43 protein-coding genes (2 of these 43 cut by a window edge) are annotated in these 57,671 nt (G+C 70.3%); 20 read left to right on the plus strand and 23 right to left on the minus strand.

Going from position 1 to position 57,671, the window contains the following annotated elements:
- Together glmS and AC07FA_RS01110 are read right to left on the minus strand one after the other, a co-directional pair.
- A protein-coding gene (glmS, locus tag AC07FA_RS01105; protein ID WP_479072582.1) for a glutamine--fructose-6-phosphate transaminase (isomerizing) crosses the window boundary here: on the minus strand, positions 1 to 450 show its 5' end (the start). The gene continues 1,380 nt to the left of window position 1, outside the view; the window shows 450 of its 1,830 coding nt (coding positions 1-450); it begins with the start codon at positions 448 to 450; the stop codon falls past the left edge of the window.
- 37 nt (positions 451 to 487) lie between these two features.
- A complete protein-coding gene (locus AC07FA_RS01110; protein WP_479072583.1) occupies positions 488 to 763 on the minus strand; it encodes a hypothetical protein in 276 nt (91 codons plus the stop codon).
- A gap of 226 nt (positions 764 to 989) precedes the next feature.
- Here AC07FA_RS01110 and AC07FA_RS01115 point away from each other — a divergent pair, with 226 nt between their 5' ends.
- On the plus strand, positions 990 to 2,603 hold the full coding sequence (locus AC07FA_RS01115; protein WP_479072584.1) for a beta-N-acetylhexosaminidase: 1,614 nt from the start codon (positions 990 to 992) through the stop codon (positions 2,601 to 2,603).
- 111 nt (positions 2,604 to 2,714) lie between these two features.
- Here the strand turns inward: AC07FA_RS01115 and AC07FA_RS01120 are convergent, their stop codons facing one another.
- From AC07FA_RS01120 to AC07FA_RS01140, 5 genes are all read right to left on the minus strand, one after another.
- Positions 2,715 to 4,490, minus strand: coding sequence for an IucA/IucC family protein (locus tag AC07FA_RS01120; RefSeq protein WP_479072585.1), 1,776 nt, complete (start codon positions 4,488 to 4,490; stop codon positions 2,715 to 2,717).
- Positions 4,490 to 5,035 (minus strand): GNAT family N-acetyltransferase, encoded by a 546-nt coding sequence (locus tag AC07FA_RS01125; protein ID WP_479072586.1) that lies wholly within the window; start codon positions 5,033 to 5,035, stop codon positions 4,490 to 4,492. The genes AC07FA_RS01120 and AC07FA_RS01125 overlap by 1 nt, the downstream gene beginning before the upstream one ends.
- Positions 5,032 to 6,306, minus strand: coding sequence for a lysine N(6)-hydroxylase/L-ornithine N(5)-oxygenase family protein (locus tag AC07FA_RS01130; RefSeq protein WP_479072587.1), 1,275 nt, complete (start codon positions 6,304 to 6,306; stop codon positions 5,032 to 5,034). Before AC07FA_RS01130 ends, AC07FA_RS01125 begins: the two co-directional genes overlap by 4 nt.
- On the minus strand, positions 6,290 to 7,738 hold the full coding sequence (locus AC07FA_RS01135; RefSeq protein ID WP_479072588.1) for a pyridoxal phosphate-dependent decarboxylase family protein: 1,449 nt from the start codon (positions 7,736 to 7,738) through the stop codon (positions 6,290 to 6,292). The genes AC07FA_RS01130 and AC07FA_RS01135 overlap by 17 nt, the downstream gene beginning before the upstream one ends.
- A gap of 150 nt (positions 7,739 to 7,888) precedes the next feature.
- Positions 7,889 to 8,740: a siderophore-interacting protein gene (locus AC07FA_RS01140; protein ID WP_479072589.1), complete on the minus strand. Its 852-nt coding sequence runs from the start codon at positions 8,738 to 8,740 to the stop codon at positions 7,889 to 7,891.
- Positions 8,741 to 9,176: 436 nt separating this feature from the next.
- Between AC07FA_RS01140 and AC07FA_RS01145 the strand changes: the two genes are divergently transcribed.
- From AC07FA_RS01145 to AC07FA_RS01160, 4 genes are all read left to right on the plus strand, one after another.
- A complete protein-coding gene (locus AC07FA_RS01145) occupies positions 9,177 to 18,194 on the plus strand; it encodes a golvesin C-terminal-like domain-containing protein (RefSeq protein ID WP_479072590.1) in 9,018 nt (3,005 codons plus the stop codon).
- A gap of 81 nt (positions 18,195 to 18,275) precedes the next feature.
- Positions 18,276 to 18,737 (plus strand): hypothetical protein, encoded by a 462-nt coding sequence (locus AC07FA_RS01150; protein WP_479072591.1) that lies wholly within the window; start codon positions 18,276 to 18,278, stop codon positions 18,735 to 18,737.
- A gap of 28 nt (positions 18,738 to 18,765) precedes the next feature.
- A complete protein-coding gene (locus tag AC07FA_RS01155; protein WP_479072592.1) occupies positions 18,766 to 19,554 on the plus strand; it encodes a hypothetical protein in 789 nt (262 codons plus the stop codon).
- Positions 19,555 to 19,638: 84 nt separating this feature from the next.
- Complete coding sequence (locus AC07FA_RS01160; protein ID WP_479072593.1) at positions 19,639 to 19,929, plus strand: hypothetical protein; 291 nt, start codon at positions 19,639 to 19,641, stop codon at positions 19,927 to 19,929.
- A 553-nt stretch (positions 19,930 to 20,482) separates the two neighbouring features.
- Here AC07FA_RS01160 and AC07FA_RS01165 read toward each other — a convergent pair.
- The 3 genes from AC07FA_RS01165 to AC07FA_RS01175 are packed head-to-tail and all read right to left on the minus strand — an operon-like array spanning position 20,483 to position 21,619.
- Positions 20,483 to 20,944 (minus strand): DUF7848 domain-containing protein, encoded by a 462-nt coding sequence (locus tag AC07FA_RS01165; RefSeq protein WP_479072594.1) that lies wholly within the window; start codon positions 20,942 to 20,944, stop codon positions 20,483 to 20,485.
- Entirely contained in the window at positions 20,937 to 21,365 is a 429-nt protein-coding gene (locus AC07FA_RS01170; protein ID WP_479072595.1) for an ATP-binding protein, read from the minus strand. The genes AC07FA_RS01165 and AC07FA_RS01170 overlap by 8 nt, the downstream gene beginning before the upstream one ends.
- On the minus strand, positions 21,365 to 21,619 hold the full coding sequence (locus AC07FA_RS01175) for a hypothetical protein (RefSeq protein WP_479072596.1): 255 nt from the start codon (positions 21,617 to 21,619) through the stop codon (positions 21,365 to 21,367). The genes AC07FA_RS01170 and AC07FA_RS01175 overlap by 1 nt, the downstream gene beginning before the upstream one ends.
- Positions 21,620 to 22,050: 431 nt before the next feature.
- On the opposite strand from AC07FA_RS01175, the gene AC07FA_RS01180 reads away from it, so the two are divergent.
- Both AC07FA_RS01180 and AC07FA_RS01185 read left to right on the plus strand, forming a co-directional pair.
- The gene (locus AC07FA_RS01180) at positions 22,051 to 22,881 is read left to right on the plus strand and encodes a helix-turn-helix domain-containing protein (RefSeq protein ID WP_479072597.1); all 831 of its coding nucleotides are present in this window, start codon (positions 22,051 to 22,053) and stop codon (positions 22,879 to 22,881) included.
- Positions 22,878 to 23,087 carry a DUF397 domain-containing protein gene (locus AC07FA_RS01185; RefSeq protein WP_479072598.1) on the plus strand — a complete coding sequence of 70 codons (210 nt, stop codon included), beginning with the start codon at positions 22,878 to 22,880 and terminating at the stop codon, positions 23,085 to 23,087. Before AC07FA_RS01180 ends, AC07FA_RS01185 begins: the two co-directional genes overlap by 4 nt.
- A 210-nt stretch (positions 23,088 to 23,297) precedes the next feature.
- Here the strand turns inward: AC07FA_RS01185 and AC07FA_RS01190 are convergent, their stop codons facing one another.
- From AC07FA_RS01190 to AC07FA_RS01205, 4 genes are read right to left on the minus strand one after another with little or no spacing between them, the layout of a single operon-like run.
- Positions 23,298 to 24,464, minus strand: a complete 1,167-nt coding sequence (locus AC07FA_RS01190; protein WP_479072599.1) for an acyl-CoA dehydrogenase family protein — start codon at positions 24,462 to 24,464, stop codon at positions 23,298 to 23,300.
- Between the two features lie 8 nt (positions 24,465 to 24,472).
- Positions 24,473 to 25,423, minus strand: a complete 951-nt coding sequence (locus AC07FA_RS01195; RefSeq protein ID WP_479072600.1) for a hydroxymethylglutaryl-CoA lyase — start codon at positions 25,421 to 25,423, stop codon at positions 24,473 to 24,475.
- Complete coding sequence (locus AC07FA_RS01200; protein ID WP_479072601.1) at positions 25,420 to 27,483, minus strand: acetyl/propionyl/methylcrotonyl-CoA carboxylase subunit alpha; 2,064 nt, start codon at positions 27,481 to 27,483, stop codon at positions 25,420 to 25,422. Before AC07FA_RS01200 ends, AC07FA_RS01195 begins: the two co-directional genes overlap by 4 nt.
- A gap of 13 nt (positions 27,484 to 27,496) precedes the next feature.
- Complete coding sequence (locus AC07FA_RS01205; RefSeq protein ID WP_479072602.1) at positions 27,497 to 29,104, minus strand: carboxyl transferase domain-containing protein; 1,608 nt, start codon at positions 29,102 to 29,104, stop codon at positions 27,497 to 27,499.
- 98 nt (positions 29,105 to 29,202) lie between these two features.
- Here AC07FA_RS01205 and AC07FA_RS01210 point away from each other — a divergent pair, with 98 nt between their 5' ends.
- Positions 29,203 to 29,865 carry an SACE_7040 family transcriptional regulator gene (locus AC07FA_RS01210; protein WP_479072603.1) on the plus strand — a complete coding sequence of 221 codons (663 nt, stop codon included), beginning with the start codon at positions 29,203 to 29,205 and terminating at the stop codon, positions 29,863 to 29,865.
- A gap of 15 nt (positions 29,866 to 29,880) precedes the next feature.
- A complete protein-coding gene (locus tag AC07FA_RS01215; protein ID WP_479072604.1) occupies positions 29,881 to 30,660 on the plus strand; it encodes a phosphatase in 780 nt (259 codons plus the stop codon).
- Between the two features lie 30 nt (positions 30,661 to 30,690).
- On the opposite strand, the gene AC07FA_RS01220 is transcribed toward AC07FA_RS01215, so the two are convergent.
- The 5 genes from AC07FA_RS01220 to AC07FA_RS01240 form a co-directional block, all read right to left on the minus strand.
- On the minus strand, positions 30,691 to 31,791 hold the full coding sequence (locus AC07FA_RS01220) for an LCP family protein (protein ID WP_479072605.1): 1,101 nt from the start codon (positions 31,789 to 31,791) through the stop codon (positions 30,691 to 30,693).
- Positions 31,792 to 31,893: 102 nt separating this feature from the next.
- Complete coding sequence (locus AC07FA_RS01225) at positions 31,894 to 32,862, minus strand: cation diffusion facilitator family transporter (protein ID WP_479072606.1); 969 nt, start codon at positions 32,860 to 32,862, stop codon at positions 31,894 to 31,896.
- Between the two features lie 38 nt (positions 32,863 to 32,900).
- The gene (locus tag AC07FA_RS01230; protein WP_479072607.1) at positions 32,901 to 33,776 is read right to left on the minus strand and encodes an acyl-CoA thioesterase; all 876 of its coding nucleotides are present in this window, start codon (positions 33,774 to 33,776) and stop codon (positions 32,901 to 32,903) included.
- A gap of 18 nt (positions 33,777 to 33,794) precedes the next feature.
- On the minus strand, positions 33,795 to 34,952 hold the full coding sequence (locus AC07FA_RS01235) for an acyl-CoA dehydrogenase family protein (protein WP_479072608.1): 1,158 nt from the start codon (positions 34,950 to 34,952) through the stop codon (positions 33,795 to 33,797).
- Positions 34,953 to 35,114: 162 nt separating this feature from the next.
- Positions 35,115 to 36,566 (minus strand): PucR family transcriptional regulator ligand-binding domain-containing protein, encoded by a 1,452-nt coding sequence (locus tag AC07FA_RS01240; RefSeq protein WP_479072609.1) that lies wholly within the window; start codon positions 36,564 to 36,566, stop codon positions 35,115 to 35,117.
- Between the two features lie 112 nt (positions 36,567 to 36,678).
- Between AC07FA_RS01240 and AC07FA_RS01245 the strand changes: the two genes are divergently transcribed.
- The 6 genes from AC07FA_RS01245 to AC07FA_RS01270 all read left to right on the plus strand — a co-directional run bounded on the left by AC07FA_RS01245 (position 36,679) and on the right by AC07FA_RS01270 (position 46,841).
- Positions 36,679 to 38,148 (plus strand): sodium:solute symporter family protein, encoded by a 1,470-nt coding sequence (locus AC07FA_RS01245; RefSeq protein WP_479072610.1) that lies wholly within the window; start codon positions 36,679 to 36,681, stop codon positions 38,146 to 38,148.
- A 106-nt stretch (positions 38,149 to 38,254) separates the two neighbouring features.
- On the plus strand, positions 38,255 to 39,223 hold the full coding sequence (gene speB / locus AC07FA_RS01250) for an agmatinase (protein WP_479072611.1): 969 nt from the start codon (positions 38,255 to 38,257) through the stop codon (positions 39,221 to 39,223).
- Complete coding sequence (locus tag AC07FA_RS01255; protein ID WP_479072612.1) at positions 39,220 to 40,902, plus strand: thiamine pyrophosphate-binding protein; 1,683 nt, start codon at positions 39,220 to 39,222, stop codon at positions 40,900 to 40,902. Before speB ends, AC07FA_RS01255 begins: the two co-directional genes overlap by 4 nt.
- A gap of 139 nt (positions 40,903 to 41,041) precedes the next feature.
- On the plus strand, positions 41,042 to 44,770 hold the full coding sequence (locus AC07FA_RS01260) for an ABC transporter ATP-binding protein (protein WP_479072613.1): 3,729 nt from the start codon (positions 41,042 to 41,044) through the stop codon (positions 44,768 to 44,770).
- Positions 44,771 to 44,858: 88 nt separating this feature from the next.
- Positions 44,859 to 45,269 (plus strand): hypothetical protein, encoded by a 411-nt coding sequence (locus AC07FA_RS01265; protein WP_479073408.1) that lies wholly within the window; start codon positions 44,859 to 44,861, stop codon positions 45,267 to 45,269.
- 93 nt (positions 45,270 to 45,362) lie between these two features.
- The gene (locus AC07FA_RS01270) at positions 45,363 to 46,841 is read left to right on the plus strand and encodes a S28 family serine protease (protein ID WP_479072614.1); all 1,479 of its coding nucleotides are present in this window, start codon (positions 45,363 to 45,365) and stop codon (positions 46,839 to 46,841) included.
- Positions 46,842 to 46,921: 80 nt separating this feature from the next.
- Here AC07FA_RS01270 and AC07FA_RS01275 read toward each other — a convergent pair whose 3' ends face one another.
- Together AC07FA_RS01275 and AC07FA_RS01280 are read right to left on the minus strand one after the other, a co-directional pair.
- Positions 46,922 to 48,751: a glycoside hydrolase family 3 protein gene (locus AC07FA_RS01275; protein ID WP_479072615.1), complete on the minus strand. Its 1,830-nt coding sequence runs from the start codon at positions 48,749 to 48,751 to the stop codon at positions 46,922 to 46,924.
- Between the two features lie 155 nt (positions 48,752 to 48,906).
- Positions 48,907 to 49,815, minus strand: a complete 909-nt coding sequence (locus AC07FA_RS01280) for a LysR family transcriptional regulator (protein ID WP_479072616.1) — start codon at positions 49,813 to 49,815, stop codon at positions 48,907 to 48,909.
- Positions 49,816 to 49,950: 135 nt separating this feature from the next.
- On the opposite strand from AC07FA_RS01280, the gene AC07FA_RS01285 reads away from it, so the two are divergent.
- Positions 49,951 to 50,871: an EamA family transporter gene (locus AC07FA_RS01285; RefSeq protein WP_479072617.1), complete on the plus strand. Its 921-nt coding sequence runs from the start codon at positions 49,951 to 49,953 to the stop codon at positions 50,869 to 50,871.
- Between the two features lies 1 nt (position 50,872).
- Here AC07FA_RS01285 and AC07FA_RS01290 read toward each other — a convergent pair whose 3' ends face one another.
- On the minus strand, positions 50,873 to 51,661 hold the full coding sequence (locus AC07FA_RS01290) for a sugar phosphate isomerase/epimerase family protein (RefSeq protein WP_479072618.1): 789 nt from the start codon (positions 51,659 to 51,661) through the stop codon (positions 50,873 to 50,875).
- Between the two features lie 129 nt (positions 51,662 to 51,790).
- The gene (locus tag AC07FA_RS01295) at positions 51,791 to 52,885 is read right to left on the minus strand and encodes a LacI family DNA-binding transcriptional regulator (RefSeq protein ID WP_479072619.1); all 1,095 of its coding nucleotides are present in this window, start codon (positions 52,883 to 52,885) and stop codon (positions 51,791 to 51,793) included.
- Between the two features lie 111 nt (positions 52,886 to 52,996).
- Between AC07FA_RS01295 and AC07FA_RS01300 the strand changes: the two genes are divergently transcribed.
- From AC07FA_RS01300 to recD2, 4 genes are all read left to right on the plus strand, one after another.
- Entirely contained in the window at positions 52,997 to 54,148 is a 1,152-nt protein-coding gene (locus AC07FA_RS01300) for a Gfo/Idh/MocA family protein (protein WP_479072620.1), read from the plus strand.
- Positions 54,145 to 55,287 carry a dihydrodipicolinate synthase family protein gene (locus tag AC07FA_RS01305; RefSeq protein ID WP_479072621.1) on the plus strand — a complete coding sequence of 381 codons (1,143 nt, stop codon included), beginning with the start codon at positions 54,145 to 54,147 and terminating at the stop codon, positions 55,285 to 55,287. The genes AC07FA_RS01300 and AC07FA_RS01305 overlap by 4 nt, the downstream gene beginning before the upstream one ends.
- A complete protein-coding gene (locus AC07FA_RS01310; RefSeq protein WP_479072622.1) occupies positions 55,284 to 56,114 on the plus strand; it encodes a sugar phosphate isomerase/epimerase family protein in 831 nt (276 codons plus the stop codon). The genes AC07FA_RS01305 and AC07FA_RS01310 overlap by 4 nt, the downstream gene beginning before the upstream one ends.
- Before the next feature lie 316 nt (positions 56,115 to 56,430).
- Positions 56,431 to 57,671: the 5' portion of an SF1B family DNA helicase RecD2 gene (recD2, locus tag AC07FA_RS01315; protein ID WP_479072623.1), read on the plus strand. It continues 991 nt past the right edge of the window; only the first 1,241 of its 2,232 coding nucleotides appear in the window; its start codon is at positions 56,431 to 56,433; its stop codon lies off the right edge, out of view.

Here is a 57,671-nt window from a genome sequence, read left to right on the forward strand (position 1 = left end):
GACCTTCTCCTCCAGGGTGACCGCCTGCGAGCGGGCGATGAGGTGGACCAGCACCTCGGTGTCGGTCTCGGAGAGGAAGACGATGCCGTCGGCGACGAGCTTCGCACGGAGCTCGTCGGCGTTGTCGATGATGCCGTTGTGGACGACGGCGACCTTGTTGTCGGCGTCCATGTGGGGGTGGGCGTTCTCGTCGCTCGGGGCGCCGTGGGTGGCCCAGCGGGTGTGGGCGATGCCGGTGGTGCCGGCGAAGCGCTTGGGGACACGGGCCTCCAGCTCGCGGACCCGGCCCTTGGCCTTGACCATCTTCAGGGTGCCGGGCTTGCCGGCCGCCGCCTTGCTGGTGACCACGAGGCCCGCCGAGTCGTAACCCCGGTACTCCAGCCGCTGCAGACCTTCCAGCAGCAGGGGTGCCACATCACGCTTGCCGATATAACCGACGATTCCGCACATAGAGTCTCTGCCCCTCCATCGACGTACAAGTGAGTGCTCAGCCGTAGACGATGCGGCGCAGCTGACGGAGCGAGAGCTCCGGCGGCGCGACCGCGCGGTACGGCAGCTCGGCCGCGATCCGTTCGAAGATCTCCGTGTTCACCAGGCCGCCGGACTGCAGTTCTCGGTGGCGGCGGCGGACGAAGTCGTCGGTCGTCTCGTCGAAGTACGCCAGCACATCGAGGATCACCCGGGCCGCCTCACCGCGCTGGAGCGCGGTGCTGCGCACCAGGTGGTCGATGAGGTCGTCGTGCGACGAGCGGCGTTCGAGCACTCGTCGATATTGCGTGTCGGGCTCGCATTGTGCAAGAAATCTGCCCGATATCGGGCAGGAGGGCGGGGAAAGCCATGAAAATCTGTCTCCGACCCGTGATGTGGGTGACGGGAGATGCGGCCGAGGTGGTCTAGTCCCTTGACCATCTGTGAGGCGCGCGGTACGGATGGTGACTGTTCGGTTGCTCGGAGAACCACAGGTGTGAACCCGACGAAGGGACCCCCTTGTGAGACAGCGCAGAACGCTTTCCCGTCTGTTCGGCTCGCTGGTGCTCGTCGCGGCGGCCGCGATCTCCAGTGTCGGAGCCGCTCCGGGCGGCAGCGGTACGGCCGCGGCGGACCCGCCCCGGCCGCTCGGCGAGGTCGTGCCCGCCCCCGCCCGGGTGGCGGCGGGCGGCTCCCCGTACGTCGTCACGACGGGCACCCGCATCCGGGTCGACGACGGCTCCCGCGAGGCCCGGCAGATCGGTGAGTACCTCGCGGACCTCCTGCGCCCCTCCACCGGTTACGCGCTGCCCGTCACCGACAGGGACGGCCGCGACGGCATCCGCCTCCGGCTCGGCTCCACCGACCCGGCCCTGGGGTCCGAGGGCTACCGGCTCCAGTCCTCCGGCGGCTCCGTCACCATCACCGCGCGCGGCCCGGCCGGTCTGTTCCACGGGGTGCAGACCCTGCGGCAACTGCTCCCGGCCGCCGTGGAGAAGGACACCGTCCAGGGCGGACCGTGGAAGGTCGCGGGCGGCACGCTCACGGACACCCCGCGCTACGCGTACCGGAGCGCGATGCTCGATGTCTCGCGGCACTTCTTCTCCGTCGGCGAGGTGAAGCGGTACATCGACCAGCTCGCCCTCTACAAGATCAACACGCTGCATCTGCATCTCTCCGACGACCAGGGCTGGCGCATCGCGATCGACTCCTGGCCGCGGCTCGCCGAGTACGGCGGCTCCACCGAGGTCGGAGGCGGACCCGGCGGCCACTACACCAAGAGCGACTACCAGGAGATCGTCCGTTACGCGGCCTCGCGGTATCTGGAGGTCGTGCCCGAGATCGATCTGCCCGGCCACACGAACGCGGCCCTCGCCTCGTACGCCGAGCTGAACTGCGACGGGGTCGCGCCGCCGCTCTACACGGGTACGAGTGTCGGCTTCAGCTCGCTGTGCGTGCCGAAGGCCGTGACGTACGACTTCGTCGACGACGTGATCCGCGAGCTGGCCGCGCTCACGCCCGGCCGGTACCTCCACATCGGCGGCGACGAGGCGCACTCCACCAGCCACGAGGACTATGTGGCGTTCATGGAGAAGGCTCAGGCGGTCGTCGGGAAGTACGGCAAGACCGTGGTCGGCTGGCATCAGCTGACCGGGGCCGAACCGGTCGCGGGAGCGGTGGCGCAGTACTGGGGCTACGACGCGACGGGCGCCGCCGAACGCGCGCAGGTTGCGGAGGCGGCCCGCAACGGCACGAAGCTGGTGCTCTCTCCGGCGGACCGCACGTACCTCGACATGAAGTACGACAAGAACACCCGGCTGGGGCTGGCGTGGGCCGGCTATGTCGAGGTGCGGCGTTCCTACGACTGGAATCCGGCGACGTACCTCGCGGGCGTCCCGGAGGACTCCGTCCTCGGTGTCGAGGCGCCGCTCTGGACGGAGACGCTGAGCGACAGCGCCGAGATCGAGCAGATGGCGTTCCCGCGGCTGCCGGGGGTCGCGGAGCTGGGCTGGTCGCCAGCGGCCACGCACGACTGGGAGTCGTACAAGGTGAGGCTGGGGGCGCAGGGGCCGCGGCTGTCGGCGCTCGGGGTCGGCTTCTACCGGTCGCCGCAGGTTCCGTGGGCCGCGGAGTGAGGTGACCGGAGGCACCCGTTGGCCGGCTTGGTCCCCGACCGCCGGACGGACTTGCGGTCAAGCCCGTCCGGCGGTCGAGGACGAAAGCGCGGCCGGAGGCCGCGGTGCTCCCTACCGCCCCGCGATCGGGTTCTTCAGGGTGCCGACCAGTTGCAGGGCGCCCGACGGGTCCGTCAGGTCGACCATCTGCTTGTTGTTGCGCAGTTGCAGACGGTTCAGGCAGGACAGCGCGAACTCCTCGGTGAACATGTCGTACTGCTTGAACTTGTCCGCGAGGTAGGGCACCGAGTCCTGGTAGCCGCGCACGCACTCCGCGACCGTCCGCCAGAACGTGTCCTCGTCGAGGATGCCCTCCGTGGCCAGCCCGGCGCCCAGGAAGCGGAAGAAGCAGTCGAAGACGTCGGTGAGGACCGACAGCAGCTTCATGTCCTCGGGCACCTCGGCCCGGATGCGCTCGACCTGGGGCGGCAGCACCGCGTCCGGGTCCATGACCGCGATCTCCTCGGCGATGTCCTTGAAGACCGTGCGGCGGACGGCCCCGTCCTCGATGACGAGGATGACGTTCTCGCCGTGCGGCATGAACACCAGGTCGTACGCGTAGAAGCTGTGCAGCACCGGGACGAGGTACGCGTCCAGGTAGCCGCGCAGCCACTGTGCGGGCGTCAGCCCCGACTCGGCGATCAGTACACCGGCGACGGAGGCGCCCTCGTGGTCGGTGTGGAGCAGCGAGGCCATCGTGGCGAGCCGCTCGCCGGGCGCCAGGCCGGGGACGGGGCTCTCGCGCCAGAGCGCGGCCAGCATCTTCAGATACGGGGAGCCCTTGGCGGTCGCGGCCTCGTAGCCCCGGTGGTGGTAGCCGATGGCCGCCCGCTCCCGGATGATCGAGAACCGGGCCTCGCGCAGCAGCTCGTCGCGCTCGACGACTCCCGCGAGCCAGTCGTTGATCGCGGGCGTCGCCTCCATGTACGCGGCCGACAGTCCGCGCATGAAGCCCATGTTGAGGACGGAGAGCGCCGTCTTCACGTAGTGCTTCCCGGGGTGGTCGGCGTTGAAGAACGTACGGATCGACTGCTGCGCGAGATAGGCGTCGTCGCCCTCGCCCAGGCAGACCAGGTGCCGCTGGGCGAGCTCACCGGCGAAGGTGACGGACAGCTTGTTCCACCACTGCCAGGGGTGCACCGGGATGAGGAGGTAGTCGTCGAGGTCGAGGCCCAGAGCGGTCATCGCGGCGGCGAACCGGCCGCGGGTCTCCTCGCTCAGCTCTCCGGCGATCAGCGTCCCGTAGTCGAGCCCGGCGCCCGCGGTGAACGTGGCGCGGTCGCGGCGGGCGGCGAGCCACACCAGCCGGATCTCCGACGCCGTCTCGGGGGCGTACGCGCGGTACTCGTCCACACCGAAGCCGAGCCGCCCGTTGTTGGCGACGAAGCAGGGGTGGCCCTCGGTCATCCCGGTCTCGATCGCCTGGAAACCGGCGGCGACGAGCTGGGCGGAGGTGGCCGGTTCCTTGGTCAGTTTGTACGCGGTTCCGGCCAGGGTGGAGGAGATCTCCTCCAGGTAGACCGGCAGGATCTCCTCGGAGAGCCCCAGGGTCGAGCGCAGCTCGATGAAGAAGTCGAGTGCGTCCAGCGGGAGTTCACCGCCGTGGCGGTGGCGGGTGATCGAGTCCGCGTCGACCTGCCAGTGGTCGAGGGCGAAGCGCCGGGCGGTGAAGCGGTACTCGGTCTCCGCGTCGTCGCTGCGGACCGAGTAGCGGTCGTCGCCGAGCGGGGCGGGGGCCAGCAGGCGTTCGTGGGCGAACTCGGCGAGACCCTTGCGGATCAGCAGCCGGTTGGCGGTGGCCCAGCGCTCGGGGGAGAGGTGGGCGACGCTGTCGGTGAGGGCCGGCATCAGGAGAGACCTCCGGTCGTGGCCTGGAACTGTTCACGGGTGCAGGCGCTGAGCAGCGCGGTCTTCTCCGGCTTGGTGATCTCCCGGAGGACTTCGAAGCCGACGGCCTTGTTCAGGGCGTGCACCGCGCCGTTGCGGACGTCGGGCTCGACGACGACCCGGAGCACCGACGGATCGGCGAACAGTTCCTTCATCACGGCCGTGATGACGGCGAGCGTGAAGCCGTGCAGCGGGGTGTCGGTGGGGGCGACCAGGAAGTGCATCCCGATGTCACCGGGCTCGGCCTCGTACAGTCCCTTGAGCTCGACCTCGGCCGGGTCGTAGCGCTCCATGAGGAAGGCGGGCTCCCCGTCGTGGAGCCCGATGAAGGCGTCGTGGTGGGGGTGGGAGGCGATCGCCATGTACTCGCGCTCGACGTCCTGGAGCCGGGCGTCGCCCATCATCCAGAAGGACGCCTTGGAGTGGGTGACCCAGCCGTGCACCAGCTCGGCGTCGGACAGGGGGTCGAGCGGCCGGACGGTGAACGTGCCGATGGTCTGGCTCATATCGCGAACTCCTGGAAGGCGATGGACTTCTCGACCGGGTAGTACTCACGGCCGAGCAGTTCGCCGATGATGTACGCGTTGCGGTAGGCACCCATGCCCAGGTCGGGCGAGGTGATCGAGTGCGTGTGGGTGCCCGCGTTCTGGAGGAACACCCCGCGCCCGGTGATGTCGATGCTGTAGTTGCGGGCCACGTCGAAGCGGCCCCGGCTGTCGTGTCTCAGCCGGTCGCTGACCGGTTCCAGGAAGGCTGGAGGGGTGTACTTGTAACCCGTGGCGAGGATCAGGCCCTGAGTGGTCAGGGAGTAGTCCTTGACCTGCTCCTCCTGGCGCAGCCCCAGGGTGTACGTGCCGGTCGACTCCTCGTAACTCGCGCTGTTCAGCGTGGAGTTGGTGAGCAGGCGGGTGGGGACGGGGCCCGGCAGGTTCTTCTGGTAGAGCAGGTCGAAGATCGCGTCGATCAGCTCGCCGTCGATCCCCTTGAAGAGGCCCTTCTGGCCGGACTCCAGCCGGTAGCGGGTCTCCTCGGGCAGCGCGTGGAAGTAGTCCACGTACTCCGGTGAGGTCATCTCCAGCGTCAGCTTGGTGTACTCCAGCGGGAAGAACCGCGGGGAGCGCGTCACCCAGTTGAGCCGGTAGCCGTGCACGTCGATCTCGGAGAGCAGGTCGTAGTAGATCTCCGCCGCGCTCTGGCCGCTGCCGATGAGGGTGATGGACTCCTTCGCCTGGAGCGCCGCCTTCCCCTCCAGATAGCGGGAGTTGTGCAGCAGGTCGCCGCCCAGGCCCTGGCAGGCCTCCGGGATGTACGGCGGGGTGCCGGTGCCCAGGACCAGGTGGCGGGCGCGGAATTCGCTGTCGGCGGTGCGGACGGTGTAGAGCGCGTCGCTCTCCTCGTACGTAACCGACCGGACGGTCTGGTTGAAGCGGACGCTGCTCAGTTTCGCGGCGGCCCAGCGGCAGTAGTCGTTGTACTCGGTCCGCAGGGGATAGAAGTTCTCCCGGATGTAGAAGGAGTACAGCCGGCCCCGCTCCTTGAGGTAGTTCAGGAAGGAGTACGGCGAGGTCGGGTCGGCCATCGTCACGAGGTCCGACATGAACGGCGTCTGGAGGTGGGCCCCTTCGAGGAACATCCCCGCGTGCCACTCGAAGTCCGGCTTGGACTCCAGGAAGACACCGTTCAGTTCGTCGATCGGCTCGGTCAGGCACGCGAGCCCGAGGTTGAACGGGCCGAGGCCGATCCCGATGAAGTCGTGGGGGTCAGGATGCGCGGTCAAGGGAGTCTCCCAGGTACTGCTCGGCGTGGCCCGAGATCAGGTCGAGGACCGCGGTGATGTCCTGCGCGGTCGTTTCAGGGTTGAGCAGGGTGAACTTCAGGTACTGGCGGTCGCCGACCTTCGTGCCGGCGACGACGGCCTCGCCGGAGGCGAACAGGGCCTTGCGGGCGTGGAGATTGGCCCGGTCGATCTCGGCGGGCGAGGTGACGGCGGCCGGGATGAAGCGGAACACCAGGGTGGAGAGCTGCGGCTCGACGACGACGTCGAAGCGCGGGTCGGCGGCGAGGAGCCGCCAGCCCTCGGCGGCCAGGTCGCAGACCTCGTCGAAGAGCTCGCCCACGCCGTCGGCGCCCATGACGCGCAGCGTCATCCAGAGCTTCAGCGCGTCGAATCTGCGGGTGGTCTGGAGGGACTTGTCCACCTGGTTGGGGATGCGTTCCTGGGCCATCCGCTGCGGGTTGAGGTACTCCGCGTGGTAGGTGGCGTGGCGCAGGGTCGCCCGGTCGCGGACCAGGACCGCCGAGGAACTGACGGGCTGGAAGAAGGACTTGTGGTAGTCCACGGTCACCGAGTCGGCGCGCTCGATGCCGTCGATGAGGCCGCGACGGGTGCGCGAGGCCAGCAGTCCGCAGCCGTAGGCGGCGTCCACGTGCATCCAGGTGGAGAAGCGCTCGCAGAGTGCGGCGATCTCGGGGAGCGGGTCGATGGAGCCGAAGTCGGTGGTGCCCGCGGTGGCGACGACCGCCATGGGCACGGCGCCTTCCGCGACGCACTGCTCCAGCGCGCGGGCCAGGGCCACGGTCTGCATGCGCTTGTTGCTGTCGACGGGCACGGACACGACGGAGTCGGGCCCGAGGCCGAGGAGTTTCGCCGACTTCTGGACGCTGAAGTGGCTGCATTCGGAGGCGAAGATCCGCAGCCGGCTGAAGTGCTCCGGACGGGACTTTGCCTCCTCGCGGGCCAGCAGGAGGGCCTGGAGGTTCGACTGCGTACCACCGCTGGTGAAGATGCCGTCGGCTGCGGGGCCGAGGCCGATCCGCTCGGTCGTCCAGTCGATCAGCTTGCGCTCGATGAGCGTGCCGCCCGCGCTCTGGTCCCAGGTGTCCAGGGAGGAGTTGACGGCCGAGAGCACGGCCTCGCCGAGGACGGCGGGGATGACGACCGGGCAGTTGAGGTGGCCCAGGTAGCGCGGGTGGTGGAAGTAGACGGCGTCACGGAGGTAGACGTCCTCGAGTTCGTCGAGAGCGGCCGTCGCGTCGCCCAGGGGCCTGTCCAGGTCGATCGCGTCGACGACGGGCGCCAGCTCGTCGACGGTGACTCCGCTGAACGGCCGCTCGGTGGCGGCGAGTTTGGCCGCGACCCGTTCGACTCCCGCGGTGACGGAGCGACGGTAGTGCTCTGCGGTCGAGTCGTTGAGCAGGTGCGAACGCATGAGGGGGGTCCTCCCGGATGAGGGGAACTTCATCGAAACCCTCCGGGCAGGAGAAAAGGGGACGAGGGCGCGATGTCGAAGTAAGGTTAGCCTAACCTAAGTTCCCTTGCGAGGGACCCCCGCCCCCCGGAAGTGGGGAAGTTGTCCGGTTCATGCGTCCTCGGTGGCCACTTCGGCGCGCAACTGCTCCTCGCTGAGCCCGCGGCGCCAGTACCCGACGAAGGTGACCCGCTGACGGTCGAACTCCCGCTCCCTTACGAGGTGTCGGCGCAGCGCCCGCACCTCGGAGGACTCGCCCGCGATCCAGACGTACGGGGTCCCCGACGGCAGTTCCGCGGCCCGGACGGCGTCCACCGCCGAGGGCGCGCCCTCGTCACGTACCAGCCAGGTGACCGAGGCGCGTGCGGCGGTGCCGAGGGCCTGGCGGTCCTCGGTGTGCTGGACCTCCAGCCAGACCAGGGCGCGCATTCCGGCCGGCAGCCACTCCAGGGCCGCCGAAGCGGCGGGCAGTGCGGTCTCGTCGGCCCAGATCAGCACCCAGTCGGTGTCCTGCGGCGGGCGGAAGCGGACGGCGGTGTTGTCCTCCACGGCGGGGCCGAGTGCCTTGATGAGCCGGCCCGGAGTGGCGGCGGCCGCCCAGCGGCAGGCCGGTCCGCCGTCCTCGTGGAGGGCGAAGTCGATGTCTATCTCGTTCGAGCCGTCGGCCGCGCGGCGCTGGGAGCGCACGGTGTACGAGCGCAGGACCGCCCGCTCGTCCTCGGGGAGCGCCCGCCAGGCGGCGAACCACTCACCGTTCTCGTCGACCGGGACCAGGGGTTCGGGCTGTCCGGGGTGCGGCAGGAAGAGCGAGAGGCTCTGGTCCCGGCCGCCGGCCGCGAAGCCGTCGAGGCCGGGGCCGCCGAAGGTGACCCGGAGCATGGACGGCCCGAGCCGTGTGGTCCGCAGGACCGTCAGCCCGAAGAACCGGAAGGGGGCTGTGGCGGGTTCGGTGGCGGTCGTCATGCGAGAGCTCCTCCGGAACGGGACCGGGCCCCGCTCGTGCGGAGACCCGGCGACGGCGGTCCGAAGGAAGGTTAGCCTACCCTTGCCTGAATGGGCGGGTGCGGGTGCGGGTGCGGGTGCGGGTGCGGATGCGGGTGCGCCCGAGGGTCCCGGCTATCGGCGGATCTGGAGGCGAAGGCGCCTTAAGCGCACAATGCCCCTTCCGTTCCATCAGTTGACATGAACCCCTCCAGGCGCAGTACAACTCTTGCGCCGGTGACGAACGCTGGGGAGCCGGTCCGGTACCGACCGTCACCCTCCAGTCGTTTCGCGCACCCCTGCGAAGAGCCTGGTCCGGTGCGGTCCGAAGGCACTGAGGGTGACACACGGGATGTTCGGACCACGCACACGCAGAAATCTGACGACCAGCACGATCGTGGTGCTACTCCTGGCGGGAATGCCACAACCGGCGTTCGCCGCCCAGGCCGAGGGCCAGAGACTCGTCGACGGGGTACGGAGCTGGTTCGGGGCGGACGACGGTGACGACGGGGAGAGATCCCGGCCACCCGAGCTCCCCGACGAGGGGGTGCCGGACAACGAACGTCTCCCCGAGGGGCGCGAGGCACCCAAGCCGAAGCGGACGGCCGAGCTCAAGGAAAGACGCACGCCCAGCGCCCGCTACTGGAAGCTCTCCGACGGCAGGGTCCAGGCCGAGGTCTCCGGCACCCCGACGCACTACGCGTCGGGCAAGGACTGGAAGGCCATCGACACGGCGGTGCGCCCCACCGGCCGTGACGGCTTCAGCCACGCCAACACGACCAACGTCGCCAGGACATGGTTCGGCTCCGACCCGGACGGGCTCGTCCGTTTCGGCACCGAGTCCGGCCACTCGGTCACCATCGGGCTCAAGAAGCCGGCGGCGGAGCTCACCCCGAAGGTGTCCGGCAACGCCGTCACCTACTCCGGCGCCCTGGGCGCCGGAGCGGACCTGCGCTACACCGTGGGCCACGGGACGGTGAAGGAGGACATCGTCCTCGCCGCCCCGCCCGCCGGGAGCGCCGCGTACACCTTCACCCTCGACACCAAGGGCCTGACGGCCAAGCAGCTCAAGAACGGCGCCATCGCCCTCCACAGCGAGAGCGGCGGACCCGGACGTCCCGAGCTGGTCATCCCCGCCCCGTTCATGACGGACGCGAAGAAGGACGCCGGTTCCGCCTACGGGGCGTCCTCCAGCGACGCCGTCCAGCAGAAGCTCACGGGCACCAAGGGCTCGTACGAGCTGGTCCTGCGCCCGGACGCGAAGTGGCTGGCGGCCCCGGAGCGGCAGTACCCGGTGGTGATCGACCCGACCATCTCGATCGCGCCGACGTCCACCCAGTCCCAGGACGTCATGATCTCCTCGGACGACCCGGGCGCGAACTACGACGGAAACTGGCGGCTGTCCGTCGGTGCCACGAGCCTCGGAGGGGCCTCCCGTGCCCTGGTGAGGTTCCCGCTGACCGGCGTCCCGGCCGGCACACAGCTGGATTCCGCCGACCTCAAGCTGTACTACGACCAGACGCACGGCGCGGGCGACACGGACGTCCCCCTGGAGGCGCACCGGGCCACCACGGCCTGGGACGAGACCACCGCCACCTGGGCCAACAGCAACGCCATCACGGGTGAGCTCTCCGGCACCTCGGTCGTCGTCGACGACGGCGACACCGGGGTCACCGCGGCCAAGGGCGCCTGGCCCGCGTCCGGGAACACCGCGTTCACTCAGTACGCGGTCAACAAGGACTACCTGTACAACAAGGACACGGTCGCCGGGGACACGTACACCTGGCAGCCGAAGATCCCCTCGGACGGCACCTACCGGGTCGACGTGCACAGCGTCCCCGCGTCCGACCGGGCCACCAACGCCCCGTACAGCGTGACGTACGACGGCGGCACGAAGGCGTACACCGTCGACCAGCGCACCGGTACCGGCGGCGTGTGGAAGACGCTCGGCAGCCACCCCTTCAAGGCGGGCAACGCCGGCAAGGTCGTCCTCGGCGACGGCCCCGTCACCGCCTCCACCGGGGTCATCGCCGACGCCGTACGGCTGACCAAGGACGCCACCGTCACCAAGCGGGCGGGGGTCGTCAACACCTGGCACTCCTTCGGTGTCACCGACACCGTCCAGTCCTGGATCAACGGCACCAACGCCAACAACGGCTTCGTCGTCAAGGCGGCCGACGAGTCCGCGACCGCCCCCAGGGGCGGCCCGCGCTACGAGGCCGCCGAATTCGCGTACAAGGGTGAGGGCGCCCAGTTCCCGCGCCTCGTGCTGACCTGGGGCCGCCCCGGAGTCACCCTCGACGCCCCCCGGGTCATCCACTCCACCGGCGCCGAGCTGAACTGGTCCGCCTACGCCGACCCGTCCGCCGTCTCGACGGCCGACGACATCGTGGAGTACCAGGTACACCGCAGCGTGTTCCAGACCTTCACGCCGTCCTCGCAGACCCTGCTCGCGCCCGTGGCGCCCACCAGCAGGTCCTTCACGGACTCCACCGCCACGCCGACCCCGGCGGACTCCGCGGACGCCTTCGGGAACGTCTTCTACTACATGGTCGCGGTGAAGACCCGCGACGGGCAGGTGATCCCGGCTCCCACCGAGATCGTCAAGCTGCCCACCGCGGGCCGGACCACCGTCGTCCTCCAGGGCGACGCGGCGGACACCACGCTCTCCAGCGCCCAGCCCGCCACCGGCCACGACGCGATCTCCGAATCGTCGGTCAACCACCCGTGGATGACGGTCGGCAACAACTCCACGTCACTCGGCAGGACGCGGGCGCTCCTGAAGTTCCCCTCGCTGAGTGAGGTGCCCGCCGGGGCGCGCGTGCTGGAGGCGCAGCTCGACCTGTGGGGCACGACGACCACCACCGGCAGTGCCGGTGCGGTCTACGAACTGCGCGGCCTCACCAAGGACTTCGACGAGTCCACCGCGAGCTGGAACAACGCCACCGCCACCACCCCGTGGACCACACCGGGCGGCGACGTCGGCACGGCCGTCGCGGACACCGTGGGTGAGGTCACCAACGACCCCGCCCGCCAGAGCTGGATGCTCACCTCGCTGGCGCAGCAGTGGGTCTCGCAGCCCACGACCAACAAGGGCGTGGCGATCCGGCTCAGGGACGAGTCCCTGAGCGGGCCGCAGGAACGCACCGTGTTCCTGTCGTCCGAGGCCGAGGAGCCGCAGCTGCGGCCCCAGCTCGTCGTCACGTACATCGACAAGTCCACGGACTCCACGTACTTCGCCCCCGACACCCCGTCGCGGATGATCCCGGGCGACCAGTACGGCATCGACGTCACCCTCACCAACACCACCACCACGGAGTGGAAGTCGGCCGACCAGGCCCTCTCGTACACCTGGTCGCTGCCCGACGGCACGGACGCCACCACCGGCGGCAATCAGCTGCAGACCGCGCTGCCGAAGAACGTTCTGCCCGGTGAGACCGTCACCGTCAAGGCGCAGCTGAAGACCCCGATCAACTCGGACTCCGGCAACAAGCGCCTCGACTACGTCCTCAAGTGGGACCTGCGCAACAACACGACGGGCACCTGGCTCTCGGCCACCGAGTCCATCCCGCCGCTCGCGCAGAACGTGCGCGTGGAGGACCCGACCTCCGACCAGCTGGGCATGGAGAAGTTCTTCTCGTACACCGGGAAGAACACCGGCGCCGGCGGTTCGCTCGTCAACAACCTCTACGCGGGCAACACGGTCTGGCAGTACAACGCCCTCAGCAACCCGGGCCGCGGACTCTCGACCTTCGCCCGCTTCGCCTACAACTCGCTCGACACCTCGGACACCGTGCTGGGCCACGGCTGGTCGGCGCAGGCCGCCTCGCCGCTGCGTCTGGGCGCGGCGCTCGACTTCCACCCCAACCCGAACCCGCGCGAGGTGACCCTGCCCGACGGCGACGGCACCTCGCACACGTTCCGCAAGCAGGACGACGGGTCGTGGAAGGCGCCCGCGGGCGTGCACTACCTGCTGGAGCAGGGTTCCGGCGTGGACTGCACGCCGGACAAGGACGGTGACCCGCAGGCGTGGTCGCTGACCCGCCCGGACCGTACGCGGTTCTTCTTCGACTGCGACGGCTATGTCACCTCGACGGTGGACAAGAACGGCAACACCCAGCTCTTCACCTACGAGGAGCGCAAGTCCAACAACAAGCCGGTCAAGTTCCTCCGGTACATCACCGACCCGGCCGGCCGCCAGTCGCTGACCCTGGACTACTACTCCAAGGCGGACAGCAGCAACCCGAAGATCATCGACCACCTCAAGTCGATGACCGACATCTCGGGGCGCAAGCTGACCTTCGCGTACTCGGACAAGGGGCTGCTCACCACCCTCACCGACGGTGCGGGCTCGGCCCAGCCGAAGGTGTTCCGTTTCGAGTACGACGCCACGCAGGGCAACAAGAACGTCAAGCTGGTCAGGACGACCGACCCGCGCGGCAACTCCACCTCGCTCGACTACTACTACCCGAACGAGGGCGACGACCCGAAGTTCCACTGGTACACCCAGCAGATCACCGACCGCCTGGGCGGTGGCACGGGCTTCGTGTACACCGACACGGACGGCACCGCGGGCTCGGTGATCGAGACCAAGGTGACGGACGCCGAGAACCACGTCACGACGCAGGTGCTCGACGGGTACGGGCGTTCCACGCAGATCACGAACGCCAAGTCGGAGACGACGAAGTTCCACTGGGACGCGGACAACAACGTCGACCGTCTGGAGGAGGCCAACGGGGCGGTCTCCACGTGGACGTACGACGCGAAGACCGGCTACCCGCTGTCCACCAAGGGCGCCGAGGCGAACAAGAACGGCACCGCGGCGGGCACGTACACCTACCAGACGGGCCTGAACGGCCACATCGCCGACATCTGGCAGCGCAAGTCGCCCGAGGGCAGGACCTGGCAGTTCGGCTACGACCCCAAGGGCAACCTCACCTCCGTCACCGACCCGAAGGGTCTCGCCACCACGACGGCGGGCGACTTCACCACCACGTACGAGTACGACCTCCACGGTCAGATGACCAAGGCGGTCGACGCCAACGGGAATCCGAGCTTCAACAGTGACTTCCAGCCCACCGGCTACCCCGGCGTCATCACCGACGCGCTGGGCGGCAAGGCGGACTTCACCTACGACGAGCGCGGCAACGTCACCAAGGTGGTCAACGCCAAGGGTGCTCAGGTAACCCAGAACTACGACACCTTCGGGCGTCCACTGGAGAAGAAGGAGCCCAAGGACCAGTCGACGGGCGACTTCATCATCACTCCCGCGGCCGTGTACGACGCCAACGACAACATCACCAAGGTGACGCAGCCCAACGGCTCGTTCTCCACCTCGGTGTACGACAAGGCCGACCAGGTCAGCGAGACCGTCCTGCCCAAGGACGAGCCGACCGACCCGGAGCGGAAGACCACGTCGACGTACGACAAGGTCGGCAACGTCCTCACCACCACCGAACCCAAGGGCAACCTGACGCCCGAGGCCGGTGACTTCACGACGACCGTCCGGTACGACTCGGTCTACCAGCCGGTCGAGGCCGTGAACGCCCTCGGCAACAAGGTGTCGACGACCTACGACAACGTCGGCAACATCACCAAGGTCGTCGACGCCCGGAAGAACGCCACCCCGGACCCGGACGACTACGCGACCAAGTACACCTACGACCAGAACCACCGGATCGTCACCACCGCGGACGCGGCCGGGAACACCACGTCGGCCAAGTTCGACCTGGACGGCCTCACCACGTCGATGCGCGACGCCGAGGGCAACGAGTCGCTCGCGACGTACGACGAGCGCGGCGCGCTCGTCCAGTCGAAGGTGGTCAAGGACAAGGACGCCTCCGGCAACCCCGTCCACCGGACGGTGAAGTACGAGTACGACGAGGTCGGCAACCCGGTCAGGACCCTCACCCCGAGGGCGCTCTCGACGACCGACGACACCACCGACTTCACGGCGGAGACCGTCTACGACGAACTGAACCGGGTCAAGGAGGAGATCTCCCCGTACGACAAGGACGACCCCCGCTACGGCTCCCCGGACCGGACGTACTACTCCTACGACGCGGTCGGCAACCTGGCCGAGGTATCGGCACCGCCCTCGCAGGGCCAGACCACCCGGAACAAGACCTCGTACAGCTACTACGACAACGGCTGGACCAGGTCGGCCACCGACTCGTGGGACATCACCACGTCCTACGACTACAACACGCTCGGCCAGCAGACCAGGAACACCCTGACCTCGGCCGGCGGATCCCAGCAGCGCACCATCAGCACCGACTTCTATCCCTCGGGCAACAAGAAGTCGCGCAGCGACGACGGTGTCCCCGTGGGCAAGTCCGTGGTCCTGGTGGACAGCTCCGACTTCAACAACACCGCGACCCAGGGCAACTGGAGCAGGACCGCGGCCGAGCAGAACTACGGCTACGACACCTACTCGCACCCCGCCGGTTCCGGCACCTCGCAGTTCGTGTGGCAGCTGAACTTCCCGCAGAGCGGTACGTACGAGGTGTTCGTGCGCCACCCGAAGGTGACGGGCGCCGCCTCCGACGCGAAGTTCCAGGTCACTCATAACAGCGGCACCACCACCAAGACGGTCGACCAGACGCAGAACGCGGGCGCCTGGGTCTCCCTGGGCAGTTACGCCTTCGTCGAGGACGGTCCGCAGAAGATCACCCTGACCGACAACGCGAACGGCACGGTGCTGGCCGACGCGGTGAAGCTGGTGCGCTCCAACACCGGCGAAACCGACACGGAGAAGAAGGACTTCTCCTACCGCTACGACGCCAACGCCAACCTGATCGAGGTCGGTGACCGGTCTCCGAACCCGAAGGTCGACACCTACAAGATCGCGTTCGACGGCCTCAACCGCATCGGGAAGGTCGAGGAGGTCAAGGCGGGGGTTGTGAAGAACACCACCGCTCTGACCTACGACGAGAACAGCAACCCGCTGACCTCGACGCATGACCTGACCTGGTCGAAGCTCGAGTACGACGAGCGCGACATGGTCACCAAGGTCACCAACGCGGACTCCCCGACCGCCGGGAACCAACAGATCTCGGCCTTCAGCTATACGGCCCGGGGTCAGCTGCTCAAGCAGACCAAACCGAACGGCAACACGGTCGATCTGACCTACTTCCAGGACGGTTCGATCAAGCGTCAGCTCGAGAAGACCGCCACCGGCACGGTCGTCGCCCAGCACGACGTGGAGTACACCCTCAACGGGCACCGCTCCAAGGACGACCTCAAGCTGATGAACGCCGACAACGCGGCGGAGTACATCGACAACACGTACACCTACGAGTACGACCCGCAGGACCGGGTGGCGAAGGTCCTCAAGACGGGGGACTCCTCGTCCACGGAGACCTACGCCTACGACGGCAACAGCAACATCGTCGAGCAGTCCGTGGCCGGTGAGTCCACGACCCACCGCTACGACCGCAACCGGCTGCTGTCCTCGTCGTCCGGCGGGGTGACCAACACTTACAACTACGACCCGCTCGGCAGGCTCGACACGGTCTCCGCCGGCGGACAGAGCATCGAGAAGTACACGTACGACGGTTTCGACCGGACGGCGAAGCACCGGGCCGGCTTCGGGGCCGCGGCGCAGACCACGACGTACACGTACGACCCGTTCGACCGCACCGTCAGCCAGCAGGCCAGCGGTACCGAGGGCAAGACGACCGCCTTCACCTACCTGGGCATGGACTCCACGGTCCTGCGGGAGACGATCGACGGGAAGGCCGACAAGTCCTACCAGTACGCCCCGTGGAACCAGCAGCTCACCCAGATCAAGCACAAGGACGACGGCAGCAAGGAGCTGTCGCAGTACACCTACCACCCGCGTGGTGACGTCGAGGCGATCACCAAGGACGACGGCAAGACCCGGGCCACGTACGGATACACGGCCTACGGTTCCGACGACAAGTCGCAGTTCTCCGGGGCGGACAAGCCGGATGCGGCGAACCCGGACAAGGAGTCGTACAACGCGTTCCGGTTCAACGCGGCCCGCTGGGACAAGGCTTCCGGCACGTACGACATGGGCTTCCGCAACTACGACCCGGGTCTCAACCGGTTCCTGACCCGGGACATGTACGGTGGCGCGCTCGCCGACATGTCGCTGGCCACGGACCCCTTCACCGGCAACCGTTACGCGTTCGCCGGCGGCAACCCGATCAGCTTCGTGGAGCTGGACGGTCACCTGTTCGGGATGTCGTGGTCGGACATCGGGCACGCGGCACTCGACGTCGTCGGGCTGATCCCCGTGGTCGGCGAGGTCGCCGACGTGGCCAACGGAATCTGGTACCTGGCCGAGGGCAACTACGTAGACGCGGCCCTGTCGATGACCTCGGCGATCCCGCTCGTCGGGTACGGGGCCAGCGCGGTCAAGGCCGGCAGGTACGCGGCCAAGGGCGTCGACGCCCTGGACACGGCCAACGACGCCCGCAAGGCGTCGGACAACGCCGGTGACGTGGTGGACGCGGCGACGCCGCCGAAGCCCAAGGACACCACCCCGGACAACCCCACTCCCAAGGCCGAGACGACCGCACCGAGCTGCAAGGTGAACAGCTTCGTCCCCGGGACGAAGGTCGTCATGGCCGATGGCAGTCACAAGGCCATCGAGGAGCTGGAGGTCGGCGACCGGGTCACGGCGACGGACGTCGAGGGCGATGACACCCGAGGCCGCGTCGTCACCGACACCCGCTCGCACGAGGGCGACAAGCACCTGGTGACGCTGACCGTCGAGAGCAAGGAGGAGTCGGGCAAGAAGGCGAAGGGCGAGATCACCTCGACGGCGGGCCACGAGTTCTGGCTGCCGGCCGCAGGCCGCTGGGTGAAGGCGGGTGAGCTGGAGCCCGGCACCTGGCTGCGCACCGCCGCCGGGACCTGGGTGCAGGTCACCGCGGTCGAGCACACCAACCGGCACGCCCGGGTGTACAACCTCACGGTCGACGGCGTGCACGACTACTACGTGCTCGCGGGTGGCCTCGACCTGCTCGTCCACAACGGCTGCGGTCCCGGTGGACAGGACCGTGCCCCCGCCGGACACCAGTACAAGGGCGGCGAGTACAAGAACCTCAAGGACCCGAGCAGCCCGCCCGGGAAGCCGCGCAACGTGCCCGGTACGGAGATCAACCACATCCCGCCGGACTCCGTGACCGACTTCGCGTACGGTGATGGTCCGGCGATCCAGATGGACTACCTGGACCACCGTGCGGTGTATTCGACCGGGTCGGCGCGCGCCGCGAAGGCATGGCGTGCCTGGCAGAAGGAGCTCATCGGTTCGGGCCGGATCGACGAGGCCGTGCAGATGGACATCAACGACATCAGGCAGAGGTTCGGAACCAAGTACGACGGTGCGATCAGAGAGATGGTCGACGGACTGGCCAACAATCCGGCGTACCAGGCACTGAGAACGGTGCCCGGCACCATCGGCTGACGGGCGCAAGCACAATCCACTGTGGGGCGGGGAGCCGGAACAGGTTCCCCGCCCCACCCCTTTAAGTGATGGGAGAGCAGGATGACCCTCGAAGTGGTTCCCCCGGAGGGCGTGGGCCCGGTCCGGATCGGCATGACGATGGACGAGGCCAGGAGCGCCCTGGCGACGATCGAGGGCTTCGTCCCGGACTCCGCACCCGACAGCCTCACCGCCACGTACGAAAGCGGCATGTCGATCGAGCTGGAACCGGCCCCCGGCGGCACGCTCGGGGCGATCCAGGTGTACCGCCCGCACGGCCCCCTCCGGGTCGAGTACCGGGGAATCGACCTGCTCCGTACCCCGGCCGCCCAGGTCGTCGAACAACTGGGCGCGCTGACCGAACTGGAGGAGGACGAGGGCGGCCGAAGCTATGTCGCCTCCGACCTGCTGCTGTCCCTGTGGCGCCCGTTCGTGGAGGACGACAACCCCGACGAGGAGCAGGGCCACTACTTCCAGTCCGTGCTGGTGGCCGAGCCGGGCTACTACGACGGCCCGATGGGCTGAGGCAACCGGGTAAGCCGGGCGCGCAGCCGTGGACTTCATCGAGATCCGGCTCCCCGGGGAGCTCCCGGTCGACCGGGACGACATCGAGGACGCGCTGAACGAGGCGCTGGCCGGCGTCGGCGAGGTGAGCGGCGCGGGATCGGGAGCCTTCGGCTCCCATCTCGACGTCGACATCGACCCGAGAGCGGCCCGGGACGAGGTGGTGACCCTGGTCCTGACCGCGCTCGGCGGCCTGGGCCTGGCGGGCCTGGCCCGCATCAGGCCGGGTGACGGCACGGAATGGATCACAGTGGGGGCGAAGGCTGCGCCAGAGACGGCGGCTGTCCGGCGCGCGGTGGCGGAATTGCGTGCCGCGCTGCCCCTGCACCACGAGTGGCTCGCGCAGAACGCGCTGCCGCCGGGAAACCCGTCCGCGACCGACCCCGGACTACCCACTCGGATTCGGGAGTTCCTGGCCGTCGCTGACGGGGCGACCTGCGGCGACGTCACGGTCTTCGGGGCGGCGACGGCGGAAGCGATGCAGTTCCACGCCGATCCCGTGCCCGGCGCTGCGGTGACCCTCGGCCGCGAGGAATGGTTCTGCCCCGGTGTCATCTCCGACGAGCCGTTCTTCGTCAACCGGTCGACGGGCGAGGTCTGGTACTTCCCGGACACCGGCGTGGCCTGGTGGATGTCGGCCACCTTCGAGAAGGCCGCGGACGACTTCGCCACCTTCTTCCTGGAGTGGATGGCGGGCCCGGAGTACGTCCGGCTCTCCGCCACCGGCCCCGACGACCCATGGGCGGAGGTGCTGCGGCACGCGGGCCGACTGCGGTGAGTCCCGCAGCGGAGGAGCTTCATCGGACTGCTCGCCCGGCTGGCCGACGAGGCGCCGTGGCAGCCGACCGACGATGAGACGGGCGTGGACGTGGCCTTCCACGTACCGGGCCCGCTCCTGGCCTCCGGCTACGAGGGAACACGCACGGGCACGCTCTCGCGGCGCGAGAGCCTGATCGCGATGCAGATCGCCGTGCCCGCGGACCTCGGTACACGGGGGAGCGTGAGGTGGCCCGCCGCCTCGCGGACCGCCCCGTGGAAGCCGACTTGCCTGGCCAGGACCACGGTGGCTCGGCGCAAGGCGACGCTGTGGGTGAGCCAGGTGGTACCTGCGGCCCGGTTCGTCGCGAGGAGGATCGGTGCCGACGCGGGTTGAGGCTGCTCGCAGACGTACATCGCATGGGGTTATGGCGGAGGCACCATGACCTCGTGGCTCTGACGCACCGGACCCAGCGCGACCCGCGCAGCTCGGCCAACTGACCACCCGAGACGCTGTGACCGCCATCAAGGCATCTGGTGCCAGCTGAACCGACGCTGCCCCAGCAGCACGCGACAGCACGAGGCCCCGACCGTCCGCCAGGAGGAAGGCGGACGATCGGGGCCGGTTCGGGGTGCGCGGCGCACAGCTACCCCGCCCGCGCGCAATGGCCGGGCACGAGGCTTACGGGGCAGGTGCGTGGGCCCCGCCGCTGTCAGCGCGCAGCCTTGCGACCAGGGAAGCCCATTCGATCTCCGCTCTGTCGCGCTACCTGATTCGGTCCATGGGCTTGGGCACCGGCCGACTGGGTTCGAGGCGATCCAATGCGGACTGAAAGAACCCGTACAGGCGTTCGTCAGCCGCGCCGAGCGCATCCCGCAGGTGATCGCGTGCGGAGTCCGCCGCCCACCAACGTCCCGTGTCGAGTGCCAGAAGAGCGAGGACCAGGCGGTTACGCCACCCCATCGATCGCCCCTCCCTCAGGAGGCAACGGTGTAGCCCGCAGGAACCCGGTGCGAATCTCCCTGTACCCGGTGTGCCCGGTCCCCTGCGTGTGCTCGATGCACCACTGGGCCCGCTCCACAGACTCCGCATCATTGGACGCTTCACACGCCGCGTGGCACGTCGTGCACTCCGCCTCGAAGATCAGCGGGGTACCGGATGTGTCCTCGCTCAACGCCCAGTTCGTCCGCTGAACGACCGACGAGGGTTCCACCACGCGAGCAGAACTCACCCACAGCTGTGTGAAGACGGGCACCCGCAACGGACGCTCTGCCTCGAAGGTGAGGACGACGACGGCGCCGCCGGTCGCGAAGCGGTCCATGTGTGCCCGCTTCACTTCAAGCCAACGCCCACGGACGCCGATTCGGTCTCCCCTCCGCACCAGGACAGCGCACCTCTGGGTCTCAGCCATGGCGCACCCCGTCGTCTGTAGTGGCGCCGAGCCCCAGTTGCGCCCACACGACCTTCCCCGGGCCGATCCGGTCGCCGAACCCCCAGGTGTCGGCCACGGCAGCCACAAGGAGCAGACCTCTTTGGCCGCACGCTTCCAGGTTCGCCTTGGACTCCTTGGGCAGCGCCTCCGAGGCGTCGTGCACCTCGATGCGCAGATTGCCGTTCACCACGAGGAAGCGGGTTTCGATCTCCCGCCCAGGCGACACCTTGGCGTGCTGTCCGGCATTGGACATCAGCTCCGAGAGAACGAGCAACGCATCGTCCGACAGCAGGGCCAGACCCCAACTGTCCAAGGCGGTACGCAATTCGCTACGCGCCTGCCCCACGCAACGCGGGTGCCGACTCCAGCGCCGGATCACTGCACCGTCCCCACTGCTCATCAGCGCACCACCATGCCGTGGATCAGACGCGGCCCGGTGTCCATGCCATGCACCGCCAGCCAGAGCGACCACCGCCGCTCCTGCCTCAGCCGGCTCTCGGCCCGCTGCCACCGCTCGTACGCCGCCTGCGAGTACGGGCCATCAGCTGGACGCGGAACGATTGTGGCCGGCAGCGCGGAACGGCACACCAGCAGGCGGCGCCTGCGAGCTACGACGAGCGTAGAAGTCGGGACCGTGCCCGACTTCCGGCTCACGGGGGCCTTGAGCGGGGGACCTAAGATTCGAAACACTGATTCGAAGAACCGGGCGATAAGGTGTCGACGCTCCTTCAAAGCGTTGGCCACGCCCCCGGACCCGGCATGGTCGCGGGGGCCTCTTACGTCGGACGAGACGGCCCGATTCGCCACCCGTAGGGACGCTCCACACACAAGTCCCTCGGCGCGCGCTTCACACCGGTAGCCCACCGGCTCCGTTCGGAACTCCCCAACAAGGTCTTTACGGCTCGTGTCCACCATGAGCGTGCCGGGGACCGGGGGGTTCGGAGGTTCCTGTGCGTTCGGACAAGCGTTCTCGCCGTACACCTACCGCTCCTCTCCGTAGTCATTCCACTACCAAGGCGGCTCAGCGTGGCTTACGGTCGAGCGGTCTTCAACTTACGGAGACTGACAGACAAGTTAGGCGTCAGATGGTGAACCGAAAGGAATTAGACCCCGAGCAGTCGCCAAATGCGGCGTTCGGGGCAAGTCTCCGCAGCTTGCGGGACGAGCGCGGCTGGACACAGGACGAGCTCGGCGAGCGTGTGGGGTGCTCTGGTGCGCATATTTCTGCCGTCGAAACTGGTCGGCGGACTCCAACTCAACGGTTTGCAGCAAGTGCTGACAGGGCGTTCGGAACCGGAGATCGGTTCGAGCGCCAGAGTCGAGCTGTCAGGCACAGGGCGCTCTTTGAGGGGTTCCCGGAGTACCTCACCCACGAGGGGCGCGCGGTAGAGATCAGGCTCTACGAAGTCGGTGTCATACCGGGCCTGCTCCAGACACAGGAGTACGCGTCAGCGCTCGGAGACAGCACCGTGAAACGGGGCGTTGCCTCACGGGAGCAGGCAGACGAGCGGATTGCGTTGGTTGCGCAACGTCAAGCCTCGCTCAGACGAACGCCACCCCCATTGATCTTCGTAGTGCTCGACGAAAGCTGTCTCCGCCGCCCTATCGGGGACGACGCCCTCATGGACGCCCAGTTCGCACGGCTTGTCGAGTTTGCGGAGCTCCCGAACACCGTGCTTCAGGTCGCCCCCTTCGATATCGGGGTTCGTCGTCCGATGACGTTGCCTGTAACCGTGCTCACGATGCCGGACCGCTCGCTCATGTCGTACGCCGAGTCGGCCAACCGTGGGCACCTTGAGCGAGAAAGCACATCGGTCTTGCCCCTCCTGACGGACTACCATCAACTGCAGGCCGAAGCACTGCCGCGAGCGGCGTCAGTGGCCGTGATCAGCCGGTTACGAAAGGGCAAACCGTGACGACCGAATCCCCCCGTTGGTACACGTCCTCCTACAGTGAGAACGGCGGCCAGTGTGTCGAGGTCGCCGCAAACCTCGTCGCCTCGCGCAGTGTGGTCCCCATCCGTGACTCCAAGAACCCGAGCGGCCCGGTTCTGAGCTTCCCCGCAGGCTCGTTCGCTTCCTTCGTGGCGGGCGTAAAGGCTGAAGAGTTCGGTACCGTCTGACCAGTCGGCCAACCCGCACCGGTTCGAAGCGGCCCCATTGTGCATCGCATGGTGGGGCTTCGCTGTGCCCGGACTACGCGCCTCCGGAGCGCGAGGCGTGAGCCCGTGCAGGGTGTGACCGGCTGATTCGCTCAAAGCGGAAGGCCGCCGTGCGCCGCGTCACCGCACGCGCACGGCGGCCTCCCCGCCAACAGCCGCCAGCCGCAACCGTCAGGCAGGCAGCCCCAGTTCGCGGGCGATCAGCATCCGCTGCACCTCGCTCGTGCCCTCGCCGATCTCCAGGATCTTGGAGTCGCGCCACATCCGGGCCACCGGGTACTCGTTCATGAAGCCGTAGCCGCCGTGGATCTGTGTCGCCTCGCGGGCGTTGTCCACCGCCACCGTCGACGAGTACAGCTTCGCGATCGCCGCTTCCTTCTTGAAGGGCTCGCCCGCCAGCAGGCGTGAGGCCGCGTCGCGCCAGCCGATGCGGGCCATGTGGGCGCGCATCTCCATGTCCGCGATCTTGAACTGGATCGCCTGGTTGGCGCCGATCGGCTTGCCGAAGGCGTGCCGCTCCGCGGCGTACTTCACCGACTCGTCCACGCAGCCCTGGGCCAGGCCCGTCGACAGCGCCGAGATGGCGATCCGGCCCTCGTCCAGGATGCGCAGGAACTGCGCGTACCCGCGGCCCTCCTCGCCGAGCAGGTTCGCCGCAGGGACGCGGACGTCGCTGAACGACAGCTCGCGGGTGTCGGAGGCGTTCCAGCCGACCTTGGAGTACGGGGCCGCGACCGTGAAGCCGGGGGTGCCGGACGGCACGATGATCGCGGAGATGCGCGGGGCGCCGTTCTCCTTGCGGCCCGTCACCGCCGTCACCGTGACCAGCTCGGTGATGTCCGTACCGGAGTTGGTGATGAAGCACTTCGAGCCGTTGATCACCCACTCGCCGGCCGCCTCGTCGAGGACCGCCGTCGTGCGCGTGCCGCCCGCGTCCGAGCCGCCGTCCGGCTCCGTCAGGCCGAACGCGCCGAGGGCCTCGCCCGAGCAGAGCCTCGGCAGCCACTGCTGCTTCTGCTCCTCCGTGCCGAAGCGGTAGACCGGCATCGCGCCCAGTGAGACGCCCGCCTCCAGGGTGATCGCCACCGAGGAGTCGACCCGGGCCAGCTCTTCGAGGGCGATGCCCAGGGCGAGGTAGTCCCCGCCCATGCCGCCGTACTCCTCCGGGAACGGCAGACCGAACAGGCCCATCCGTCCCATCTCCCGCACGATCTCGTACGGGAACTCGTGGCGCTCGTAGAAGTCGCCGATCTTCGGCGCGACCACGTCGTGCGCGAACGCCTCGACGGTGCGGCGCAGTTCCTCGTGCTCGGCGGTCAGCCGGTGGTCCAGGGACATGGGAGGGATCACTGCTCCTTGTGGGAGAGGGCGCGGACGGTACGGGACGGGCTCGGGCGGCCCAGTTGTTCGGCGAGCCACACGCTGGTGGCGGTGAGCTCGGCGAGATCGACCCCGGTGTGGACACCGAGACCTTCGAGCATCCACACGAGGTCTTCGGTGGCGAGGTTTCCGGTCGCGCTCTTCGCGTACGGGCAGCCGCCGAGGCCGCCCGCCGACGCGTCCACGGTCGTCACCCCGTGCTGGAGCGCGGCGAGGGTGTTGGACAGGGCCTGTCCGTACGTGTCGTGGAAGTGCACGCCGATGGTGTCGGTGCGCACGCCCGCCCCGTTCAGGGCGGACAGCAGGGCCTGGACGTGGCCGGGCGTCGCGACGCCGATCGTGTCGCCCAGCGAGAGCTCGTCGCAGCCGAGGTCCATCAGCGCCTTGGCGACGCGGACGACCTGGCCGACGGGGACGGGCCCCTCCCACGGGTCGCCGAAGCACATCGAGAGGTAGCCGCGGACGTGCACCTTGTCGGCCTTGGCGCGGGCGACGACCGGTTCGAACATGGCGAGCGATTCGTCGACGGTCCGGTTGAGATTGCGGGCGGCGAACGTCTCGGTCGCCGACCCGAACACCGCGATCCGGCGGGCACCCAGCGCGAGCGCCCGGTCGAAGCCGCGTTCGTTCGGTACGAGGACGGGCAGTGCGACGTCCCCGACGTCCGCGATGTCGCCGAGCATCGGGAACAGCTGCTCCGCGTCGGCAAGTTGGGGCACCCACTTCGGGTGGACGAAGCTGGTCGCCTCGATCGTGGTGAGCCCGGCGACGGCCAGCCGGCGGATGAACTCCGCCTTCACCTCGGTCGGGACGACCGCCTTCTCGTTCTGGAGTCCGTCGCGGGCCCCGACCTCGTGAATGCGGACCCGGGGCGGCAGGCCCTCGGCGGGAACCCGCATGGGAAGTGCCTCGGTCATGATTCCTCCGTGGCGGTCACGACGGCCAGTACCTGGTCCATGGCGACGGTGGCGCCCGCCGTGACGTCGAGTTCGGTCACGGTCCCGGCGTGCGGCGCGGAGATGACGTGTTCCATCTTCATCGCCTCGACGACCAGCAGGCTCTGCCCGGCGGTCACCTCGTCCCCGACGGCCACCTTCACCACGGTGACGGTCCCCGGCATGGGCGCGGCGAGTGTGTCGAGCCCGGAGCGGCCCGCGCCGCTGAGGGACGCCTCCACCGGGTCGTGGTCCTGGACGTGCCAGGTGTCGCCGTCCCGGCCCAGCCACGTGCCCTCCGGGGAGACGGCGTGGTCGAAGGCGTGGGTCAGCCCGTCGATCTCGACGGTCACGCGGTGCCCTGACGCGGTGACGAGCCGGGCCGCCCGCGCGCCCGGCTGCGGCGGGACCGGCCCGCAGGGGTCGGCCTGGACGTCCTCGGACCGTCCGCCGTCCTCGCTCAGGCCGATCGTCAGCTCGGCCCCCGTCGGCCACGGGCGCAGCGCGGTCCGCACCGGCTCGTGCCCGGGGACCCTGAAGTGGCGGACGGTCGCGGCCGGGGTGCCGCCGAGGCGCCAGCCGTTCGGTACGGAGAACGGGTCGGCCCAGGCGTCCGGCGACGCCGGGGCGGGGGAGGAGTGCCGCAGCAGCGCCGCCGCCCCGTACACCTCCTCCGGTACGCCGTCCGGGACCAGCCCCGCCACCTCGCGCTCCACGAGTCCGGTGTCCAGCTCGCCCGCGGCCACCGCCGGGTGGGCGAGCAGCCGGCGCAGGAAGCCCGCGTTGGTCGGGACGCCGAGCACCACCGTGTCCGCGAGGGCCGCGCGCAGCCGGCGCAGGGCCGTCGCCCGGTCGGGGCCGTACGCGATGACCTTCGACAGCATCGGGTCGTACGTACTGCCGACCGGCACGCCCTCGCCGAGCCCGGAGTCCGTGCGCACCCCGCCGCCCTGCGGCTCGCTCAGCCGCAGCACCGTACCGCCGGAGGGCAGGAAGCCGCGGGACGGGTCCTCGGCGCAGACCCGGGCCTCGATCGCATGGCCGGTGAGCGTGATGTCGTCCTGCTTGTAGGGGAGTCGCTCACCGGCGGCGATCCGCAGCTGCCACTCGACGAGGTCGAGACCGGTGATCAGTTCCGTCACCGGGTGCTCGACCTGGAGGCGGGTGTTCATCTCCATGAAGCAGTACGCGGCGGGGTCGTCGCCGGGGACGATGAACTCCACCGTGCCCGCGCCCACATAGCCGCAGGAGCGGGCCGCCTGGACGGCCGCCTCGCCCATGGCCGCCCGCGTCGCCTCGTCGAGCAGGACCGAGGGGGCCTCCTCGATGATCTTCTGGTGGCGGCGCTGGAGCGAGCACTCGCGCTCACCGAGATGCACCACGTTCCCGTGGCTGTCGGCCAGGACCTGGATCTCGATGTGGCGCGGCCGGTCGATCCACCGCTCCACCAGCAGTGTGTCGTCGCCGAACGAGGCGCGGGCCTCGCGCCGCGCCGCCGCGATCTCCTCGGCGAGCAGCGCCTCGTCCCGCACCAGCCGCATGCCCTTGCCGCCGCCGCCCGCCGAGGGCTTCAGCAGAACGGGCATGGCGATCTCCCGGGCGGCGGAGGCCAGTTGGGCGTCGGTGAGTCCGCTGCCCGAGGAGCCGGGCACGACCGGTACACCGGCCGCCGCGACCGTCTCCTTGGCCCGGATCTTGTCGCCCATCAGCGAGATGGCGGAGGCGGGCGGCCCGATGAAGACCAGGCCGGCTTCCGCGCAGGCCTGCGCGAAGGCCGCGTTCTCGGCGAGGAATCCGTAGCCGGGGTGGACGGCCTCGGCGCCGGTGCGCCGGGCGGCGTCCAGCAGCCGTTCCACGGAGAGGTAGCTCTCGGCGGCGGGCGCGGGCCCGATCCGTACCGCCGTATCGGCCTCCCGTACGTGCCGGGCGTCCGCGTCCGCGTCGCTGAAGACGGCGACCGACCGCACGCCGAGCTCGCGCAGGGTCCGGATGACCCGGACCGCGATCTCGCCACGGTTGGCGACCAGAACAGTGCTGAACATGGAGGTCCTCACATCACATCCGGAAGACGCCGAATTGGGGGTCACCCAAGGGGGCGTTGGCACAGGCGGTCAGAGCGAGCCCCAGCACCTGCCGGGTCTCCAGCGGGTCGATCACCCCGTCGTCCCACAGCCGGGCGGTGGCGTAGTACGCGTTGCCCTGCTGCTCGTACTGGGCGCGGATCGGAGCCTTGAAGGTCTCCTCATCCTCGGCGCTCCAGTCGTCACCGAGCTGGTCGCGCTTGACGGTGGCGAGCACCGAGGCGGCCTGTTCGCCGCCCATGACGGAGATCTTCGCGTTGGGCCACATCCACAGGAAGCGGGGGCTGTAGGCCCGGCCGCACATCGAGTAGTTGCCGGCCCCGTAGGACCCGCCGACCACCACGGTCAGTTTGGGCACCCGGGTGCAGGCCACGGCCGTGACCATCTTCGCGCCGTGCTTGGCGATGCCGCCGGCCTCGTAGTCACGGCCGACCATGAAGCCGGAGATGTTCTGGAGGAACACCAGCGGGATGCCGCGCTGGTCGCACAGCTCGATGAAGTGGGCGCCCTTCTGGGCGGACTCCGCGAACAGGATGCCGTTGTTCGCGACGATGCCGACGGGGTGGCCGTGGATCTGCGCGAAGCCGGTGATGAGTGTGGCCCCGTACTCCGACTTGAACTCCGCGAACCGGGAGCCGTCGACGACCCGGGCGATCACTTCCCGTACGTCGTAGGGCGTCCGGGAATCGACGGGTACCGCCCCGTACAGCCCGGCGGGGTCCACCTTCGGCTCCTCGGCCGGCCGCACGGACCACGGAAGCGGTGCGCGCTCGGGCAGGGTGGCGACGATGTTCCGCACGATCCGCAGGGCGTGGGCGTCGTCCTCGGCGAGATGGTCGGTCACGCCCGAGATGCGCGAGTGGACCTCGCCGCCGCCCAGCTCCTCGGCCGTCACGACCTCGCCGGTGGCGGCCTTCACCAGCGGCGGGCCGCCCAGGAAGATCGTGCCCTGGTTGCGGACGATCACGGCCTCGTCGCTCATCGCGGGGACGTACGCTCCGCCTGCCGTGCAGGAACCGAGCACGGCGGCGATCTGCGGGATACCGGCCCCCGACATCCGGGCCTGGTTGTAGAAGATCCGTCCGAAGTGCTCCCGGTCGGGGAAGACCTCGTCCTGGAGCGGCAGGAAGGCGCCGCCCGAGTCGACCAGGTACAGGCAGGGCAGCCGGTTCTCCAGCGCCACCTCCTGGGCCCGCAGATGCTTCTTCACGGTCATCGGGTAGTACGTGCCGCCCTTGACGGTCGCGTCGTTGGCGACGATCACGCACTCCCGGCCACTGACCCGCCCGATGCCGGCGATCACGCCTGCCGCGGGGGCCGCGCCCCCGTACAGCCCCTCGGCCGCCAGGGGGGCGAGCTCCAGGAAGGGCGAGCCCGCGTCGAGCAGGGTGTCCACCCGCTCCCGGGGCAGCAGCTTGCCGCGCGCCACATGCCGGGCGCGGGCCTTCTCACCCCCGCCGAGCCGTGCCGTGGCGAGCCGCGTCCGCAGCTCGTCGGCGAGCGCGTGATGCGCCGCCTCGTTGGCCTTCCAGGCCTCCGAGGCGGGATCGGCCGCGCTCGTCAGGACCGGTGCCTGCTGCATCGTTCGAGCCCCCTTGCCCGTACCGCACTGGTTAATGACCGTTAACGCATTGCGCTCAGGTTAACGAGCGCTAACGGCCCTGTCTAGAATGAATCTTCATGAGCACCCATGCCACCACCCGAGTCGCGGCTCCCACCCGCCGCGAGCAGATCCTCCGGGAGGCGGCGCGCCTCTTCGCCGAGCGCGGCTTCCACGGGGTGGGCGTCGACGAGATAGGGGCCGCGGTCGGTATCAGCGGCCCCGGTCTCTACCGGCACTTCCCCGGGAAGGACGCGATGCTCGCCGAGCTGCTGGTGGGTATCAGCGAGCGCCTCCTCGACGGCGGGCGGATGCGCGTGTCGCAGGACGCGGCGGCCGGTGACGGCTCGCCGGAGTCGCTCCTCGACGCGCTCATCGAGGGCCACATCGACTTCGCCCTCGACGACCGCCCCCTGATCACCCTCCACGACCGCGAGCTGGACCGCCTCCGGGAAGCCGACCGCAAGCGGGTGCGCCAGCTCCAGCGGCAGTACGTCGAGGTCTGGGTCGAGGCGGTCCGCGCCCTCTACCCGCCGCTGGCCGAGGACGAGGCCCGGATGACCGTCCACGCGGTCTTCGGCCTGCTCAACTCGACCCCCCACCTCACCGGCGCCCTCCCGGGCCGCGACGCGACGGCGGCGCTGCTGCACCGGCTGGCCCGCGGGGCGTTCGCGGCCGCCGCTCATGGGCCGCAGGGCCTGCCGTCCGCCGTGCAAGACACCCGGCACACTGCGCACACCTGACGGCACAATGGGTTCATGCCGATACCCAGCCGTGCCGCCCTCGTCGACCACCTCGTCCGTACGCGTATCGCCGGAGACGTCGCCACCCCGCGCGACAACAACCTCTCCCACTACCGCAAGCTCGCCAACGGTGACCGTCACTACTGGCTGGGTCTGGAGCTCGGCGACCGCTGGGCCGACGAGCAGGACGTGCTCGCCGTGATGGCCGAGCGCTGCGGGGTCAACGACGACCCCGGGCACCGGTACGGGCAGGACACCATCGATCCGGAGCTGACCGTCGACGCGCTGGAGCGGATGGCGGCGAGGCTGCGCAAGGCGGCGGCCGGTTCGGAGCGGGTGCTGTTCGCGACCGGGCACCCGGGCGGCCTGCTGGACGTGCACCGCAGGACCGCGGACGCGCTGCGGGGCGCCGGATGCGAGATCGTCGTCATCCCGCGGGGGCTGATGACGGACGAGGGCATGGTCTTCCAGTTCGCGGACGTCGCCGTCCTGGAGCGCGGGGCGTCGCTGTGGCACACCCATTCACCGGCCCCGATGGCGGCGATCCTGGACGGATTCGAGCGGGAGGGCCGGCCGCGGCCCGATCTCGTCGTCGCCGACCACGGGTGGGCGGGCTGCGCGGGCCAGCGGGGCATCGACACGGTCGGGTACGCGGACTCCAACGACCCCGCGCTGTTCCTCGGCGAGGCGGAAGGCACGCTCCAGGTGACGGTGCCGCTGGACGACCACGTCACCGATCCCCGCTTCTACGACCCGATGACCGACTATCTGCTGGACGCGGCGGGACTGCTCTGACCCGGCCGGGGGCAGGCCGGCGCCGACTGGTCAGCGGCACTCCAGCGCCGAACCCCCGACGGGCACGAACTCCCCCTGCCGGGCGACGCCGTCGTCCGGCTGCCGGGCGGGCAGCGCGGCCGTGGCCTCGGCCAGCGGCCGGTCCCGGCGCAGGGTCTCGAAGACGGCCGCCGACTTCTCCTCGTCCCAGGCGAGTGTCGATCCGATCCCTGGGATGTCGGCGTTGAAGTCCTTGATGGGGACCGAGGCGAATTCGAGGCCCGAGAGCTCGATGTCCCGCAGCTCCCCGGCGAGCGACATCATGTCCACCGGAGTCAGCGCCTTCTCCGTGCGGTCGGCGGACAGCAGCACCCCGGCCAGTTCCCCGAGCCGGGCCGGGCTGTGCAGCGTGCGCTCGCTCCGCAACTTCTTCACGAAGGCGACGAGGAAGCGCTGCTGGCGCTGCATGCGGCCGAAGTCGGCGGAGGCGTCGACCTTCCGGGACCTGGCGTACCGCAGGGAGTCCCCGCCGCCGAGGTGATGGGTGCCCACGGACAGGTCGAGGCCGGTCACCGGGTCCTGGAGCGGGGTGGCGGTGCAGACGTCGACTCCGTCCAGCTCGTCGACGGTCTTCATGAAGCGCGAGAAGTCGACGGCGAGGTACCGGTCGATGTCCAGGCCGGTCTTCGCCTCGACCGTGCGTACGGCGAGCTCCCCGCCGCCCTCGGAGTGTGCCGCGTTGATCTTCGCGAGGTGGGCTCCGTGCGACTCGCCGGTACGCCGGTCGGTGTGCGCGGGAAGCTCGGCGAGTGAGTCGCGCGGGATGCTGACGACACTGACCCGTTCACGGTTCTGCGCGATGTGGACCAGCATCATGGTGTCCGAGCAGTCGCAGCCCACACCGCCCAGGCGGTACTTCTTCTTCTGCTGCTTGGTGATCGTGTCCCGGCCGTCCGTGCCGACGAGCAGGACGTTCATGCCGGTGCCACTGCCGTCGGCGTCGTCCGCGCCGGGAAGCGCGTCGGCGCTCTGCACCGTCGCGCCCAGCGCGAGCACGGACGCCAGCGCGGCGGTGGCATGCACCCAGCGGGGGATCTTCCTGGCTGGTCCGGTGGGCGGGACGGGCTGCGGTGTGCTGTCGAGGATCGGCATGTGTGTGCATCTCCCATGAAGCCGGATGGTCCGGATGATTTCGGGAGAAACCTATTTTTCCGCCGCTCGCCCTCGCGGCGCCGACCCGGCGATTCGGCGGTATTACCTACGATCGGACGCGGCCGGGCCGTCGTGTCGCTGACCGGGCCCGGGGGTGGGGTCCAGATAGACCCGGCGGATCGCCGGGAAGCGCTCCCGCAGCTGCGCCTCGGCCTCCTCGCAGGCCCACTCGATCTGCTCGGCGCTCGCCACGTCGCGGAAGTCGATCTTCGCGGCGATCAGGAACTCCGTCGGCCCCTGGATGAGGGTGGTGAGTTCCAGGACGCCCATGATGTGCGGGACCGAGAGCAGTTCCTCGCGCACGCCGTCGCGCATCGCCTTCGGCAGCGGACGGCCGATCAGCAGCTGGGCGTTGGAACGGCCGAGGACCCAGGCCACGTACACGAGCAGGACGCCGATCAGGATCGAGGCGACGCCGTCCCAGACGCCGGAGCCGGTGAGCTGGCCGCCGAGCAGACCGCCCGCGGCGAGCACCAGCCCGATCAGCGCGGCGGAGTCCTCCATCACGACCGCCTTGACGGCCGTGTCGGATGTGTGGCGCAGGTAGCGGCCGGCGGGGGAGTGCAGCCGGGCGGCCTCGCGGCGGACCTGTCTGACGCCCGTACGCAGCGAGTAGCCCTCCAGTAGGAAGGCGACGCCCAGCACGAGGTACGAGACGAGCGGATCGCCCAGGTCCTCGCCCTCGACGAGGGTGTGGACGCCGTCGTAGACGGAGAAGACGGCGCCGCCGACGAACGTGGCGATGGAGGCGAGCATCGCCCAGATGTAGCGCTCGGGGCCGTAACCGAGCGGGTGTTCCTCGTCGGCCGGCTTCTGACTGCGCCGGAGCGCCGTCAGGAGCATGACCTCGGTGACGGTGTCGGCGACCGAGTGCGCGGCCTCCGAGAGCATCGCGCTCGATCCGCTGATCAGTCCGGCGACCGCCTTCGCCACGGCGATGCCCAGATTGGCGATCGCCGCGACGACGACGGTGAACGTGGACTCCCCACCATCACTTTTCGCATCGGTCATGGTGGGGAGTATGTCCGAGATGGAATGCCGTGGCCTGTTCAGTCACGCCGGGCGCGGATCACGCCTTCCTGGATGACCGTGATCGCGAGACGCCCGTCCTGCGTGTAGATGCGCGCCTGGCCGAGCCCGCGCCCGCCGGAGGCGGACGGCGACTCCTGGTCGTACAGCAGCCATTCGTCCGCCCGGAACGGCCGGTGGAACCACATCGCGTGGTCCAGGCTCGCGCCCACCACGTCACCGACCGCCCAGCCGCCCCGCCCGTGGGCGAGCAGCACCGAGTCCAGCAGCGTCATGTCGGAGACGTACGTGGCCATGCAGACATGGAGCAGCGGGTCGTCGGCGAGCTTGCCGTTCGTCCGGAACCACACCTGCGAGCGGGGCTCGCGCGGATCGCCGACCGAGGCGAAGGGAGGGGCGTCGGAATACCGGAGGTCGACCGCCGCCCGTGCTTCCAGGAGCCGGTCCATGACACCCGGATCGATGAACCGGTCCGCGTACCTCGGCAGCATCTCCGCGGCGGTGGGCAGCGTCTCGGGGTCCGGGGCGGGCGGCATGTCCGCCTGGTGCTCCAGCCCCTCCTCGTACGTCTGGAAGGACGCCGAGAGATGGAAGATCGGCTGCCCGTGCTGGACGGCGACGACCCGCCGGGTGGTGAAGGACCGGCCGTCGCGGATGCGGTCGACGGTGTAGACGATCGGGGCACCCGGATCGCCCATCCGCAGGAAATAGGAGTGCAGGGAGTGGGCCGTGCGGTCCGCGGGGACGGTCCGGCCCGCGGCGACCAGCGCCTGGGCCGCGACCTGACCACCGAAGACCCGGGGCACGACCGCGGAACGGCTCGTGCCCCGGAAGATGTCCCGCTCGATCTGCTCCAGGTCGAGCAGATCGAGCAGGGAGTCGAGTGCTGCGCTCATGGGAGGAACGTAGCTGTTCTAGAGGCCCATCGACTTGGCAATGATCGACTTCATGACCTCGCTGGTGCCGCCGTAGATCCGGTTGACCCGGTTGTCGGCGTACAGGCGGGCGATCGGGTACTCGTTCATGAAGCCGTAGCCGCCGTGCAGCTGGAGGCAGCGGTCGATGACGCGGTGCGCGACCTCGGTGCAGAAGAGCTTGGCGGAGGCGGCCTCGGCGGCGGTCAGCTCACCGGCGTCCAGTGCCTCCAGCGCGCGGTCGGCGACGGCCTGGGCCGCGTCCACCTCGGCCTGGCAGGCGGCCAGCTCGAACTTGGTGTTCTGGAACGAGGCGACCGTCTTGCCGAAGACCGTGCGGTCCTGGACGTACTCCTTCGCGAAGCGGACGGCGGCGGCGGCCTGCGCGTAGGCGCCGAAGGCGATGCCCCAGCGCTCGGAGGCCAGGTTGGTGCCCAGGTAGCCGAAGCCCTTGTTCTCCTCGCCGAGCAGGTCCTCGACGGGCACCTTCACGTCGACGAAGGCAAGCTCGGCCGTGTCGGAGACCTTCAGGCCCAGCTTGTCCAGCTTGCGGCCGATGGAGTAGCCCTCGGACGTGGTGTCGACGGCGAAGAGCGAGATGCCGAAGCGGCGGTCGTCCTCGCGCGGCGCGGAGGTACGGGCGCAGACGATCACGCGGTCGGCGTGCACACCGCCGGTGATGAAGGTCTTCGAGCCGTTGAGGACGTAGTGCGTGCCGTCCTCGGAGAGCTTCGCGTTGGTCTTCATGCCCGCGACGTCGGAACCGGTGCCCGGCTCGGTCATCGCGAGGGCCCACATCTCCTCGCCGCTGACGAACTTCGGCAGCCAGCGCTTCTTCTGGTCGTCCGTGGCGAGCATCTTGATGTACGGCAGGCCGAGCAGGACGTGCACACCGGAGCCGCCGAAGGAGACGGCCGCGCGCGCGCACTCCTCCTGGAGGACGGCCTCGTACTTGTGCGAGTGGACGCCGGCGCCACCGAACTCCTCGTCGACCGAGATGCCGAAGACACCCAGCTCACCGAGCTTGTAGTAGAAGTCGCGCGGCGCCTGGCCGGCGGCGAACCACTCGTCGTAGACGGGGACGACCTCGGCCTCGATGAAGGCGCGAAGGGTCTCCCGGAACGCCTCATGGTCCTCGTTGAATACCGTACGGCGCACGGGGTGCCTCCTCTGTCGGCTTCGTCAGCTCGGCGTGAGCTACGGGCGGGCTGGCTAAGCGCTTGCTCAGACCTTGTCAAAAGTTACCCGGCAGTCACCGGACCTGTCCAGGGTGATGCTCGGCACGCTCGGCGGCGGTACCGGGGCGCCCCGGTACCGCGGTCAGAGCCTCCCGAGTGCGAACCACAGCTCCGTGCGTACGTCCATGTCGTCCAGGTCCGCGTCCAGCAGCGCCGCGCAGCGGGCGATGCGCTGGCGGACCGTGTTGCGGTGGACCTGGAGCGCGACCGCCGTACGGTCCCAGCTGCCGTGCAGGCCCAGCCAGCAGCGCAGGGTCTCGGTGAGGGGTTCGGTGAGCGGCGCGAGGAGGGCGCGGGCGTGGGCCTCCGCCTGTTCGCGCGGGATCAGCTCCGCGAGACCCGTCGCGGGGCGGTGCACGGAGAGCGGGGTGCGGGTGGCCTCCGCCCGGCCCAGGGCGCGGGCCGCCTGGATGTCGGCCGTCGCCAGGGCCGCGACCGGGGCGGGTGCCGAGGCGCCGAGCGTCCACCCCGGCTGCGGGGCGATCCGGCCGGCGTCGGTGACCAGGACGCGTACGGCGTGGCGGTCCACGTCGACGAGGGCCGAGCCCAGCGCCGTGCCGAGTGCCCCGGCGGTGAGGGCGTCGGCGGGGGCGCCTCCGGTACGGCGCGCGTGCACCACCGTCCACCGGTCGGCCGACCCCAGGAGCGGGGTGACGTCCTCGGGTTCCGCGCCGAGCAGCATCCGTACGAGCGCGGCCGCGCGGCCCGCCGCGTCGGCGCCCTGGTGCGGGGCGGTCAGCAGGGAGAGCAGGACGACCGCGACACCGGTCACCGTGTGATCACCCGGCTCGCGCCGCTCCGCGGACAGGGCGAGCACCAGGCCCTGTCCGCCGCCGAGCGGGTAGGCGGACAGCTGGGTCCCGCCGACCGTGTCCGTGGCGGAGGCCGGGGCCGGACCGGGACGCGCGTCGGCCTCGGGGGAGACCACCCGGGACAGCCGGGTGAGCGCTTCCCGCGCCCCGGGCGCCGGACGGCTGCCCGCGGCGTGCAGCTCCTCGCCCTCGGCGGTCAGCAGGGCCGCCCGCCCCGCCAGCTGCACGGCCAGCTGGCGCAGTACGGCGGGGACCGGGTCGGGCCGGGCGGCCGCCGAGGCCAGGGCCTGCTGGGCGCGGGTCACCCTGCGCAGCTCCCGGTGCCTGGCCTCCGCCATCAGCCGCCACACCGCCCGCGCGATCGCGGTGAACGGCGTCTGGGGCGGCACCTCCAGGAGCGGCAGCCCGTGCCGGTCGCACGCCTCGACGAGCGCCCGGGGCACCGTGTCGTGCACCGGCGCCACCCCGAAGCCGAGCGCCGCCGCCCCCGCCTCCACGAGCCGGGCGACATAGGTGTCCGGGTCCTCCAGCAGCACCCCGGCACTCAGCAGCAGCTCACCGCCGAGGAGGTACGGATACGGGTCGGCCATCTCCGATGTGTGCACCCACAGCAGGTCCGCGTGGGCCGGGCCGGCGATCCGGCGCAGCCCCAGTTCCTCCCTGGCCAGCAGCTCGGCCAGCGGGACGGGCGGGGTGGGCGGTGTGGTGGGGGTGTCCGGCATGGATGGTCCATCCATTCAGCGCGACGAGAATGGATGAAACGTACACTTCATGGCTGCTTATCGGCCACCTACCGTCTTCACCAACCTGTTGAGCGAGACGGAGGGAAAGCCCATGGCTGTCGACTACGCCGTGATCGTCGTCTATCTGGCCGGCATGCTCGCCATGGGCTGGTGGGGCATGCGCCGGGCCAAGTCCAAGAGCGAGTTCCTGGTGGCGGGCCGCCGGCTCGGCCCGTGGATGTACTCCGGCACCATGGCCGCCATCGTCCTCGGCGGCGCCTCCACGATCGGCGGCGTCGGCCTCGGCTACCAGTACGGACTCTCCGGCGCCTGGATGGTCTTCACCATCGGCCTCGGGCTCCTCGCCCTGTCCGTCTTCTTCTCGGCCCGCATCGCCCGGCTGAAGGTCTACACCGTCTCCGAGATGCTCGACCTGCGCTACGGCGGCCGGGCCGGAATCATCTCGGGCGTCGTCATGTGGGCGTACACCCTGATGCTCGCGGTCACCTCGACGATCGCGTACGCCACCATCTTCGACGTCCTCTTCGACATGAACCGGACCGTCTCGATCATCCTCGGCGGCGCCATCGTCGTCGCGTACTCGACGCTCGGCGGCATGTGGTCGATCACGCTGACGGACATGGTGCAGTTCGTCGTCAAGACGATCGGGGTGCTGCTGCTCCTGCTCCCCATCGCGGTCGTCAAGGCGGGCGGCTTCAGCGAGATGAAGGCCCAGCTGCCCACCGAGTACTTCGACCCGCTGGGGATCGGCGGCGAGACGATCTTCACGTACGTCCTGATCTACACCTTCGGCATGCTGATCGGCCAGGACATCTGGCAGCGCGTGTTCACCGCCCGCACCGACCGGACGGCCCGCTGGGGCGGCACGGTCGCCGGGACGTACTGCCTCGTGTACGCCATCGCCGGAGCCGTCATCGGAACGGCGGCCAAGGTCATCTATCCGACGCTGCCCAGCGCGGACGCGGCGTTCGCGACCATCGTCAAGGACGAACTGCCGATGGGCGTGCGCGGGCTCGTGCTGGCCGCCGCGCTGGCCGCGGTCATGTCGACGTCCTCCGGCGCGCTGATCGCCTGCGCCACCGTCGCCAACAACGACATCTGGTCGCGGTTGCGGGGGGCGGTCGCCGGGGGCGGCGGCGAGGAGGAGCGCGACGAGGTGAAGGGCAACCGGGCGTTCATCCTGATCATGGGCATCGCCGTCATCCTCATCGCGATCGCGCTCAACAACGTCGTCGAGGCGCTGACCGTGGCGTACAACCTGCTCGTGGCCGGGCTCCTGGTGCCGATCCTGGGCGGACTCCTGTGGCGCCGCGGGACGGCGGAGGGCGCGCTGGCGGCGGTGTCGGTGGGCGGCCTCGCGGTGACCGGGCTGATGGCCGCGTACGGAATCCTCGCCAACGAGCCGGTGTACTACGGCCTGCTGGCCTCGCTCGCGGTGTACGTGATCGTGTCGCTGGCCACGAAGCCGACGGACGCGGCGGTACTGGCCGCCTGGCGCGAGCGGCTGGCGGGGCGGGGAGCGACCGAGCCGGAGCCCGTGAAGGAACCGGCCACCATCTGACCTCTCGTCCTCGGTGGTGTTCGGCGATCGAGGACGCAATCCCCGCTCCGGGGATACCGCACAATCGAAGTAACGTACGAAACCCGAAGGAAAGGCACTCCGCCCCATGAGCAGCAACGAAACGCCGCGCGGTCCCGTCGACTCGTCCCGTGTCCCGCGGTACGCCGGACCCGCGACCTTCGCCCGGCTGCCCCGGCTCGACGAGGTCGGCACCGCCGATGTCGCCGTCGTCGGCGTGCCCTTCGACAGCGGGGTCTCCTACCGCCCCGGCGCCCGCTTCGGCGGCAACGCGATCCGTGAGGCCTCGCGTCTCCTGCGCCCGTACAACCCCGCCCAGGACGCCTCCCCCTTCGCGCTCGCGCAGGTCGCCGACGCCGGTGACATCGCCGCGAACCCGTTCAACATCAACGAGGCCGTCGAGACCGTCGAGGCCGCGGCCGACGAGCTGCTCGGCACCGGCGCCCGTCTGATGACGCTCGGCGGCGACCACACCATCGCGCTGCCCCTGCTGCGCTCCGTCGCCAAGAAGCACGGCCCCGTCGCCCTGCTGCACTTCGACGCGCACCTGGACACCTGGGACACCTACTTCGGCGCCGAGTACACCCACGGCACCCCGTTCCGCCGGGCCGTCGAGGAGGGCATCCTCGACACCGAGGCGCTCTCCCACGTCGGCACGCGCGGCCCGCTGTACGGCAAGCAGGACCTCACCGACGACGCGAAGATGGGCTTCGGCATCGTCACCTCCGCCGATGTCATGCGCCGGGGCGTCGACGAGATCGCCGACCAGCTGCGCCAGCGGATCGGTGACCGTCCGCTCTACATCTCCATCGACATCGACGTCCTGGACCCGGCCCACGCGCCCGGCACCGGAACCCCCGAGGCCGGCGGCCTCACCTCCCGCGAGCTGCTGGAGATCCTGCGCGGGCTCTCCTCCTGCAACCTGGTCTCCGCCGACCTCGTCGAGGTCGCCCCCGCGTACGACCACGCGGAGATCACCTCCGTCGCCGCCTCCCACACGGCGTACGAACTGACCACGATCATGTCCCGCCAGATCGCAGCGGCGCGTACGAAGTGAGCCACGACCACGACGACCGCCCGCGGCTCACCCCCGCGCAGGCCGAGGCGGCGCTCAGCCCGCCGCCCGGCCGCAACGGCGGCGACCTCGTCGTCGAGACGCTCCAGGGCCTCGGCGCCACCACCGTCTTCGGGCTGCCCGGCCAGCACGCGCTCGGCATGTTCGACGCGCTGCGCCGCTCCTCGCTCACGTACGTCGGCCTGCGCGTCGAGAACAACGCGGGCTTCGCCGCCGACGCGTACGGCCGGATCACCGGCGAGGTCGCCCCGCTGCTGCTCTCCACGGGGCCGGGCGCCCTGACCTCCCTGGCCGCGCTCCAGGAGGCGGCCTCCGCCTCCGCCCCCATCCTGGCGATCTCCAGCCAGATCCCGACCGCGGGCCTCGGCGGCGGCCGCCACGGCTATCTGCACGAGCTCCGCGACCAGAAGGCGTCGTTCCGCGACATCGTGAAGTCGGTGCACACCGTGCGTACCGCTTCCCAGATCCCGTCCGCGATCGCGGACGCCTGGGAGTCCGCGCTCACCGCTCCGCACGGTCCGGTCTGGGTGGAGATCCCGCAGGACGTGCTCCTGGCCGAGACCGTCCTGCCGGTCGTGACCGCGATGGACGCCACTCCGCGCGATCTGTACCCGCGCCCCGAGCTGACCGTCGTGGCCGCCCACCTGCTCTCGAACGCCGAGCGGCCGGCGATCGTCGCGGGCGGCGGAGTCGTACGGTCCGACGCGACGGGCAAGCTGCTCGCCCTCGCGGAGAAGATCAACGCCCCGGTCGTCACCACGTTCGGCGGCAAGGGCGCCTTCCCCTGGGAGCACCCGCTGTCCCTGCGCTCCTGGCTGGAGGACCGGCACACCACGGACTTCCTGGAGGACGCGGACGTCCTGCTGGTCGTCGGCTCGGGCCTGGGCGAGCTCTCCTCGAACTACCACACGTTCAGCCCGCGCGGCCGGGTCATCCAGATCGAGGCCGACGCGGGGAAGCTGGAGTCCAACCACCCCGCCCTCGGTATCCACTCCGACGCCCGCGAGGCGCTCGCCGACCTCCTCGACGCGGTCGGGGCACGCGAGGACGGGGCCGCGGCCGACCGGGTGCGTACGGTGCTGGAGAAGGTACGGGCCCGGATCGACGCCCAGGACCTGACCCTGGAGCAGCAGGTCCTCGCCTCGGTGCGCGAGGCGCTGCCCGACACCGCGCCCAGCTTCTGGGACATGACGATCCTCGCCTATTGGGCGTGGTCCGCCTTCGACGCCCGCCACCCGAACACGATGCACTCGGCCCAGGGCGCGGGCGGCCTCGGCTACGGCTTCCCCGCGGCGATCGGCGCGGCGGCGGCCGACCCGACGAACCCGGTCCTCGCGGTCTCCGGCGACGGCGGCGCGATGTACTCGATCGCCGAACTGGCCACGGCCAGGCAGTACGGCCTCCCGGTCACCTGGCTGATCGTCGACGACGGCGGCTACGGCATCCTGCGCGAGTACATGACGGGCGCCTTCGGCGAGGCCACCGGCACGGAACTCTCCCGCCCCGACTTCGTCGCCCTGGCCGAGTCCTTCGGCGTCCCGGCGGTCCGTACGACACCGGAGTCCCTCACCGAGGACCTCACCAAGGCCCTGGCGGCCCCCGGCCCCTCCGTGGTGGTGCTCCCGGCCCTGCTGAGGATGTTCGAACCGACGCACCTGTAGGGCGCCCGGCGGTCCCTTCGTCCCAGGAGCGGCCTGGGCCGAAGGGACCGTTTGTGTTGCGGCGGGATGAAATCCGCTGCTGACCGCGTTGGTGACTTCCGGCAGACCAGGTGGACAGCGGGGCGAACGGGAGGCATCGGTGGAGGGCGCGGAGCAACAGGGGTGGGGACGGCGGCTGGCCGGATACGCATGGCGCTACCGGCGCAATGTGGTGCTGGCGCTCGGTTCCTCGCTCGCCGGCATGGCCGTGATGGCAATCGTCCCGCTGATCACCAAGGTGATCATCGACGACGTGGTCGTCGGCCACACCCGTTCTCTCGCCGTCTGGACCGGGCTGCTCATCGTCGCGGCCGTGCTCGTCTACATCGCCACGTACATCAGGCGCTACTACGGGGGCCGGCTCGCCCTCGACGTCCAGCACGACCTGCGTACCGAGATGTACACGACGATCACCCGGCTCGACGGGAAGCGGCAGGACGAGCTGTCCACGGGACAGGTCGTGGGGCGCGCCACCAGCGACCTCCAGCTGATCCAGGGGCTTCTGTTCATGCTCCCGATGACGATCGGGAACGTCCTGCTCTTCGTCATGTCCCTGGTGATCATGGCGTGGCTCTCGCCGCTCCTCACCCTCGTCGCCCTGGCCGTCGCCCCCGCCCTCTGGTTCATCGCCCGCCGCTCCCGCACCCGCCTCTTCCCCGCCACCTGGTACGCCCAGAGCCAGGCCGCCGCCGTCGCCGGAGTGGTCGACGGCGCCGTCTCCGGGGTCCGGGTCGTCAAGGGATTCGGGCAGGAGGACCAGGAGACCGGCAAGCTGCGCGAGGTCGGACGCCGGCTCTTCGCCGGCCGGCTGCGCACCATCAAGCTGAATTCCCGCTACACCCCGGCACTCCAGGCCGTGCCCGCGCTCGGCCAGGTCGCGATGCTGGCACTCGGCGGCTGGCTCGCCACCCGGGGGGAGATCACCCTCGGTACGTTCGTCGCCTTCTCCACCTACCTCGCCCAGCTCGTCGGCCCGGTCCGGATGCTCGCCATGGTCCTCACCGTCGGCCAGCAGGCCAGGGCCGGCGTGGAACGCGTCCTGGAGCTCATCGACACCGAGCCGACCATGAAGGACGGGACGAAGGAGCTCCCGGCCGACGCCCCGGCGCGCGTCGAGTTCGACGACGTCCGCTTCGGGTACGACGAGGAGCGTCCCGTCCTCGACGGGTTCTCGCTGACCATCGAGCCCGGCGAGACCGTCGCCGTCGTGGGCGCGTCCGGCAGCGGCAAGTCCACCGTCTCGCTCCTGCTGCCCCGCTTCTACGACGTGACGCACGGCGCCGTCCTCGTCGGCGGCCACGACGTCCGCGAGCTCACCCAGGAATCGCTGCGGGCCGCCATCGGGCTGGTGCCTGAGGACAGCTTCCTGTTCTCCGACACGGTCCGGGCCAACATCGCGTACGGATTCCCGGACGCCACCCAGGAGCAGATCGAGGAGGCCGCCCGCTCCGCGCAGGCCCACGGCTTCATCACGGACCTGCCGAAGGGGTACGACACCAAGGTCGGCGAGCACGGGCTCACCCTCTCCGGCGGTCAGCGCCAGCGCGTGGCGCTCGCGCGCGCCATCCTTACCGACCCCCGTCTGCTGCTCCTGGACGACGCCACCTCCGCCGTCGACGCCCGCGTCGAGCACGAGATCCACGAAGCCCTCAAGCAGGTGATGGCGGGCCGCACCACCCTCCTGATCGCCCACCGCCGCTCCACACTCGGCCTCGCCGACCGGATCGCCGTCCTCGACAAGGGCCGGCTCGCCGCCATCGGTACGCACGAGGAGCTGGAGCGTGACTCCGCGCTCTACCGCCGTCTGCTCACCGACCCGGACGAGCTGGGCGCCACCTCGCCCGGCCACCGGCCGGTCAGGGCGGACGTGCGCGAGGACGACCGGACGCTCCAGGAGGAGCTGGAGGCCGAGTTCGACGCCGAGCGCGGCATCACCCCCGAGCTCTGGATCCGCAAGGAGCAGCCGCGCGGCCCGGTGGCGGACGGGATGCCCGCCACCCCCGAGCTGCTGGCCCAGGTCGACGCGCTGCCGCCGGCCACGGACCTCCCGGACATCGACGAGGCGAGCGCCGTACGGGCCGAGGACTCCTACGGCCTGCGCCGGCTGCTGCGCGGCTTCGGGCTGCCGCTGCTGGTGAGCCTGGGACTCGTGGCCGTGGACGCGGGCATGGGCCTGCTCCTGCCCGTACTGATCAGGCACGGCATCGACGAGGGCGTCACCCAGCTGGCGCTCGGCGCGGTCTGGGCGGCCTCCGGGCTCGGCCTCTTCGTCGTGCTCGTGCAGTGGCTCGCGCAGATCGGCGAGACCCGGATGACGGGCCGCACCGGCGAGCGCGTCCTGTACTCGCTGCGCCTCAAGATCTTCGCGCAGCTCCAGCGGCTGGGCCTCGACTACTACGAGCGCGAGCTGACCGGCCGGATCATGACCCGGATGACGACGGACGTGGACGCGCTGTCCACGTTCCTCCAGACCGGTCTGGTCACGGCCTTCGTCTCCGTCGTCACCTTCTTCGGGATCATGGTCGCCCTGCTCGTCCTCGACGTCCAGCTGGCGCTGGTCGTCTTCGCGACGCTGCCCGTGCTGGTCATCGGGACGTTCTTCTTCCGCCGCAAGAGCGTCGCGGCGTACGAGCTGGCCCGTGAGCGGATCAGCGCCGTCAACGCCGACCTCCAGGAGTCCGTGTCCGGTCTGCGCATCGTGCAGGCGTTCCGCCGCGAGCGGGACGGCGCCGAGCGGTACGCCGCGAGCAGCGACCACTACCGCGAGGCCCGGGTGCGCGGCCAGTGGCTGATCTCGGTCTACTTCCCCTTCGTCCAGCTGCTCTCCTCCGTCGCCGCGGCCGCCGTACTGATCGTCGGCGCGGGCCGCGTCGACAACGGGACGCTGACCACCGGGGCGCTGGTCGCGTACCTCCTCTACATCGAGCTGTTCTTCGCCCCCGTGCAGCAGCTCTCCCAGGTCTTCGACGGCTACCAGCAGGCCACCGTCTCCCTCGGCCGCATCCAGGAACTGCTCCAGGAACAGACGTCCACGGCCGACCCCGACGAGCCGCTGGACGTGCTGTCGCTGCGCGGTGAGATCGCCTTCGAGGACGTGTCCTTCGCGTACAACGGCGAGGAGGAGGCGCTCACCGGGATCGATCTGCGCGTCCCGGCGGGCCAGACGGTCGCCTTCGTGGGGGAGACGGGTGCGGGCAAGTCCACCCTCGTCAAGCTCGTCGCCCGGTTCTACGACCCGACGGCGGGCCGGGTCACGGCGGACGGCACCGATCTGCGCAAGCTCGACATGACCGCCTACCGCCACCGGCTCGGAGTCGTACCGCAGGAGGCGTATCTCTTCGCCGGTACGGTCCGCGACGCCATCGCCTACGGTCTGCCGGACGCCACCGACGCGCAGGTGGAGGCGGCGGCTCGGGCGGTCGGCGCGCACGAGATGATCGCCACGCTGGACGGTGGCTATCTGCACGAGGTCTCCGAGCGGGGCCGCAACCTCTCGGCCGGCCAGCGCCAGCTGATCGCGCTCGCCCGCGCCGAACTGGTCGACCCGGACATCCTGTTGCTGGACGAGGCCACGGCCGCGCTGGACCTCGCCACCGAGGCCCTGGTCAACCAGGCCACCGACCGGCTCACCGGCCGCCGCACCACCCTGGTCGTCGCCCACCGGCTGACCACGGCGGCCCGCGCCGACCGGGTCGTCGTGATGGACCACGGCCGGGTCGTGGAGGACGGCACCCATGACGAGCTGCTGGCCAGGGGCGGTCAGTACGCCCGGCTGTGGCGCACGTTCATCGGGGAGGACGAACCGGTTCCCGACTCGTCCGTCGTGTGACGGCCGTCTTCATGCAACCTTCGGACGACCACCCGCGTCGTACGCATGTACGTGCACGTCTCGGGTAGGGCCAATGTGTTCGATGGGGATGGTGAGACCGCTGAGGTCATCGAGACCACCAGGATCCGCAGGAAAGCGTGTCCTGGCGTATCTGCTCGTCCTGCCGTTGCTGGCGTCCCTCGCCCTCACCCTCGACACACCCGCCCAGGCGGCAGGTCCCTGCACCGGACGGCCCGCGAAGACGGTGCCCTTCGCCAAGGGTGAGCTGCGCGTCTACAAGAGCCGCTCCTACGTCTGCGCGGTCACCGTCGCCAAGAGGCCCGGCACCCGCCGCGCGATGAGCGTCAAGCTCCAGGCGCGCGGCGGCCGGCCGGTCGTCGACAAGGGCCGGTACACGACGAGGGCCGGCCCGGTGACGGTCTACGCGCTCAACCGCTGCGTCCGTGCGACGGGCGCCGTCGCGGGCAGTTCGGGCTCGACCGGATGGATTCTCTGCTGACGCCCAGTTGAAAGATCGGACCACCGGGTCTGGCGTGGCACGTGTTGCCCCCGCTAGGTTCACGGCGAATGTCGTGAATCAAGGGGAGGGTGCATGCGCAAGGCGCTCAGAGGGGTTCTGTCGCTCGCGGTGCTCATAGGCACTGTCAGTGCGACGGGGGCCTCGGCCGGTGCGGCCACCGCCGCGGAACCGACCGCGACGCAGAGCAGCACGATCAGCAGCGAAGCAAGCAGCGAGGACATCAAGGACCGCATCCTGGCCATCCCGGGGATGAGTCTGATCCAGGAGAAGCCGTATCCCGGATACCGCTACTTCGTCCTCAACTACACCCAGCCGGTGGACCACCGGAACCCGTCCAAGGGCACGTTCCAGCAGCGCGTCACCCTGCTGCACAAGGACACGAGCCGGCCGACGGTCTTCTTCACCAGTGGCTACAACGTCTCCACCAACCCCAGCCGCAGTGAGCCGACGCAGATCATCGACGGCAACCAGGTGTCGCTGGAGTACCGCTTCTTCACCCCGTCCCGCCCGGCGCCCGCCGACTGGTCCAAGCTGGACATCTGGCAGGCCGCCAGCGACCAGCACCGGGTCTTCAAGGCGCTGAAGCAGATCTACACCAAGAACTGGCTGACCACGGGCGGTTCGAAGGGCGGTATGACCGCCACGTACTTCGAGCGCTTCTACCCGAAGGACATGGACGGCGTCGTCGCCTACGTCGCGCCCAACGACGTGGTGAACAAGGAGGACTCGGCGTACGACCGGTTCTTCGAGAACGTCGGCACCCAGGACTGCCGCGACCGGCTGGCCGGGGTGCAGCGCGAGGCGCTCGTCCGGCGTGAGCCGCTGGAGAAGAAGTACGAGGCGTACGCCGCCGAGAACGGCTACACCTTCAACACCGTCGGCTCGCTCGACAAGGCGTACGAGGCCGTGGTCATGGACTACGTCTGGGCGTTCTGGCAGTACAGCCTCGTCTCCGACTGCGAGGCCGTTCCGGCCGACGCGGCCAACGCCACCGACGAGGCGATCTGGGACTCGGTCGACGGCATCTCCGGATTCTCCGCCTACGCCGACCAGGGCCTGGGGAACTACACGCCGTACTACTACCAGGCGGGCACCCAGCTCGGATCGCCGGACATCAAGCAGCCGTGGCTCGGCGACCTGAGCCGGTACGGCTACCAGCCGCCGCGCAACTTCGTGCCGCGGGACATCCCGATGAGGTTCCAGCCGTCGGCGATGCGGGACGTGGACAGCTGGGTCCGGCACAACGCCAACCGGATGATGTACGTCTACGGCGAGAACGACCCGTGGGGTGCGGAGCCCTTCCGCCTCGGCGCGGGCGCCCGTGACAGCCACGTCTACACCGTGCCGGGCGGCAACCACGGCGCCAAGGTGTCCGGCCTCGTCGCCGACGAGAAGGCCGAGGCCGTCGCCGCCATCCTGCGCTGGGCCGGAGTCGCCCCGGCGGCCGTCCAGGCCGACCCGGCGAAGGCGAAGCCGCTCGCCCCGTACGACGCGCGCCTGGACAAGCGGGACGCGAAGACCGAGCGGGGCCAGGGCACACTGCGTCCGTGACGCCCTGACACCGCGACGGGCTGCGCCCGCCGGGTTCCGTACCTCGGACCCGGCGGGCGCAGCCCGTCGGCGTTTCCGGCCTAGTACGACAGCCCGTAACCCACCGGGTGGAGCACCTGCGCCGGGTCGTCCGCGCGCTGGACCGGCACCGGCAGCGTGCCCTCCGGACGGGCGACGCCCGCGATGACCCGTACCGCCGCCCGCAGTTCGACATCGGTCCAGGAGTACGTGGCGAGGCTCGCCGCGTATCCGGTCCCGTCGAGCCGGGCGATGTCGTACGGATTGCGGATGGCGACGGTGATCACCGGGACGCCGGTCGCCGCGAGCGCGCTGACCAGCGTGCGCTGCGAGCTGGTCATCGAGACGTTGTACGTGCCCACGACCACCGCGTCCTTGCCCCGTGCCGCAGCCACCGCCTCGGCGATCTTCGCCTGGGTGGGGGCCGTGCCGGTGGACAGGGCGGTCGCCGTGTACCCGAGCTCGGTGAAGGCCGCGGCGAGCGTGCCGGTCGGCGGGCCCGTCGTGCCGGACGGCGAGGCCGGATCGGCGCCGACCACCAGGAGGTTCCGGTGGGAGAGGCGCGAAAGGGGCAGCAGCGAACCGGAGTTGGCAAGCAGGGTGGTCGTGTGCTCGGCGATCCGGTCGGCGGCGGCGAGATGGGACCGGGTGCCGACGACCCTGTCCACGCCCTGGCTGCTGACGAACGGGTCGCGGAACAGCCCGAGCTTCGCCTTCAGCCGCAGGATGCGCAGGATCGACTCCTCGATCCGCGCCTCGCTGATCTCACCGCTCCTGACGGCCGCCAGGACGGCGTTCCAGGCGACGGCGAGGTCCGGCGGGTTCAGCAGCTGGTCGACCCCCGCCTTGAGCGCGAGCACGGGCACACGGTCGTCGCCGTACTTCGTCCGCACGCCCTCCATGTTCAGCGCGTCGGTGACCACGACACCGTCGTAACCCAGCTCCTCGCGCAGCACCCCGGTGAGGATCGGGTGCGAGAGCGTGGCCGGGTCCTCCGAGGGGTCGAGCGCGGGCACCACGATGTGCGCGGTCATGATCGAGTCGATGCCCGCGGCGATCGCCGCCCGGAACGGCGGGGCGTCCAGCTCGGCCCACTGTTCACGGGTGTGGTGGATGTACGGGATGCCGGTGTGGCTGTCGGTGTTGGTGTCGCCGTGCCCGGGGAAGTGCTTGGCCGTGGCGGCGACGCCGGCGCTCTGATACCCCTTCACCTGGGCGGCGACGAGACCGGCCACCGACTGCGGGTCGGAGCCGAAGGAGCGTACGCCGATCACCGGGTTGGCCGGGTTGACGTTGACGTCGGCGTCCGGCGCGTAGTTCTGCCGGATGCCGAGAGCGGCCAGTTCGGAGCCCGCGATGCGGCCCGCGAGCCGGGCGTCGGAGAGGGAACCGCCCGCGCCCAGCGCCATCGCGCCGGGCATCAGTGTGGCGGGTTCGCCGACCCGGCAGACGATGCCGTGCTCCTGGTCGGTGGAGATCAGCAGCGGCACGGGTGTGCGGCCGGCGAGCCCGGCCCGCTGGATGCCGTTGGAGAGCTGGGCGATCTGGTGCGGGTCACGGGTGTTGTGCGCCCAGGCGAAGTAGATGATCCCGCCGACGTGGTACGTGGAGATCAGCTCGGCCGCCGTGCGCACCCCGATCTCGGTGAGGTTGGCGTCGATGTCGGCCTGGTCGGGATCGGTGGCGGAGTGCCCGTACACCCGCATCACGAAGAGCTGGCCGACTTTCTCCTCCAGACTCATCCCGGAGACGATCCGCCGGAGGCGGTCGTGCGTGGCGGCGCTGACGGACTCCTCGGCAGCGGCGCCGGGGGCGACGGCGCCTGTCGCGGCTGCCGCTGCGGTGACCGCGGCGGCGGTGAGGAGGGCGCGTCGGGAGGTGCGGTGGTGCACGTGAGCTCCTTCCGGTACTGAAAGAAACTTCCAAGACTGTACGGATATATGGAAAGTAACTACCAGTCAAGGGTGTCGCCGGAGAAGGCGCGGCATAAATCAAGCCCGTCAGGCGATTGCGGACGAAACGACGCCCCCGGGGCCGTGCGCCCGCGTCACGTCAGCCCCGCCGCCGCACCCCGTACGCGCAACGCGTCCACCGCCGCCGTGATCGCGGGGCGCCGCGCGGCCTCCGTGCGCCACAGCGCGTACAGCCGCCGCACCGGTACGGGATCGAGCCGCACCGCCACCACGCCCGCCGGCAGCGGCCCCCGCCCCAGCCGGGGGATCATCGCCACCCCGAGACCGGCGGAGACCAGGGCCAGCTGGGTGTGGTTCTCCTCGGCCTGGTGCCTGATGTCCGGCTCGTACCCCGCCGCGCGCAACGTCCGCACCAGCCAGTCGTGACAGACCGTCCCCGGTGGCTGGCAGATCCACCGCTCCCCGGCCAGCTCCGCGCGGCGTACCGCCTCGCGGCCGGCCAGCGGATGGCCCTCCGGCACGAGCAGATCGCACCGGTCGTCCCCGATCACGGCCTGCGCGACGCCTTCCGGAGCGGGCAGCGGGGCGATGTCCCAGTCGTGCGCGACCGCCAGATCGATCACACCCCTGGCCACCAGATCGACCGAGAGATGCGGATCGACCTCGGTGAGCCGGGCCTCCAGCGCCGGATGCTCCCGGTCCAGCTCCGCCAGTACGCCCGGTAGCAGCCCGCGCGCCGCCGAGGCGAACGCCCCGATCGAGAGCCGCCCCGTGGGCAGCCCCCTGCGCTCCTCCAGCGTCGTCTCCGCCTGCTCCACGATCGCCAGCAACTGCTGGGCGGCGGCGGCCAGATGCAGCGCCTCCTCGGTCAGCGCGACCCCGCGCCCGCGGCGTTCGAGCAGCGTCGTGCGGGTCTCCCGCTCCAGCTTGGTGATCTGCTGCGAGACGGCCGACGGGGTGTAGCCGAGCGCGGCGGCGGCGCCCGCGACGGAACCGTGCACGGAGATCGCGTGGAGGGCGCGCAGCCGGGGGAGATCGAGCACCGGAACCTCGCAGACCGAAGGGACCCGTGAGCGGGGTGCGGCGGACAGGCCGCGGGAAAGCGTTAGCGACGCTCAATTGCACCATGAAGAAATCCGCGCTGGTGCTACATGGTCCGTGGGCTCGATCCTCGATGCATGCGTCCCCTCCACATCGCCCTGGCCGCGCTGGTCGCCGCCGTCTGGGGTGTGAACTTCGTCGTCATCGAGATCGGCCTCGACCACTTCCCGCCGCTGCTCTTCTCCGCCCTGCGCTTCCTCGTCGCGGCCCTGCCCGCGGTGTTCCTCGTCGGGCGGCCCACCGTCGCCTGGAAGTGGATCATCGGCGTCGGCCTGGTCCTCGGAGTGGCGAAGTTCGGGCTGCTCTTCATCGGCATGGACCAGGGGATGCCCGCCGGGCTCTCCTCGCTCGTCCTCCAGGTCCAGGCGGTCTTCACGGCGCTCTTCGCCGCCCTCGCGCTGGGTGAGCGGCCGGGCGGGGTGCGGGTGCTGGGCATGACCGTCGCGCTCGCCGGCATCGGTGTGGCCGCGGTCGACGAGGGGGCGGGCGGCCCTGTGCTCGCGTTCGTCCTGGTGATCGCGGCAGCGGCCTGCTGGGGCGTGTCGAACGTGCTGACCCGCAAGGCCGCGCCGTCCGACTCCCTCAACTTCATGGTGTGGGTCTCCACCGTGCCCGTACTGCCGCTGCTGGGCCTCTCCCTGCTCTTCGAGGGCTGGGACCGCGACGCCGAGGCGCTGGCCGCCCTCGACTGGAGCGGCGTCGGCATCATCGTCTACGTCGCGTGGATCACGACGGTCTTCGGCTTCGGGGCCTGGGGCTTCCTCCTGCGCCACCACCCGGCCTCGTCCGTCGCCCCGTTCACCCTGCTCGTACCGGTCTTCGGGATGTCCTCGGCCGCGCTGCTGCTCGACGAGCCGGTGAGCCCGTTGCGCTGGTGCGCGGCGGCGCTGCTCGTCGGCGGGGTGGCGCTGACCTCCCTGGCGGGAGTGCGCCGCCCGCGCCAGGCGCCGCCCGTGCCGTCGGAGTCACCGGCGGCACGGTCCGGCCTCCTGCTCTGACCTACTGCTTCGGCGCTCCCAGCCGCAGCAGGTGCTCGCGCCCCGCGGCCAGCAGTCCGGGCAGCTCCGCCGCCTCCGGGTGCCAGCGCTTCTCGTACTCCCAGCAGACCCAGCTGTCCGGGTCCAGCGTGTCCAGGCAGGCGCCCAGCGGCAGTACGCCCGCGCCCAGCGGCAGGGGGGCGGTGTGGTCCGCCGACGCGATGTCCTTCACCTGTACGTAGCCCAGGTGAGGGGCCAGGACCGCATGGCTGGCGGCCGGTTCCTCGCCCGCCAGCCAGGTGTGCATGACGTCCCAGAGCGCGCCGATGTGCTTGTGCCCGACGGCCCCCACCACCCGGGCGACGTCCGCGCCCGCCCGGTGCGAGTCGTGGGTCTCCAGCAGGATGCGTACGTCGTGGTCGGCGGCGTGCGGAGCGGCGGCGCCGAGCCGGCGGGCGGCCGCGGCGTCGGCCTGGCCGGTGTCCTGGTCACCGCCACCGGGGAACACCCGGACGTTCCGCGCGCCCAGGTCCCGGGCCAGCTCGACCAGCTGGGCGAGCTCGTCGATCACGGGCTCGTCGGCACCCTCGGCCGCCACGCGTACGTATCCGGCGAGGGCCAGGATCTCCACCCCGCCCCGCTCGAACTCCTCGACCACACCGGCGCGTTCGGCCGGTGAGAGCCCCAGGTGGACCGGCTCCTCCGGGTGGGTGCGCAGCTCCACCCCCTGGTAACCGTGTCCTGCGGCGAGCCGGACGACGTCGGCGATCGGCGTCCCCGGCACTCCGAGGGTCGAGAATGCGAGCTTCACGTGCGTGTTCCTTCCGTCGGTCCGTGTACGGGTATCCGGGGTCCGGAGGGCGGAAACCTCAACGGGGTCCGGGGCCCGGAGGCGGAAAGCTCAGCGGGGTCCGGGGTCCGGGGCCCGGAGGCGGAAACCTCAGCCCACCCGCGGCGGCGCCGTCGAGCCCCGCACCATCAGTTCGGCCGTGATCGTCGCGATACCGCCGGGCGGCGGGGTCTCCTTGCCCATCGCGAGCCGGCCCGCCCGCGCCCCCGCCTCGAACAGCGGCAGCCGTACGGTCGTCAGCGCGGGAACCGCGTCCACCGAGAACGGCAGATCGTCGAAACCGGCCACCGAGACGTCCTCGGGGATACGCAGCCCCTGCTCGCGGACCGCGGCCCCGGCGCCCAGCGCCACCGTGTCGTTGGCGGCGACGATCGCCGTCACGCCTGGTTCGCGGCGCAGGAGTTCGAGCGTGGCCTCGTAGCCGGAACGGCGGTCGTAGGGGCCGTGGACGGTGAGGCGTTCCAGGTCGGGATGGCGCCCGGCGTCGCTCCCGTCCCCGTACAGCCCCGCCGCCCGCATCGCCTCGCGGTGGCCCTCCAGGCGGTGGCGGGTGGTCGTGCGTTCGCGGGGGCCGGCGACGTAGCCGATCCGCCGGTGGCCGAGCGAGATGAGGTGCTCGGTCAGGCGCCGGCCGCCGCCCCGGTTGTCGAAGGCCAGGGAGGCGGTGACGGCGTCGCTGCCCGGCAGCGGGGGCCGCCCGCAGAAGACGATCCGGGTGCCCGCGTCCGCGAGCCTGGTCAGTTTCGCGGACATAGCGGCCTGGTGGACCGAGTCCTCCAGCGCACCGCCGGTCAGGACCACGGCCGCGGCGCGCTGGCGCTGGAGCAGGGTGAGGTAGGTCAGCTCGCGTGCGGGGGAGCCGCCCGTGTTGCAGACGACGGCGAGCTTCTCGCCGCCGGCCCGGCCGGAACCGTCGCCCGGGCCGCCGATCTCGGACTGGGCCGCCCCGGCCATGATCCCGAAGAACGGGTCGGCGATGTCGTTGACCAGGATGCCGACGAGGTCGGAGGTGGCCGCGGCGAGCGAGCTGGCCGGGCCGTTGAGCACGTAGTCCAGGTCGTCCACCGCGCGCAGGACCCGCTCGCGCGTCGAGGCGGCGACCGGGTAGTTGCCGTTCAGGACGCGGGAGACGGTGGCCGGGGACACCCGGGCGCGAGCCGCCACGTCCGCCAGGGTGACTGTCATCGCTTTCCTCCGAGGAGTAATCAGAGCGCCCCCTCTTGTCCGGGTCGCTGTCGGCAGGCTAGCGTCATACCGCATAGAAAGCGCTTGCTACGGCTGTATGGAGGGAACTTCGTGACACGCAGGACAGTGCGCATCGCCATGAACGGCGTCACGGGTCGCATGGGATACCGGCAGCACCTGGTGCGCTCGATCCTCGCGATCCGCGAGCAGGGCGGCCTCGACCTCGGCGGCGGCGAGGTGCTGTGGCCCGAACCGGTACTCGTCGGCCGCAGAGCCCACGCCCTGGAGGAGATGGCCGCGCGGCACGGCCTCACCGAGTGGTCGACCGACCTGGACGCGGTGCTCGCCGACGACACCATCGACATCTACTTCGACGCCCAGGTCACCTCGGCCCGTGTCGAGGCGATCAAGAAGGCCGTCGCGGCCGGCAAGCACATCTACACCGAGAAGCCCACCGCCACGGACGTCGAAGGCGCCCTGGACCTGGCCCGGCTGGCCCGTGACGCCGGGATCAAGCACGGCGTGGTCCAGGACAAGATCTTCCTGCCGGGCCTGATGAAGCTGAAGCGCCTCATCGACGGCGGCTTCTTCGGCGAGATCCTGTCCATCCGCGGCGAGTTCGGCTACTGGGTCTTCGAAGGCGACTGGCAGGACGCCCAGCGCCCTTCGTGGAACTACCGCGCCGAGGACGGCGGCGGCATCGTCGTCGACATGTTCCCGCACTGGGAGTACGTGCTGCACGAGCTGTTCGGCCAGGTCACCACCGTCCAGGCGCACGTGCAGACGCACATCCCGCAGCGCTGGGACGAGCAGGGCAAGCCGTACACCGCCACGGCCGACGACGCCGCCTACGGCATCTTCCAGCTGGCGAGCGGCGCGGTCGCCCAGATCAACTCCTCCTGGGCGGTGCGCGTCAACCGCGACGAGCTCGTCGAGTTCCAGGTGGACGGCACCCACGGCTCCGCCGTCGCCGGACTGCGCAACTGCCGCGTCCAGCACCGCTCGGCCACCCCCAAGCCGGTCTGGAACCCGGACCTCCCGGTCACCGAGTCCTTCCGCGACCAGTGGCAGGAAGTCCCCGACAACGCCGTCTTCGACAACGGCTTCAAGGCCCAGTGGGAGCTGTTCCTGCGCCACATCGTGCTCGAGGAGCCCTACACCTGGGACCTGATGGCCGGTGCGCGCGGCGTCCAGCTCGCCGAGCTCGGCCTGAAGTCCTCCGCCGAGGGCCGGCGCTTCGACGTGCCGGAGCTGACGCTGTGACGATCCACCTCCCGCAGGGCCCGTACGAGCCGCGCGCCACCCCGCTCGACCTCGCGCCGGGCAAGGCCCCGCTCACCTCCCGTACGGTCTTCTCCGCCGCCCATGTCGTCGCCGACCCGTACGCCGACATCAGCCCGGACGCGGCGGCGGCCGTCGACTGGGACGCCACCCTCGCCTTCCGCCGCCACCTCTGGTCGCACGGCCTGGGTGTCGCCGAGGCCATGGACACCGCGCAGCGCGGCATGGGCCTGGACTGGGCGGGCGCGGCCGAGCTGATCCGCCGTTCGGCGGCCGAGGCGAGGGCGGTCGGCGGGCGCATCGCCTGCGGCGTGGGAACCGACCAGCTCACCGGCCCCGCGAGCCTGGCCGAGGTGCGTGCGGCGTACGAGGAGCAGCTCGCCCTCGTCGAGGAGAGCGGCGCCCAGGCCATCCTGATGGCCTCCCGCGCGCTCGCCGCGGCCGCGAAGGGGCCCGAGGACTACCTGGAGACGTACGCCCATCTCCTGCGGCAGGCCACGGAACCGGTCGTCCTGCACTGGCTCGGCCCGATGTTCGATCCCGCGCTGGACGGCTACTGGGGCAGCACGGACCTCGACGCCGCCACCGACACCTTCCTCAAGGTCATCGCGGAACACCCCGACAAGATCGACGGCATCAAGATCTCCCTCCTGGACGCCGAGCGCGAGATCGATGTCCGGCGCCGTCTTCCCGGCGGGGTGCGCTGCTACACCGGCGACGACTTCAACTACCCCGAGCTGATCGCGGGCGACGAGCGGGGCTTCAGCCACGCGCTGCTCGGCATCTTCGACCCCCTGGGCCCGCTGGCCGCGCACGCGGTACGGGTGCTGGACACGGGGGACACGGAGGGGTTCCGCGAACTCCTCGACCCGACGGTCGAGTTGTCGCGCCACCTCTTCCAGGCGCCCACCCGCTTCTACAAGACGGGTGTCGTCCTCCTGGCCTGGCTGGCCGGACACCAGGAGCACTTCACGATGGTCGGCGGACTGCAGTCCGCGCGCTCGCTGCCGCACCTGGCGAAGGCGTACGAACTGGCGGACCGGCTCGGCCTGTTCCCCGATCCGGAGCTGGCCGAATCCCGGATGCGCGCGCTGCTGACGGTCCACGGAGGAGCACGATGAGCGATCTCGGCCGACTGAGCATCAACCAGGAGACCATCAAGCAGTGGTCCCTGCCCGAGCTCGCCGAAGGCTGCGTCAAGGCGGGCATCGGCCAGGTCGGGCTGTGGCGGGCGCCGGTCCAGGAGTACGGGGTGGAGCGCGCCGCGACGCTGATGAAGGACGCGGGCCTCACCGTCACGAGCCTGTGCCGCGGCGGCTTCCTCACCGCCACCGACCCGGCCGAACGCGCCCGTGCCCTGGACGACAACCGGGCGGCGGTCGACGAGGCGGCCGGCCTGTCCACCGACACCCTGGTCCTGGTCTCCGGCGGGCTCCCGGCCGGCAGCCGTGACCTGTACGGCGCCCGCGAGCGCATCGCGGACGCCCTCGCCGAGCTGGCCCCGTACGCGGCGGAGCGCGGCGTGCGCCTGGCCATCGAACCGCTGCACCCGATGTTCGCGTCGGACCGCTGCGTGGTCTCCACCCTGTCCCAGGCCCTGGACATCGCGGAGCGCTTCCCCGCCGAGCAGGTCGGGGTGGTCGTCGACACGTACCACGTCTGGTGGGACGACCAGGCGCCCGCCCAGATCGCCCGGGCGGGCGCGGGCGGACGCATCCATTCCTTCCAGCTCGCGGACTGGATCACTCCCCTTCCGGCCGGGGTGCTGCTGGGCCGTGGGCAGCTGGGTGAGGGTAGCGTGGACTTCCGTGCCTTCCGGCACCTGGTCGAGGCCGAGGGCTTCACGGGACCGATCGAGGTGGAGATCTTCAACGAGTCCCTGTGGGTCCGTGACGGAGCCGAAGTCCTCGCCGAAGTGGCCGCCCGGTACCTGGAACACGCCTGCTGAGAGACCTGGGAGAGCCCGGGAACGATCAAAGGTAAAGAGATCGTAAAGGGATGCAACCTTTACGTACCTTGCCGGGTCGTACTCAGCGTCGGGACTTCTGGGGAGGGGTCCGGGGGGACGGGAAGCCCGACGGGAGGGGAAAGCGAGGGGGGTCCGGCCGAGAGGCCGGGCCCCATTCCGCTTTCCGGGGCCGGCCGGTTCCGTTCCGCTGTCCGGCGCCGGTCCGTGGGTGTGCTCGCCCCTCCGACCCTGGACGGGTGGCCGACGGACCGTGCGGAGGCGCGGCGTTGTCGGCGCCGGGCGGTAGCGTCGGCTCATGTCCAACTCTGCCGTCCTCGAAGGGGTCCTGGAGCGGATCACCTACGCCAACGAGGAGAACGGGTACACGGTCGCCCGCGTCGACACCGGGCGCGGCGGCGGCGATCTGCTCACGGTGGTCGGTGCGCTGCTCGGCGCGCAGGTCGGTGAGTCGCTGCGGATGGAAGGCCGTTGGGCGTCGCACTCCCAGTACGGCAAGCAGTTCACCGTCGAGAACTACACGACGGTCCTCCCCGCCACCATCCAGGGCATCCGCCGCTACCTCGGCTCCGGACTGATCAAGGGCATCGGCCCCGTGATGGCCGACCGGATCACCACCCACTTCGGCGTCGACACCCTCGACATCATCGAGCAGCAGCCGAAGCGGCTCGTCGAGGTCCCGGGGCTCGGGCCGAAACGGACGAAGATGATCGCCGCCGCCTGGGAGGAACAGAAGGCGATCAAGGAGGTCATGGTCTTCCTCCAGAGCGTCGGCGTCTCCACCTCCATCGCCGTCCGTATCTACAAGAAGTACGAGGACGCCTCGATCTCCGTCGTGAGGAACCAGCCCTACCGGCTGGCCGCCGACGTCTGGGGCATCGGCTTCCTCACCGCCGACCGGATCGCCCAGGCCGTCGGCATCCCGCACGACAGCCCGGAGCGCGTCAGGGCCGGACTCCAGTACGCCCTGTCGCAGTCCTCCGACCAGGGGCACTGCTACCTCCCCGAGGAGCGTCTGATCGCCGACGGCGTGAAGCTGCTCCAGGTCGACACGGGCCTGGTCATCGAGTGCCTGGCCGAACTGGCCGCCGACCCCGAGGGTGTCGTACGGGAGAAGGTTCCGTCCCCCGACGGCGGGGAGCCGGTCACCGCCGTCTACCTGGTGCCCTTCCACCGCGCCGAGGTCGCCCTCGCCGCGCAGGTGCGGCGCCTGCTGGGCAGCCCGGACGACCGGCTGTCGGCCTTCCAGGACGTGGACTGGGACAAGGCGCTCGGCTGGCTCGCCACGCGTACGGGGGCCCAGCTGGCGCCCGAGCAGGAGGCGGCTGTCCGGCTCGCGCTGACGCGGAAGGTCGCCGTGCTCACCGGAGGGCCCGGCTGCGGCAAGTCGTTCACCGTCCGTTCCGTCGTCGAGCTGGCCCGCGCGAAACAGGCCAAGGTCGTGCTGGCCGCGCCCACCGGGCGGGCCGCCAAGCGGCTCTCCGAACTGACCGGCGCCGAGGCGTCCACCGTGCACCGGCTGCTCGAACTGAAGCCGGG

This window comes from Streptomyces sp. NPDC045968, assembly GCF_056430475.1.

What these genes read in the sequence shown, in the direction of transcription:
- AC07FA_RS01220 (WP_479072605.1), bottom strand. Translation starts at nt 31,791, where the DNA reads ATGCCGATCCTCGACAGCACACCGCAGCCCGTCCCGCCCACCGGACCA.
- AC07FA_RS01200 (WP_479072601.1), bottom strand. Translation starts at nt 27,483, where the DNA reads ATGTTCAGCACTGTTCTGGTCGCCAACCGTGGCGAGATCGCGGTCCGG.
- AC07FA_RS01225 (WP_479072606.1), bottom strand. Translation starts at nt 32,862, where the DNA reads ATGACCGATGCGAAAAGTGATGGTGGGGAGTCCACGTTCACCGTCGTC.
- AC07FA_RS01245 (WP_479072610.1), top strand. Translation starts at nt 36,679, where the DNA reads ATGGCTGTCGACTACGCCGTGATCGTCGTCTATCTGGCCGGCATGCTC.
- AC07FA_RS01120 (WP_479072585.1), bottom strand. Translation starts at nt 4,490, where the DNA reads ATGCCGGCCCTCACCGACAGCGTCGCCCACCTCTCCCCCGAGCGCTGG.
- AC07FA_RS01140 (WP_479072589.1), bottom strand. Translation starts at nt 8,740, where the DNA reads ATGACGACCGCCACCGAACCCGCCACAGCCCCCTTCCGGTTCTTCGGG.
- AC07FA_RS01170 (WP_479072595.1), bottom strand. Translation starts at nt 21,365, where the DNA reads ATGAGCAGTGGGGACGGTGCAGTGATCCGGCGCTGGAGTCGGCACCCG.
- AC07FA_RS01150 (WP_479072591.1), top strand. Translation starts at nt 18,276, where the DNA reads ATGACCCTCGAAGTGGTTCCCCCGGAGGGCGTGGGCCCGGTCCGGATC.
- AC07FA_RS01285 (WP_479072617.1), top strand. Translation starts at nt 49,951, where the DNA reads ATGCGTCCCCTCCACATCGCCCTGGCCGCGCTGGTCGCCGCCGTCTGG.
- AC07FA_RS01265 (WP_479073408.1), top strand. Translation starts at nt 44,859, where the DNA reads ATGGTGAGACCGCTGAGGTCATCGAGACCACCAGGATCCGCAGGAAAG.
- AC07FA_RS01240 (WP_479072609.1), bottom strand. Translation starts at nt 36,566, where the DNA reads ATGCCGGACACCCCCACCACACCGCCCACCCCGCCCGTCCCGCTGGCC.
- AC07FA_RS01205 (WP_479072602.1), bottom strand. Translation starts at nt 29,104, where the DNA reads ATGCAGCAGGCACCGGTCCTGACGAGCGCGGCCGATCCCGCCTCGGAG.
- AC07FA_RS01295 (WP_479072619.1), bottom strand. Translation starts at nt 52,885, where the DNA reads ATGACAGTCACCCTGGCGGACGTGGCGGCTCGCGCCCGGGTGTCCCCG.
- AC07FA_RS01190 (WP_479072599.1), bottom strand. Translation starts at nt 24,464, where the DNA reads ATGTCCCTGGACCACCGGCTGACCGCCGAGCACGAGGAACTGCGCCGC.
- AC07FA_RS01195 (WP_479072600.1), bottom strand. Translation starts at nt 25,423, where the DNA reads ATGACCGAGGCACTTCCCATGCGGGTTCCCGCCGAGGGCCTGCCGCCC.
- AC07FA_RS01210 (WP_479072603.1), top strand. Translation starts at nt 29,203, where the DNA reads ATGAGCACCCATGCCACCACCCGAGTCGCGGCTCCCACCCGCCGCGAG.
- AC07FA_RS01165 (WP_479072594.1), bottom strand. Translation starts at nt 20,944, where the DNA reads ATGGCTGAGACCCAGAGGTGCGCTGTCCTGGTGCGGAGGGGAGACCGA.
- AC07FA_RS01310 (WP_479072622.1), top strand. Translation starts at nt 55,284, where the DNA reads ATGAGCGATCTCGGCCGACTGAGCATCAACCAGGAGACCATCAAGCAG.
- AC07FA_RS01180 (WP_479072597.1), top strand. Translation starts at nt 22,051, where the DNA reads ATGGTGAACCGAAAGGAATTAGACCCCGAGCAGTCGCCAAATGCGGCG.
- speB (WP_479072611.1), top strand. Translation starts at nt 38,255, where the DNA reads ATGAGCAGCAACGAAACGCCGCGCGGTCCCGTCGACTCGTCCCGTGTC.
- AC07FA_RS01230 (WP_479072607.1), bottom strand. Translation starts at nt 33,776, where the DNA reads ATGAGCGCAGCACTCGACTCCCTGCTCGATCTGCTCGACCTGGAGCAG.
- AC07FA_RS01125 (WP_479072586.1), bottom strand. Translation starts at nt 5,035, where the DNA reads ATGAGCCAGACCATCGGCACGTTCACCGTCCGGCCGCTCGACCCCCTG.
- AC07FA_RS01145 (WP_479072590.1), top strand. Translation starts at nt 9,177, where the DNA reads ATGCCACAACCGGCGTTCGCCGCCCAGGCCGAGGGCCAGAGACTCGTC.
- AC07FA_RS01270 (WP_479072614.1), top strand. Translation starts at nt 45,363, where the DNA reads ATGCGCAAGGCGCTCAGAGGGGTTCTGTCGCTCGCGGTGCTCATAGGC.
- AC07FA_RS01215 (WP_479072604.1), top strand. Translation starts at nt 29,881, where the DNA reads ATGCCGATACCCAGCCGTGCCGCCCTCGTCGACCACCTCGTCCGTACG.
- AC07FA_RS01135 (WP_479072588.1), bottom strand. Translation starts at nt 7,738, where the DNA reads ATGCGTTCGCACCTGCTCAACGACTCGACCGCAGAGCACTACCGTCGC.